We start from the raw sequence: 57,671 nt of genomic DNA on the forward strand, positions 1-57,671 counted from the left end.
CGGCAATTTCGGTGATTTTTAGCCTTTTGTCCATTTTGTGATCTGGCTCCATTTGCGAAATGAAAAAATTTTCATAGCGTACTCATCAGGCAGTAACGGGCATAAAAAGCATCATGCCAGATGATTTATGTCATTGATGAGAAATTTTGCACAAAATCCACTATTGCCCGCTCATTTTCTCCCTTAAGGTGAATTTGTCACACCACTTCCATACTAGTTGTATAGCAACTTCTAAATTAAAACGGATAGTAATCAAAGTCATAAAAATCTGTGTGACACCTGAACCTCCGTCCCCTTACCGTCCGTCTTGTGGAGAGTAAAATGAGTCAGGACATCAATAACACCGTTGCGACAAGCAAAACCCGTCGCGTCATTAAGAACCTGCGCTGGTATGTGCTGGTGCTGTTCTTACTGGGCGTCACCGTTAACTACATCACCCGAAACTCGCTGGGTATTCTCGCCCCTGAGTTGAAAGAGAGCCTTGGGATCACCACCGAGCAATACTCCTGGATCGTCGGGGCATTTCAGATTGCCTACACCATTTTCCAGCCTCTGTGCGGCTGGTTGATCGACGTGATTGGTCTGAAAATTGGCTTTATGGTTTGCGCCGGGATCTGGGCGCTGATGTGTATTTTCCACGCCGGGGCGGGCAGCTGGCTGCACCTGGCTATCTTGCGCTTCTTTATGGGTGCTTCTGAAGCGGCCGCCACGCCGGCGAATGCGAAAACCATTGGCGAATGGTTTCCGAAATCGGAACGTCCTGTCGCGGCCGGTTGGGCGGGCGTAGGGTTCTCCATTGGCGCGATGCTGGCACCGCCCATTATCTATTTCGCGCACGCCTCGTTTGGCTGGCAGGGCGCGTTTATGTTTACCGGCGTGCTGGCACTGCTATGGGTGATCCTCTGGTGGGCTTTTTACCACAACCCGGAACAGCATCCGAACCTGAGCAAGGACGAGCTGGCGTTTATCAAGCAGGATAACGAACCGCCTGCGGTAAAACTGCCCTTCCTCACCGCGCTGAAAAATGTCTCCAAAAATAAGCGCTTCTACGGTATCGCCCTTCCGGCGTTTATGGCCGAACCGGCCTGGGCCGTGCTGAGCTTCTGGGTTCCGCTGTATCTCGCCAAAGAGCACGGCATGGATTTGAAGCAGATTGCGATGTTTGCCTGGCTGCCGTTCCTTGCCGCGGACCTCGGCAGCGTGGCAAGCGGCTACCTCACCCGTCTGTATGCCCGACTGTTCGGCTGCAGCCGTGTGAACTCGGTGGTGGCCAGCTCCGTCACCGGCGCATTCCTGATGATCTCCCTGGCGGTCGTGGCCATTACCCGCGACCCGTATATCACCATCGTGCTGATCTCCATCGGCGGTTTCGGGCATCAGATCATCTCCTGCATGCTCAGCGCCCTGGTCGTGGAGTCATTTGATAAAGGTCAGATGGCGACCGTTAACGGCATGCGCGGCTCGGCGGCCTGGATCGCCAGCTTCCTGTTCTCCCTGTTAATTGGGGTGACCGCCGACAAAATCGGCTTTAACCCGCTCTTTATTGCCATGGGGTTCTTTGACCTGATTGGCGCTGTTTTCCTGGTGGCATTTATTGCTGAACGTCGCGCCAAGCGCGCCTGATAGTGGATGTATTGCATATGAAAACCCTGAAAAACTGGACCGTTGATAAGCAGTCGGCAAATCATCTGGAACTGCTGGTCGATAACCAGCACCGTCTGTGCCTGTATGTGCTGGAAGAAAATCTGTTCCGCGTGCTGATTAAACGCAAAGGTGAGCTGACGCTGGATCGCACCTGGAGCATCGCCCCGCAACAAGATGTGCCGTGGGAAGGTCGCCGCCGCGACGACCTGAGTGGTTTCACCTGCCCCGCCTGGACGCTAACGCAACAGGACGATGTGCTGACGGTTGCTACCGAACAGCTGCGTGTGACCGTGCATCAGCCGCTGTGGCTGGAGTGGCACTACCGCAATGAGGCGGGTGAGTGGCAGCCGCTGGTCAACGACCGTCCAACCAGTGCCTATCTGCTGAATGCCCATGGCGACGGTGCAGCGCACTACCTGAGCCGCCGCAAGGATGAACGCTTCTACGGTCTGGGTGAGAAAGCCGGCGATCTGCAGCGTAACGGTAAACGCTACGAGATGCGCAACCTCGATGCAATGGGGTACAACGCGGCCAGCACCGATCCTCTGTACAAACATATTCCGTTCACCCTCACCCGTCGCGATGACGTGAGCTACGGGCTCTTCTACGACAACCTGAGCAGCTGCTGGCTGGATCTGGGCAACGAGATTGACAACTATCACACCGCCTATCGTCGCTGGCAGGCGGAAGCGGGCGACATCGATTACTACCTGTTCACGGGCAAACGGGCGCTGGACGTGACCAAAGCCTTCGTGCGTCTGACCGGGAAAACGCTCTTCGGGCCGAAATGGAGCCTGGGTTACAGCGGTTCGACCATGCATTACACCGACGCGCCGGATGCGCAGAACCAGCTGATGAACTTTATTCGTCTGTGCGAAGAACATGCTATTCCCTGCGACTCGTTCCAGCTCTCTTCGGGCTATACCTCGATCAACGGCAAGCGCTACGTCTTTAACTGGAACCACGACAAGGTGCCGCAGCCGAAGGTGATGACCCAGGCTTTCCACGACGCGGGGTTAAAGCTGGCGGCCAACATCAAGCCATGCCTGCTGCAGGATCACCCGCGCTATAACGAAGTTGCGGAAAACGGGTTGTTCATCCGCGATTCAGAAACCGACGCGCCAGAACGCTCTAGCTTCTGGGATGACGAAGGTTCTCACCTTGATTTTACCAACCCACAGACGGTGAAATGGTGGCAGGAAGGGGTAACCACGCAGCTGCTTGAGATGGGGATCGACTCCACCTGGAACGACAACAACGAATATGAAGTGTGGGATGGCGAAGCCCGCTGCCACGGCTTTGGCAAGGAAATCGCGATCAAGCACATTCGCCCGGTGATGCCGCTGCTGATGATGCGTGCCTCGCTGGAAGCGCAGCAGCGTTTTGCCCCGGAAAAACGTCCGTATCTCATTTCCCGCTCCGGCTGCGCGGGCATGCAGCGTTACGTCCAGACCTGGAGCGGCGATAACCGTACCAGCTGGGACACCCTGCGCTATAACACCCGCATGGGTCTGGGAATGAGCCTGTCCGGGCTGTTTAATGTGGGTCATGATGTCGGTGGTTTCTCCGGCGACAAACCCGACGCGGAACTGTTCGTACGCTGGGTGCAAAACGGCGTGATGCATCCGCGCTTTACCATTCACTCATGGAATGATGACCACACCGTTAACGAGCCGTGGATGTATCCGGGCGTGACGCCGGCTATTCGTGGTGCCATTGAATTACGCTATCGTCTGCTGCCGTACCTTTATACCCTGCTCTGGCAGGCGCATGCCGACGACGAACCGATGCTACGCCCGACCTTCCTCGACCACGAACACGATGCGCAGACGTTTGAGGAGAACGATGATTTCCTGCTGGGTCGCGACCTGCTGGTGGCAAGCGTGGTAGAGGCCGGGCAGCGCGAGCGCCGCGTCTGGCTGCCGGATAACGAAACGGGCTGGTACGATTTTTACACCCACGAGTGGTTCGCTAGCGGGCAGTGGATCGTACGTGATGCGCCGCTGGAGAAATTGCCGCTGCTGGTACGTGCCGGTGCGGGTCTGCCGCTCAGCGAACGCATTACGCATGTCAGCGCGGAAAAAGACAATACCCGTGAGCTGAAACTGTTCCCGGTGAAAGGCGTCGGTTCAACCGCGGGCCTGCTGTTTGAAGACGATGGTGAAAGCTGGGGCTATCAGAACGGCAATGCGCTGTGGGTGGAATGGGACATGGCATGCGACGGTGCCACCATCAACCTGAAGGTCAGTGCGCGGGGAGATTATCGTCCGGCGTGGAAAGCGCTGAAGATATCGTTACCGGCCGGGGAAAAACGCACGCTGCTGGTGAATGGTATTGAAGGGAATGAATGGGTGGTCTAGTACGGCCTGATGCCCGCTCCCACAGGGAGAGGGCATCAAACACAGGCCCGGTAGGCGTAGCGCCACCGGGCTTTTTTTAACCCTCGATACCTTTACTGCGCAGGTAATCTTCGTAGTTACCGGTGAAGTCCACCACGCGCTCAGGCGTAATTTCGATCACGCGGGTCGCCAGCGAGCTGACGAATTCACGGTCGTGAGAGACGAAGATCAGGGTCCCCTGATACATCTCCAGCGCCATGTTCAGCGATTCGATAGATTCCATATCCAGGTGGTTAGTCGGTTCATCCATCACCAGGATATTAGGTTTTTCCATCATCAGCTTACCGAACAGCATGCGCCCTTTTTCACCACCGGAAAGCACTTTAGCAGGCTTCTTGATGTCGTCCTGGCTGAACAGCAGACGACCCAGAATGCTGCGCACCGCCTGCTCGTCGTCGCCTTCCTGCTTCCACTGGCTCATCCAGTCGAAGACGGTCAGGTCGTTTTCGAACTCGTATTCATGGTCCTGTGCGTAATAACCAATCTGCGCGTTTTCAGACCACTTCACGGTACCGTTATCCGGCTGCAGTTCGCCGACCAGGGTTTTCAGCAGGGTGGATTTACCCACGCCGTTGGCACCCAGAATGGCGATCTTCTCGCCCACTTCCAGCAGCAGGTTAAAGTTTTTAAACAGCGGACCGTTTTCAAAACCTTTAGCCAGGGCTTCCACTTCCAGCGCATTACGGAACAGTTTCTTGTCCTGCTCGAAGCGGATGAATGGGTTCTGACGGCTGGACGCTTTCACTTCATCAAGCTTGATCTTGTCAATCTGGCGCGCACGAGAGGTCGCCTGGCGAGATTTAGAGGCGTTCGCGCTGAAGCGGCTGACGAAAGACTGCAGATCAGCAATCTGGGCTTTCTTCTTGGCGTTATCCGCCAGCAGACGTTCACGCGCCTGCGTGGCTGCCGTCATGTACTCATCGTAGTTGCCCGGATAAACGCGCAGCTCGCCGTAGTCCAGGTCCGCCATGTGTGTACACACCATGTTCAGGAAGTGACGGTCATGCGAGATGATGATCATGGTGCTGTCGCGATCGTTCAGCGTCTGCTCCAGCCAGCGGATGGTGTCGATGTCCAGGTTGTTCGTTGGTTCGTCGAGCAGCAGGATATCCGGATTGGAGAACAGCGCCTGCGCCAGCAGAACACGCAGTTTCCAGCCTGGCGCGACTTCGCTCATCGGGCCGTAATGTTGTTCTACCGGAATACCCACACCCAGCAGCAGCTCGCCCGCACGCGCTTCCGCAGAGTAGCCATCCATTTCGCCGTACAGCACTTCGAGATCGGCCACTTTGTAGCCATCTTCTTCGCTCATCTCCGCCAGAGCGTAGATGCGATCGCGCTCCTGCTTCACTTCCCACAGCTCCGCGTGTCCCATGATAACGGTGTCAAGGACGGTGAACTCTTCAAAGGCGAACTGATCCTGACGCAGCTTACCGATGCGCTCGTTTGGATCGAGCGAAACGTTGCCCAGCGTCGGCTCTAAATCACCGCCGAGGATTTTCATAAAAGTAGATTTACCGCTACCGTTGGCGCCAATCAGGCCGTAACGGTTGCCGCCGCCAAATTTGACGGAAATGTTTTCGAACAGCGGCTTACTGCCAAACTGCATAGTGACGTTGCTGGTAACTAACACGGGGAGATTCCTGCGAAAAGTGTGATAAACACGGCATTATGCCACAATTCCGAATTGAGATCCCGCGTTGCGGCAATCCGCTAAACTTTAACAAAATCGAAAAAAATGTGATTTCGTACACATCTGAATTCCCTGTTAGCGGGAATGCACATATAATGCGCTCCCATCAAGATTCAGACTTATCAACTCATCGCCGGAATGGCTTAGATACCTCGCACAACATGAACATGAAATTAACAACGCTTTTTGCGGCGGCGTTAGCCGTAGTAGGTTTTTGCAAAACCGCTTCTGCGGTGACTTATCCGCTGCCGACAGACGGTAGCCGTCTGGTTGGTCAAAACCAGGTGGTCACGGTGCCTGAAGGCAACGCTCAGCCACTGGAATATTTCGCGGCGCAGTACCAGTTGGGCCTGTCTAACATGCTGGAAGCGAATCCGGGTGTTGACCCGTATCTGCCTAAAGCCGGTACCGTGCTGAACATTCCTCAGCAGCTGATCCTGCCGGATACCGTCCATGAAGGTATCGTCATCAACAGCGCGGAAATGCGTCTGTATTACTACCCGAAAGGCACCAACACGGTTATCGTGCTGCCAATCGGTATCGGCCAGCTGGGTAAAGACACCCCAATGAACTGGACGACCAAAGTTGAGCGTAAGAAAGCAGGCCCAACCTGGACGCCAACCGCCAAAATGCACGCGGAGTACATCGCTGCGGGTGAACCTCTGCCAGCCGTTGTACCGGCAGGCCCGGATAACCCAATGGGTCTGTACGCGCTGTACATTGGCCGTCTGTACGCGATTCACGGGACCAACGCCAACTTCGGTATCGGCCTGCGCGTAAGCCACGGCTGCGTACGTCTGCGTAACGAAGACATCAAATTCCTGTTCGAAAACGTGCCGGTCGGAACCCGCGTCCAGTTCATCAACGAACCGGTTAAAGCGACGTCTGAGCCGGATGGCAGCCGTTACATTGAAGTACACAACCCGCTGTCCACCAGTGAAGACCAGATCAACAACAACGAAATCGTTCCGGTTACGCTGAACAGCGCGGTGCAGTCCGTGACCTCTCAGCCGGATGTAGAGACAGCGATTGTTGACCAGGCCGTTCAGAACCGTTCTGGTATGCCAGTGCGTCTGAACTGACCTTCTGCCCGGTGGCGCTTTGCTGACCGGGTCTGAGAATAAAAAAGCGGGCTCTGATGCCCGCTTTTTTTTATCCGTTATTGACGATAACTATCCCGCCGTGGTCGTAACGGTAGTGACAGTGGGCATACTCAAGCGGTGTGCCATCCTCCAGATAGATAACCTGCTCCACCTCCAGCACCGGATCGGTCTGCTCGCAGATAAGGTGTTGCATATCCAGCGCGTTCGGTTTTAGCGCCCGCACCACCCGGTACGACCCCATAATTTTCAGCCCCAGCGTCTCCTGCACGTAGCGGAACACGGAGCCTTCAAGATGGCTTTTATTCAGACCGGGCACCAGATTAAGCGGCATAACGGTGGAGTCCAGCGACATCGGCTCACCGTTGAGCAGACGCAGCCGAACAAAGTCATAGACAGGCGCATCGGCGTTAATCATCAGCGAGGCCTGCTCCTTCTCGTTTGGAAAACGCAGCTCGAAATGGACCACGACGCTGGAAACGGTACCCAGATGCTCCCAGGTTTTTGTTGCGCCGAAGTAGTCGCTGCCGGAAAGATCCCACTGCGAGAGTTGCAGGAAATTTTTGCGGATAAACGTCCCCTGCCCCTGACGGGTATAGATCAGCCCTTCCACAATTAACTGGCGTATGGCCTGCTGTATGGTCATCCGGCTGGTGCTGAACTCCGCCGCCAGGGCAAACTGGTCCGGGAGCGGTTCGTTGGCGGCGTATTGCTGGCTAATAATGCGTTTCTTAATTTCCCGCGCTATGGTGATGTACTTCGCCGCCATCGTCCTTCCTTTTTGTTAGTTTTCTGTCCCGCTGTTTTTTAATGCCACTCTCTCGGCAATTTTGAGGAAAGGCAGGTAGAAGAATACACCAAATACAATGATTGCCAACTGCACGACCACGGCGCGCCAGTCCCCTGCCGTTGCCAGCCAGGCGCTCAGAATGGGCGGGGTTGTCCACGGGATCATAACCACACAGCGCGACATTAACCCCAGGGTCGTACAGAACCACGCAAACCAGATACCTATGGCAGGTAGCAGCACAAAGGGGATCATCAGCGGCAGGTTGAACACAATCGGCAGGCCAAAAATGACCGGCTCGTTGATGTTAAACAGGCCCGGCGCCAGCGACAAACGGGCCACCTGTTTCGCCGATTTTTGCCGTGAGAAGACGAAAATGGCAATCAACAGGGAAATCGTGCTGCCGGTGCCCCCCACCATACCAAAGGTCGGTACAAAGATATTATTGATGATATGTGGGACAGGCTGACCGTTGGCAAAGGCCAGCATATTCTCGTTGGTGTTGATCAGCAGAAACGGCTCCAGCACCACGCTGTTAACCACCGACTGATGGATCCCAAGCGTGAACAGGAAGTTACCAAAGCTATAGATAAAAATCGTGCCCGGCAGGCTGGTGTTGATCAGGCGCAGCGGCTGCTGAATAAAAGTGGTGATCAGGTGGATGAGATCCGTGTGCAACACGTTCGCCAGAAGCGCGGCCAGTATGGCAAACAGGGAAAGCGTCAGGATCGTCGGGATCAGCGCGGTAAACGATTTGCTGACCGCAGGCGGTACATTTTCACCTAAAGAAATGTGCAGCGCTTTCAGACGAGAAATGGCGATAAACAGTTCCGTTGAGAGCAGACCAATCAGCACCCCGGCAAAAATGCCGGTTGAGCCAATATTGGAGAACGTCAGCACCTGCGTGACGTTCACCGTGGCGTCGCTGCCGACGGGCGTGAGCTGTAAGCGCATCGGCATCATAATGATAAAACTGCTGATGGCGATAACCACTGCCGAGACCGGGTTGTCGAAGTCTTTGTTGCGTGCCAGCGACCAGGCAATCATCGGTGCCAGCAACAGCGCGGCGATATTCAGCGTACCGTTAATAATCGCCTCGCCCCACACCTTAAAATGCACCAGCGTGTCGCCTTCAAAAATCCATGGAAATACCACGTTATTCACCAGCACCGCCAGACCGGCAAGGATGAAAATGGGCATGACCGTGGCGAAGGCATCGCGCAGGGAACGCAGGTGCACCTGGTTTGCCAGGCGCGCCGAGAACTCAACAAATCTGTCGACAAAAGACTGCATATGCGGTGTTATTTTTGTTTCAGACATAGCGGATATTTCCCTTCAATCAGTCACAAAAACGGCCCGGCAGCGTACGGCTTACATCTCGCGTCCGTTGGTATGGATAACCTGTTTCAACCATGCGTAGCTCTTCTTCGGTACGCGCTTTAAGTCTTTGAGGTCGTGGTTTTCACGGTTCACATAGACCACGCCGTAACGCTTACGCATGTCTCCCTGTGAACTCAGAATGTCGATTAAGCCCCAGCCGAGGTAACCGATCACCTCTGCGCCATCCTCAAACATGGCTTGTTTCATCGCCTCGATATGCGCCCGGTGGTAGTCAATACGGTAGATATCTTCAATCGGATTCACACCGTCCCAGGACTCGATCACCCCAATACCGTTTTCAATCGGGAATACCGGCATACGCCAGTCGTTGTAATAGCGGGTGATGATGGTGCGAAAGCCCAGCGGATCAATCTGCCAGTTCCATTCGGTCGCTTTCAGGTACGGGTTATTTTTATCACCGTGCAGAAGGTAATCGTTGACCGGCGTTCCTTCGAGGATCGCATCGCTGTCGAGGGTTTTACTGGCGTAGTAGCTGAAGGCCATATAGTCGTTTTTGGTACGCGCCAGCAGCGCAAGATCCTCAGCGCGGTAGATATCCGCAAAACCTTGCTGTTCAACGACCGCCATCACCGCCGGGCTGTAACCCTGGCCGGCAAAGACGCGCAGCAGGTTCTGGTTGAGGAATTCGTCATACTGCTGGGCGCAGAAGATATCACGCGGTTTACAGGTCGCCGGATAGACCAGCTGGTGCGCCAGCATACCGCCCATCAGCTGGCCCGGACGGGTCTGGTGCAGGTATTCGGTCAGGGTCATATGCGCGACCATGGTGTGGTGCTGCAGTTCATACAGCTCGCGCAGGGTTTTCTCGCCTTTCATATAGCCCGAGATCCGGAAGGCTTCCGGCATGTGGAAGATGTTCTGCTCGTTAAACGTCAGCCAGTACTTCACCCGGTCGCCGTAACAGTCGATCATCTTTTTGCCGTAGCGGATAAACGCGTCCATCACACGGCGATCGTTAAAACCGTTGTACTCCTGCGCCAGCGCCAGCGGCATATCGAAGTGGTAGAGGCAGATCATCGGCTCAATGCCGCGGGCAATTAAATCGTTAATAAAGCGGTCATAAAAGGCGATGCCTTCGTCGTTGAAGTCACCGTCGCCCTGTGGACATACGCGGCTCCAGGCGATCTGAAAGCGGTAGCAGTTCATGCCCAGATCCTGCATCAGGTCGAAATCTTCCCGATAGCGGTGGTAGGAATCGGTCGCGACTTTCCAGTCAGACACGTTCTCCCCGGCTTCGCGAATGTCATATACCGACATTCCCTTTCCTCCCTCATTCCAGGCCCCTTCCGTCTGCATACTGGATACGGAATTGCCCCATAAAAAATTGGCTGGCAGAAATTGATTCATGATCGCTCCCTATATGACTAGTCATTTAAAATTTCATGACTAGTCATATAGGCGAAGACGAAAAATCAATCAAAGAGGAGGATCGTTTTTTGTGAGCAAGGCGGGAAAAAAACCCGGTCAGCGAAGCGAGACCGGGGAGAAGGACGGTTATTGTTGTGCGAGCTGATGACGACGATATTCACCCTGCCGCTCCAGCATCCAGCCCGGGTATTCGCGCGGCAGCGCGCTGACGGCATCAAGCTGTTTAAGCTCATCTTCGCTTAAACGGATCCCGGTGGCGGCAATGTTGTCGTCCAGCTGGTCGACACGTTTGGCACCAATAATGACGCTGGTTACGGCCTTCTGATGCAGCAACCACGCCAGCGCAATTTGTGCCACAGAGACACCTTTGCGCTCGGCCAGGGTGCGCATCACATCCACGCAATCGAAAGCACGCTCTTTATTCACCGGCGGGAAGTCAAATTCCAGGCGGCGACCGCCGGATTCACTCTGCCCGTCACGGCCATATTTTCCGCTAAGCAGACCGCCTGCCAGTGGGCTCCAGACCATCAACCCGACGCCTTCACTCTGCATCATCGGTATCAGTTCACGCTCAAGATCGCGCCCGGCGATGGTGTAATACGCCTGCAGCGAAGCAAAACGCGCCAGTCCAAGGCGTTCGGAAATGCCCAGCGCTTTGGCAATCTGCCACGCCGCCCAGTTAGAGACGCCGATATAACGCACGTGCCCATGCTGCACCAGGTTATCCAGCGCGTAGAGCATCTCTTCGACCGGGGTTGCCGGGTCAAAACCGTGGAGCTGATACAGATCGATATGATCAAGCTGCAGACGGCGCAGGCTCTCTTTGACGCTACTGATGATGTGATAGCGCGAACTGCCGCGGGAGTTCACCCCGGCCGTGCCCGTTTCGCCAAACACTTTGGTGGCAACCACCACATTTTCGCGCGGAATTTTCAGGTTCTTCAGCGCCTGGCCGGTGATCTCCTCCGAGCGCCCTTCCGAATACACATCCGCGGTATCGATGAAATTAATTCCGGCATCCAGTGCACGGCCCACCAGCTGCTCGGCTTCACTTTGCTGCAGCTGACCAATCTTGCCCCACATGCCGCCTTCTCCGCCGAAGGTCATGGTGCCAAGGCACAGTTCAGACACAAACAGACCGGTATTGCCCAGTTTTTGATAACGCATAAGATAATCCTCGCATGTCGTTCGATGGGTACCCGATAGTTATACCCGCCCCATAGCCATCGCGAATGTGGTGTTCCTGTCCGTTTCTTGCCCAATCCTCTGAATCTTATCCGCGCGGAGCCTCACCAAAGACCTTGTAATCCGGTAATTGCACCTGCTGATACGGCTCCCAGCCGCCGCCCAGCGCTTTGTAGAGCGCAACCAGATCGAGAGCGCTTTGTACCTGCGCCTGCGCGCGTTGCTGCTGCGCCTGCGCCAGCTGCCGCTGGGCATCCAGCACGTCAATAAAGCTGGCGATCCCCTGCCGGTAGCTGTCGCTTGCCAAATCAAACGCGTTTTGCAACGCATCGATGGTTTTAGCAAGGCCGGCTTCACGCTGCTGATCGGTGCGGTAGCTCACCAGCGCATTCTCTACGTCCCCGAGCGCGGTGAGCACCGTCTGGCGGTAGTCGAGCACTGCCGCGCCCTGCTGCGCACGCGCCACCTTCACGCTCGAGACCAGTCTTCCGCCCTGGAAAATCGGTATCGAGACCTGCGGGCCGAAGCTGTAGAAGTGGCTGCTCCAGTCCGTCAGCCAGTTGGTTTCGCTGTTTCGCAGGCCGAACTGCCCGGAGAGGGTAAAGCTCGGGAACAGCTGCGCCACGGAAACGCCAATTTGCGCCGTGGCGGCGTGGAGATTGGCTTCCGCCTCGCGCACGTCAGGACGACGACGGGCCAGCGTAGAGGGGATACCCGTTTGTACGATATCCGGCAGGGCGGGCATCGGCTGCGCCGACTGCAGCTCCGCATCCAGCGCCCCCGGCGGCTTGCCGAGTAAAATCGCGAGACCATTCATTGCCTGCCGTGCCTGGGCCTGATACTGAGGAAGCTGCGCTTCGAGGTTCCCCAACTGGGCACGCGCATTTTCAACGTCCATCTGCGGTGACAGCCCGCCCCGCTGGCGGCTTTCGGTGAGTTCCAGGGTTTGTTGCGCGCTCTTAATCTGGGTGTTCAGCGTGGCAATGATGCTCTGCGCACCCCGCAGCTGCAGCCATGCGCGCGCCACTTCCGCCTCCAGCGACACCAGCGCGTCGTTACGCTGCTCTATCGCCGCTTTCTGCTGCGCTTCGGCAGCCTCTACCTGTCGGCGCACCTTGCCCCACAGGTCGATTTCCCACTGCGCATCGAAGCTCCCCTGGTAAAGATTGATCGGCTGCGTCAGCGGCCCTAGCGCGCCCCTGAGTTCAGGATCCACGTTATCAAGCTGGTCGTACACGCCGTGGGATTTCAGCTCTCCCTCCAGCCCAAGCTGCTGGCGCGTGGCCTGCAGATTACCGTTTACGGAAGGGTAAAACGCCCCACCCGCCTGGTTAATCTGTTCGCGCGCCCCGGCAATACGCAATACCGTCTGCTGCAGGGATAAATTTCCCGCGATCGCGCGCTCTATCAGGCTGTCCAGCTGCGGTGAACCGAAGGTTTTCCACCAGCGTGGGTTGGTTGCCGTCGAGGCCGTTTTTGACTTCACGCCGCTGTCACCCGGGTCGTTCCAGTGTGTCGGGGTCTGCGACGCCGGCGGCTGGTAATCCGGCCCCATGGCACAGCCTGCCAGCAGCATGATCATCAGGGGGGTTAAACGTCTGTGTATCATCAATGTGCTCCTGCACTCCCCTCGCTCTTAACCGGCGAGAGCAACAAACAAAACGGAATCAGTAACATGGCTACCACACTCAGAATGGTGAACACGTCGATATACGCCAGGAAGCGCGACTGCTCGATCATGGTCTGGTACATGCGCCCGGTGGCGATACCGGTAGGGTCCCCGACCTGAGTGGTGAAGTTCTGGATCGCCTGTGCGCTTTCGCGTATCGCCAGCTGGAACTGTTCATTAAACGGTGACGCGTGATAGGCCAGATGCGCGCTGTGCGCCTGGGAACGTTCGGTAATGGCCGCCGTAGAAAGCGAGATGCCAATTGAGCCCGCCACGTTGCGGAACATGGTGAACAGCGCCGCCGCATCGGCGTTCAGCCGCCTCGGTATCGAAATAAAAGCAATGGTGGTGAGAGGAACAAACAGGAACCCAAGCCCTATCGACTGGGCGCTGCGGAACAACACCAGCGTTTCGAAATCGATATCCGGGGTCAGCGTACGTGACCAGAAGAACGACACCGCCAGGCAGGTAAAACCGAAAGCGATAATCCAGCGCGTCTGCACCACCGGCATCAGCTTCAGCACCAGCGGGATAGTCAATACGATCAACACGGCGCCCGGCGAAAGCACCAGCCCCGACCAGGTGGCGGTGTAGCCCAGATCCTGCTGTGCAAGCTGCGGAATCACCACCGAACTGCCGTACAGAATCATCGCCATGCCCGCCATCAGCAGGCTGGAGATGGCGAAGTTGCGATCTTTCATGCAGTGCAGATCTACCACCGGTTTTTTGGCATACACCAGCCAGTAAATCGCTCCAATAATGCCGATGAGCGTCAGCACGGCGAAGGTGCGAATAAAGTTCGAATAAAACCAGTCCTCATCTTCTCCCCGGTCGAGCATCACCTGCAGGCAGCCCAGCCCCAGCGCGATCAGGCCGATCCCCGTCCAGTCGATAGACAGCTTCTCTTTCGATTTGCTTTCCCATGGCGGGTCTTCCAGCAGCTGGTAGATCGCCAGCACCGTTACAATCCCCACCGGAATGTTGATGAAGAAAACCCAGCGCCAGGAGTAGTTATCGGTGATCCAGCCGCCCAGCGTCGGGCCAAGTACCGGCGCAACGATGATGGCGATTGACGACAGGCCAAACGCTTTACCCCGGTCCTCGGGTTTAAAGTAGTCGAGCAGCACCGACTGCTGCGTGGGCTGCAGCCCCCCGCCGAAAAAGCCCTGCATTACGCGAAAGAGAATGATTTGCCACAGCTCGGTGGCGATCCCGCACAGGAACGAACAGACGGTGAACATCACGATGCAGATCAGGAAGAACTGCTTGCGGCCAAAAACCCGGCTCAGGAAAGCCGATATCGGCAGCACTATGCCGTTTGCCACCAGGTAGCTGGTCAATACCCAGGTGGATTCGTCGTAGCTGGACGAGAGCGACCCGGCCACATGCGGGAGTGCCACGTTAACGATAGTGGTGTCGAGGATTTCCATAAACACCGCCAGCGTGACCACAATCGCCACCGCCCACGGATTACTGGCGGGTCGCCAGTTGTCGTGGCTGTGATCCGTCATTCCACTGTCACCTTCGGTGCAACCGACAGCCCAAGCGGCAGCGGTTTGTTGGGATCCAGCCCTTTATCAATCACGATCTTCACCGGCACGCGCTGAACGATTTTGACAAAGTTACCGGTAGCGTTTTCCGACGGGAAGGCGGAGAAGCGCGAGCCGCTGCCCTGTTGAATACTGTCGACATGGCCTTCGAGCGCCATATCCGGCCAGGCATCTACGGACACCTCGACCTTATCGCCCGGCTTCATGCGTTCGAGCTGCGACTCTTTAAAGTTCGCCACCACCCACACATTCGGCGAGACCAGTGAAAACAGCGCGGTACCCGCCTGCACCAGGGTGCCGGGCTGGACGTTGCGTTTAGTGACAAAACCGTCAAACGGGGCGCGGACTTCGGTGTAAGAGAGGTTCAGCGTCGCGGTCTCCAGCTGCGCTTTGGCCTGATCGACCTGGCGCTGACGCGCTTCCACATTGGTTTCCTGCTGGCGGATCTGCAGCTGTACCTGCTCCGCCACTTCAAGCTGCGCCTGCGCACTTGCCAGGCCCGCCTGGGCACTGCGCAGCTGGGCATTGGCGGTATCAATACTTTGCTGGGTGGTCGCTCGTGGGTCAACGCCTCGCTGGCGGCGATACTCCGCCTGCGCATTGGCCAGATCGGCCTGCGCTTTAATCACCTGCGCTTTGGCTTCATCACGCTGAGCGGGATACTGGACTTTTGACAGCGCCAGCTGCGCCTGAGCCTGATGCAGCTGGGCGATCGCCAGCCCAAGCTGGGCCTGCGCCTGATCGCGCTGGGCGGTGGTATCACGCGGATCGATAACCACCAGCAGGTCGCCCTTTTTCACCCGCTGGTTATCGCGCACGCGCAACTCGGTGACATAGCCTGCCGTTTTCGGGGCAATCGTCACCACATCACCGTCGGTAAAGGCGTCGTCAGTGGTCTCTTCGTTACGGGTTAAAAACCACCAGACCAGCGCCACGATAACCATCACCACCACGACAATGCCAAGGATGATTAACGGTTTTTTGCCCGGGCGCTTACGCTGTTTAGTGTTGTTTTCCTGCTCGTCAGCAGGCAGGTTTTGATCTTCAGCCATAGGTCAGCAACAGTCCTGTCAGTGAGCGGCATCACACTATGCCGTTCACTAAAGCTAGGACGTTGCTATACGTTTGCCAGGAAAAACTGACAAATTGCGCACTATATGAGAAGGAAAATTCCGAAACCGATCGCCGCGGCCCAAATCAGCATCGGGATCGACCAGACATGGAAACGCCACCAGATACGACGATCGTTAGCCATACGCAGGGCAATCAGGTTAGCAAGCGAACCGGGCAGCAGCCCAAACCCGCCGATATTCACCGCCCATGCCAGCAGCGTGTCAGGGGGAACGTAGTTGAGGAGTAAAATGGTGGAAGGCACGTTGCTGATGAACTGTGACAGACCAATCGCCGTGAGCCACAATCCCGGCTGCGACAGGCCACTGACGCTGTGCAAAAGGTGTTGCAGTACCGGAAGCTGGATAAGCAGATGCACATCAATAAACATCACCATAAAGACCAGCAGTAACGTCCAGTCCACGCTGACCAGCACGCGCCGCGCCAGGAATAAAAAACCGGCGGCGACGAGCAGTACGCCCGCCAGTTCATACTTCAGTTCCAGCGCGAACAGGAAAACGATGTACAGCGCCAGACAACTCCACACCAGACGCGGCTGCCACTGCGGGCCCGTGGTACCGCTGTGGTACTGCAGTTTTTTGACCGGGAACGCGAACCAGCAGACCGCCAGCAGCGACACCATCATCACCAGCGCCAGCGGAGCCATCTGCCAGGTAAAAGCGGCAAACGACAGCCCGGAGCGTCCCCACAGGAGAATATTTTGTGGGTTGCCGATAGGGGTCAGAAGCGAACCGGCGTTAACGGCCAGTGCCTCGAAAATGATCAGCCGGCTAACCGGGATCTCGCAGAGCTTACGCAACGTGAGCGTGAGTGGCACAATGATAAACAGCGCCACGTCGTTGGTCAGAAACGTCGACAGCACCGCAGCAGAGAACACCATAAACAGCGCCAGACGGCGTTCAGTGGCAAAGCGGCGCACCATTTTACGTCCCAGGACGTCAAAATAGCCGCTCAACTCTACCCCTTTGGTGAGCATCATCAGGCCACTGAGGGTAATGATGGTGCGCCAGTCAATCACCGCAGGCCAGGTGTGTGGCGCAAACGGCACAAAGATGCTCAGTACTGCGCCAATGATGAATAAGAGATGGAAGAAACGATCGCGTGCCAGGGCCTGCAGTCCGGGGATGTTCATTCAGCGGAGGGACCATATTTAAGGGTAAACTCGCGGAACTTAACCAGCGTCTCTTCGCTGACGTGGTGTTCCATTCCTTCCGCGTCCCGGCGGGCAATTTCCGGGCTTACGCCCAGCACCAGTAAGAAGTTTTCGACGAGCTGGTGGCGCTCGCGACTCTCCTGGGCGAGTTTCTCCCCTTCCGGCGTCAGAAAGACGCCGCGCCAGGGGATCATTTCAATCAGGCCCACGGAGGCCAGACGTTTTAACATTTTTGCCACTGTCGGTTGGGAAACGCCCAGCCGTGCAGCCATATCCACCTGGCGCGCCTCCCCGACCTCGCGAATCAAATCGGAAATCAGTTCAACATAGTCATCAATCAACTCACGACGGTGCGCTTCACGTACCTGGCGAAAACCTTCGACATGTTCTTCAACATTCACCAGTTGCGTCGTTTTTCTGATTGTTGGCTTACCTGCGCGACGGTTCATTGTACTTCCTCAGTGGGGTGACGCTTCCAGCGCCCGGTATCGAGAGCGCACATTGTAAACCATCCCTCTACAAGCACAAAAAATTAACGAAATAGCCATAGCTATACAATATAGCCTGTGCTATATCTGTATGTAATGCAGTCACCCTTCACGGATCGAAGGGATCAAAAATCAGGAGGTCTCATGAACGAATTCAAGAGGTGTATGAACGTGTTTACCCACTCTCCCTTTAAAGTACGCCTGATGCTGTTGAACATGCTGTGCGATATGTTTAACAACAAACCCCCGCATCAGGACGACAAACCTTCCCACTAAGCGGCGTTGCGGTACGCCGCTTCATTTTTCCGTCACAAACCCTCTGTACACTGGCTTTTAGCCGCCCTATTCCCGATCTTTTTTACGGATTTGCAATCCCCTTCGCAAAACATCTGCTTAGCAACTGTTGCTATTATTTAGCGCTCGCACTATCTTCTTGCAGCCCTGCACAATTTGCGGCTCGCTGAAGCGGACCCTCATTCCCTCTCCACGCACTGTCAGGCAGGTTATGACCCTTGACGCCAGGGTGAGCACATGGCGTTTTTATCCATGATAGTGACCTATGAATTTAACCCTGATAGACACCGTTGTTACCCGTAGCCGGGCCTTAAGCCCGTGGACGGGATTTTACTTTTTGCAGTCATTACTGATTAACTTTGCGCTGGGCTATCCCTTTAGCCTGCTCTATGCCGTGGCCTTTACCTGCATATTGCATGTGCTGTGGCGAACGGCTCCGCGCGCGCAAAAAACGTTAGTCGGAATCTGTTCTCTGGTCGCTGCACTCTATTTCCCGTTTGGTCAGGCTTACGGCTCGCCGAACTTTAACACCCTGCTGGCGCTGCACTCGACCAATATGGAAGAGTCGACAGAGATCCTGACGATCTTCCCCTGGTACAGCTACGTGGTCGGCCTCTTTATCTTTGCCCTTGGCGTGATAGCCGTTCGCCGTAAAGCGGAAGAGAAAAAAACGTGGGGAAAAATTGAGCACCTGTGCCTGGCGTTCAGCGTGGTGGCGTTCTTTGTCGCACCAGTACAAAACCTGGCCTGGGGCGGGGTGTTCAAGCTGAAGGATACCGGCTATCCGGTGTTCCGTTTTGTGAAAGACGTCGTCGTTAACAATAAAGAGGTGCTCGACGAACAGGCACGTATGGCTGAGCTTTCAAATATGAAAGACACCTGGAACGTGCTGGCCGTGAAGCCCAAATATCACACCTATGTGGTGGTGATCGGTGAAAGTGCACGTCGCGACGCCATGGGAGCCTTTGGCGGACATTGGGACAACACACCGTTCGCCAGTTCGGTCAAAGGCACCCTGTTTACCGATTATGTTGCGGCCAGCGGCTCAACGCAGAAATCTCTCGGCCTGACGCTGAACCGGGTGGTCGACGACAAACCCCAGTTTCAGGATAACTTTGTTACCCTGGCGAACCGCGCAGGTTTCCAGACCTGGTGGTTCTCCAATCAGGGACAAATTGGCGAATACGATACGGCCATTGCCAGTATCGCCAGACGCGCCGACGAAGTGCAGTTCCTGAAGAACGGTGATTTTGAAGCGGACAAGAACACGAAAGATGAAGCGTTGCTGAAAATGACGGCGCAGGTCTTTGCCTCTCCGCGTACCCAGCCGCAGCTGATTGTTCTGCACCTGATGGGATCTCACCCGCAGGCCTGCGATCGGACCGGCGGTAAATACGCAGAGTTTGTGCAGTCCAAAGAGACCTCATGCTATCTCTACACCATGACGCAAACCGACGACCTGCTCAGCAAACTGTACGATCAGTTACGCAATACGGGTGACAGTTTCTCGATGGTCTACTTCTCGGATCACGGGCTGGCGTTTAAAGAGCGCGGTAAAGAGGTGCAGTATCTGGCGCACGACGATAAGTTCCAGCAGAACTTCCAGGTACCGTTTATGGTTGTGTCGAGTGATGATAAAACGCATCGCATTATTAAAGCGCGGCGTTCGGCCAATGATTTCCTGACCTTCTTCTCGCAGTGGACGGGGATTTCGGCACAGCAGATAAAAAATGCGTACCCGTTTGTCTCTAACAAGAAGGCTCCCCCAGTTTACATTACCAACTTCAAGTTACAGAAAGTTGACTATAACCATCTGGGAACCGATATCTTCGATATTAAGAGTAAATAATACGGGCAATCTGCTACCCTCTCCTGCAAGGCGAGGGATTAACGTAAAAAAAAATCCGCCACATTGGGCGGATTTTTTACTGGCTCACCGAAGTGATTAGAAGCGGTAACCTACGCCCGCGATCCAGGTGCCAACGTCAACGTTGCGGATACGGCTCTGCTCATAAGAGAAGTCCAGAGCGACGTCCTGGATTGGGTTGAACTGCAGACCCGCGCCATAGGAGAAGCCGTAGTCGCTGTTGCTTGCAGTGCGGTTCAGACCCTGGTTTTCGGTCTGCTGGAATTTACCGTAGCCAACACCTACAACACCGTAGATGCTTGCCCAGTCGTTCAGACGGTAAGCTGGACCAGCAGTGATGCCGTAGTACTGGCCTTTGTTGTATGCGCCGTTTTCAGAACGATCTTTCTCGGTGTAGGTGAAAGAACCGATCACGCCCAGTGGGTTGTTATCCTGCTCGTAACGATACTTCAGGTTGAAACCGTTAGCTTTGTTCATCACGCCCTGCATATCGCTCTGAGCGTAACCACCAGTTACAGTAGAAGTAGCAGCTACAGCGGTACCTGCGGAAACAGCCAGTACAGCGGCCAGTGCTGAAAGACATGCAATTTTTTTCATAACCACCTCAAATGTGCTTCAAGTAAGTCCGTAAGTTTTAAATATATCAAAAAAATTTGCGAAACTCTTTGTGATTCGTGATGTCTAACTGAACCTTTCCTGTAACAGAACGTTTCCAGCGTCAGCTATCTCATTCAAATCACATACAATTTTCGCTATAAAACGCTCATACTGCGCGCCTGCGCCGTTACATTCATCCAGATTATTCCTAATCTGACAGGCGATAAATCCACCAGCGCTTAACCATTTTACGGAATTTACACGTTTTTTTTTCAACGGTCTCTCAACCGTTGCAGCTTATTTCCTTTACACTGCAACCTTTACTTCATTTGACATAAGTTGACAGGAGAAAGGATGCCTGGGTTATCCCGCTCGTCGTCGGTCTGGTTGCCGGTTGTCGTCATACTCATCGCCATGTTGTCCATTCAAAGCGGTGCCTCGCTGGCCAAATCCCTCTTTCCGCTGGTCGGTGCGCCTGGGGTCACGGCCCTGCGTATTGCCCTCGGAACCGCGATCCTGGTGGTGATTTTCAAACCCTGGCGTTTACGCTTTAAAAAAGAACAACGCTTACCGCTGCTTTTTTACGGGCTGTCCCTGGGAGCGATGAACTACATGTTCTATCTCTCCATCCAGACAATTCCGCTGGGGATTGCCGTGGCACTGGAGTTTACTGGCCCGCTGGCGGTAGCGCTTTTCTCGTCCCGTCGTCCCGTTGACTTTATCTGGGTAATTTTAGCCGTTCTTGGCCTGTGGTTCCTGCTGCCGCTGGGTCAGAGCGTCTCAGAGATCGATCTCACGGGCGCGGCGCTGGCCCTGGGGGCGGGTGCCTGCTGGGCTATCTATATAGTGACCGGACAGCGCGCCGGGGAAGAGCATGGCCCGGCGACGGTGGCAATCGGTTCATTAATTGCCGCTATCATCTTTGTGCCGGTGGGTATGGCTCAGGCCACCGAGTCCATCTGGCAATGGTCAGTCATGCCCATCGGGCTGGCGGTCGCCATTCTTTCCACAGCACTCCCCTACTCTTTAGAGATGATAGCCCTTACGCGCCTGCCGACGCGCATTTTCGGCACGCTGATGAGCATGGAGCCCGCGCTCGCCGCCCTGTCAGGGATGGTCTTCCTCGGGGAAACCCTGACCTTCACCCAGACGCTGGCCCTGTGTTCGATTATCGCCGCCTCAATGGGCTCAACGCTAACGATGCGCCCGGAACCTAAAGTTGAGAAAATTGACCTCAATTAGCGCCCTATATTCTGCGTGGCTTTATAGCCATGCAGAATAAAGGCCAGTTTCCCGTTTAAAATATTTTTTTACATACTTTGCACTCTTCGTGAAATATTTCCCCCGCTGTCGATAACGTTTTCCTGAATTAGGATTGATCTGCATCAATTTTAAACAATCCCTTTAATTTCATACCATTGTAAACACAATGTCCTTCTCACTATTAAACTGATAGGCAGAGCCTCCCCGCAGGGAAAAAATCCGGTGCTATACTTAATCCCGCAATTACCTGGGAAACAAACATCAAGAGGATATGAGATTATGAGTACCGCTAAACTGGTGAAAACGAAAGCGTCTAATCTGCTTTATACCCGTAACGATGTATCGGATAGCGACAAAAAAGCGACCATTGAGTTGCTGAATCGCCAGGTGATCCAGTTCATCGATCTTTCGCTGATCACCAAACAGGCCCACTGGAATATGCGCGGTGCAAACTTTATTGCCGTTCATGAAATGCTGGATGGCTTCCGCACAGCACTGGTTACCCACCTCGATACCATGGCCGAACGTGCCGTACAGTTAGGCGGTGTGGCACTGGGTACCACGCAGGTGATTAACAGCAAGACGCCACTGAAAAGTTATCCGCTGGATATCCATACCGTTCAGGATCACCTGAAAGAGCTGGCAGACCGCTACGCGATAGTGGCTAATGATGTGCGTAAAGCTATCGGCGAAGCGAAAGACGAAGATACAGCCGATATCTTCACAGCCGCTTCCCGCGACCTGGACCAGTTCCTATGGTTCATTGAGTCCAACATCGAATAATTCATAAGAATTTCCTATACAACCCTCGCCCTCCGGTGAGGGTTTTGCACATCTATGGTGCACGTTTTTGGCCTGAGACGCTGCAAAAGTGAAAAAATTGTAATAATCACCTCACACAACCGTTAACGGAAGATTGTTTTTTCGTCAGAATTTACGCTAAATAACGCTTCGTCTGTTGAGCCAAATGACGCGCACCAAAACGGTGCTCCACTTTGGTGCAATAAAAGTTCATTGCCCCGTTTTCTGTGCAATGCATAACATCATCCCCTTTGTAAAACAACAGCTTGTAAAGTTGGCACGATTTTTTCATTGTGCCACTCGTTCTCGCAGGGGATCGCCCCGTGGATATAAAAGGAAATGCTATGAAGTCTGTATTAAAAGTTTCACTGGCTGCACTTACCCTGGCTTTTGCGGTCTCTTCCCAGGCTGCCGACAAACTGGTTGTGGCGACCGACACGGCGTTCGTTCCGTTTGAATTCAAACAGGGTGATAAGTACGTTGGCTTTGATGTTGATCTGTGGGCTGCTATCGCAAAAGAACTCAAACTGGATTACACCCTGAAGCCAATGGACTTCAGCGGCATCATCCCGGCACTGCAAACGAAAAACGTTGATCTGGCCCTGGCCGGTATCACCATTACTGAAGAACGTAAAAAAGCGATCGACTTCTCTGACGGCTACTACAAAAGCGGCCTGCTGGTGATGGTGAAAGCCGATAATAACGATGTAAAAAGCGTGAAAGACCTCGACGGTAAAGTCGTTGCGGTGAAAGGCGGTACCGGTTCTGTTGATTACGCGAAAGCAAACATCAAAACCAAAGACCTGCGTCAGTTCCCGAACATCGATAACGCCTACATGGAGCTGGGTACCAACCGTGCTGACGCGGTGCTGCACGATACCCCTAACATCCTGTACTTCATCAAAACGGCGGGCAACGGCAAGTTCAAAGCCGTCGGTGATTCTCTGGAAGCCCAGCAGTACGGTATTGCGTTCCCGAAAGGCAGCGACGACCTGCGTACGAAAGTTAACGGCGCGCTGAAAACCCTGAAAGAGAACGGCACCTACAACGAAATCTATAAAAAATGGTTCGGTACCGAGCCTAAATAATAATTCTTAAAAATGACGTTCACTCGGGGGCGACCTTTCGCCCCTGCTATTTTAGAAACACGGTAACAGTAACAGGAAACTATCATGCAGTTTGACTGGAGCGCCATCTGGCCTGCCATTCCTATCTTGCTTGAAGGCGCTAAAATGACCCTGTGGATTTCGGTCCTCGGTCTGGTTGGTGGGTTGATTATCGGTCTTGTCGCCGGTTTCGCCCGCACCTACGGCGGCTGGATTGCAAACCACATCGCACTGGTTTTCATCGAAGTGATCCGCGGCACCCCAATTGTCGTTCAGGTCATGTTCATCTACTTCGCCCTGCCAATGGCTTTCACCGACCTGCGCATTGACCCGTTCAGCGCCGCTGTCGTGACCATTATGATCAACTCAGGTGCCTATATCGCGGAAATTACCCGTGGTGCGGTCCTGTCGATTCATAAAGGTTTCAGTGAAGCGGGTCTGGCGTTAGGCCTTTCTCGTCGCGAAACGATCCGCCACGTCATTCTGCCGTTGGCCCTGCGCCGCATGCTGCCACCGCTGGGGAACCAGTGGATCATCAGTATTAAGGATACGTCGCTGTTCATCGTTATCGGCGTTGCTGAGCTGACCCGTCAGGGCCAGGAGATCATTGCGGGCAACTTCCGTGCGCTGGAAATCTGGAGTGCGGTAGCCGTTGTCTACCTGATCATCACTCTGGTTCTGAGTTTCGTTCTGCGTCGTCTTGAAAGAAGGATGAAAATCCTGTGATTGAATTTAAAAACGTTTCCAAGCACTTTGGCCCAACCCAGGTGCTGCACAATATCGATCTGAATATCAAACAGGGTGAAGTGGTGGTCATTATCGGGCCATCCGGTTCCGGTAAATCGACCCTGCTGCGCTGCATCAACAAGCTGGAAGAGATCACCAGCGGCGATCTGATTGTCGATGGCCTGAAGGTGAATGACCCGAAAGTCGACGACCGTCTGATTCGTCAGGAAGCTGGCATGGTGTTCCAGCAGTTCTACCTGTTCCCGCACCTGACGGCGCTGGAAAACGTAATGTTTGGTCCACTGCGCGTACGTGGTGCCAGCAAAGCGGCGGCGGAAACGCTGGCTAAAGATCTGCTGGCTAAAGTCGGCCTCGCGGAACGTGCTCATCACTACCCTTCTGAGTTGTCCGGTGGACAGCAGCAGCGTGTGGCTATCGCCCGCGCACTGGCGGTAAAACCGAAGATGATGCTGTTCGATGAGCCAACCTCGGCGCTTGACCCGGAACTGCGTCACGAAGTGCTGAAAGTCATGCAGGATCTGGCTGAAGAAGGGATGACAATGGTCATCGTGACCCACGAAATCGGCTTTGCTGAGAAAGTGGCTTCCCGCCTGATCTTTATTGATAAGGGCCGTATCGCTGAAGACGGTAACCCACAAGCGCTGATCGCCAATCCACCGAGCCAGCGCCTGCAGGAGTTCCTGCAGCACGTCTCCTGATAGCGCTTCAGTTACGCCATTCTGAGCCGGGCATGCCCGGCTTTTTTACGCCAGATTGTTCCCAAAAATCCTCCCGCGCGCCTCGCCCTCTATACTTATCTTTTTGTTCATTATTTTCACCGGAGGATGCCGTGCCGTGGATCTTGCTGTTGCTTAGCCTGTTTTGTGCGCCATCGTTCGCCGTTTCCATCCCCGGCGTCACCACCGGCACGACCGCCACACAGCAAACGACACCGCCCCCAGAGCCGGATGTTGAACAGAAAAAAGCCGCCTACAGTGCCCTTGCCGATGTGCTTGAAAACGATACCTCCCGGCAGGAGTTAATCGGACAGTTGCGAAAAGTCGCCGCCACGCCGCCGCAGGAGCCGGTGCCGACAATTACCCCTCCGCAAGTGGAAGAACAAAAAACGGTGCTGGAAAATGTCACCGACGTGAGCCGTCACTATGGAAGCGAGCTCTCCTCGCGCTTTGCCCAGCTTTATCGCAACCTGATTGGTTCGCCCCATAAACCGTTTAATCCCCATACGTTTACGACAGCCGCCACGCAGTTTTTGATGCTGGCGGGCGCTGTATTTCTGTTTTACTGGCTGGTACGCCTGTGCGCATGGCCGCTCTACCGTAAGATGGGGCAATGGGGGCGCAAGAAGAACCAGCAGAAAAGCAGCTGGTTACACCTGCCGCTGATGATAGCGTCGGCATTTATCATCGATTTACTGCTGCTGGCGCTGACGCTGTTTATGGGCCAGGTCCTGGCCGACAGGCTTAACGCCGGCAATAAAACCATCGCTTTCCAGCAGGCGCTCTTCCTTAACGCCTTTGCGCTGATTGAGTTCTTTAAGGCGCTGCTGCGTTTGATATTTTGCCCGCACGTACCGGATCTTCGTCCCTTCTCGATTCGGGACGAGAGCGCCAGATACTGGGCGCTGCGCCTCAGCGTGCTCAGTGGATTGATTGGTTACGGTCTGCTGGTTGCCGTGCCGATCATCTCCAACCAGGTCAACGTGCAGTTTGGCGCCCTGGCGAATGTGCTGATTATGATCTGCATTACCGTCTGGGCGTTGTACCTTATCTTCCATAACAAAAAGACCATTACCCAAAGCTTGCTGCATCTGGCCGATCGTTCCCTGTCGTTTTTCAGTCTCTTTATCCGCGCCTTCGCGCTGGTGTGGCACTGGCTGGCGAGCGCCTATTTTATCGTGTTGTGCTTCTTCTCGCTGTTCGACCCGGGCAACAGCCTGAAATTTATGATGGGGGCGACGTTCAAGAGCCTGGCCATCATTGGCATTGCGGCATTTGTCTCTGGCCTGCTGTCGCGCTGGCTATCGAAAACCTTCACTCTCTCGCCACAGGTGCAGCGCAGTTATCCGGAACTGCAAAAAAGGGTCAACGGCTGGATCTCGGTATCACTGAAAGTGGCGCGCATTCTCACCGTCTGCGTGGCGATTATGCTGTTGCTTAACGCATGGGGATTGTTTGACTTCTGGAACTGGCTGCACAACGGCGCGGGCGAAAAGACCGTCGATATTTTAATTCGCATCGCGCTGATCCTCTTCTTCTCTGCGGTTGGCTGGACGTTGCTGGCGAGCCTTATCGAGAACCGTCTGGTCTCCGACATTCACGGCCGCCCCCTGCCCAGCGCCCGTGCCCGCACCCTGCTGACGCTGTTTCGCAATGCGCTGGCGGTTATTATCAGCACCATTACCATCATGATTGTGCTCTCGGAAATCGGCGTGAACATCGCGCCGCTGCTGGCAGGTGCCGGCGCGCTGGGGTTGGCTATCTCCTTTGGTTCGCAAACCCTGGTGAAGGATATAATCACCGGCGTCTTTATCCAGTTTGAGAACGGGATGAACACCGGGGATCTGGTCACGATTGGGCCGTTAACCGGCACGGTAGAGCGCATGTCCATTCGCTCCGTCGGCGTGCGCCAGGACACCGGGGCGTACCACATAATTCCATGGTCATCGATAACCACCTTCGCTAACTTTGTCCGAGGCATTGGCTCGGTAGTGGCCAACTACGACGTTGACCGTCATGAAGATGCAGATAAAGCGAAACAGGCGCTACGGGACGCCGTGGAAGAGATGATGGCGATGGAGGATATTCGCGGGCTGGTGATTGGAGAGCCGTCGTTTGCCGGTATTGTCGGCCTGACGAACACGGCATTTACCCTGCGCGTGTCGTTCACCACGCAGCCACTGAAGCAGTGGACGGTGCGCTTTGCGCTCGACAGTATGGTGAAAAAACACTTTGACCTGGCCGCGGTGCGGATGCCGGTGCAGACCTATCAGGTATTACCCTCACCGGCGTCCCCCACACCGCCACAGGAGCCCACCTTATAGCGTGGGGACCGGGTAACGGCGTCGCCTTACCCGGCCTGCCTGTGGGTTATTTACTGCGCTTGTTAGCGTCCATAAATGACCAGGCGATAAAGCGGCTCTGCTTCTGGCCTTGCGCCATCTCTTTTTTCACCACGTTAACGGCACCCACATCGGTCAGTGCACGGTAGAGGGGTGGAAGGTTATCCCCACGGGATACCAGCGTCGTGAACCATTTAACCTGACGGCCAAATACTTTACTTTCCTCAATCATTCGCAGGATGAATGCCACTTCTCCCCCCTCGCACCACAGTTCCTGTTGCTGCCCCCCAAAGTTCAGCGCGGCATCTTCCGCCTGACCGAGATTGCGGCGTTTGCGCTCACTGCCCGCACGGGCGGTGGCCGCGGAGTCATGGAACGGTGGGTTACACAGGGTGGCATCGTAGCTTTCGTTCTTGTGGATAATCCCGTTGAAGATCGATGCGGCATCTTTCTGCCGACGCAAGCGGACAGACCGGCTTAACCCAGGGTTGGCGTTGATAATCGCCTGTGCGCTGGAAAACGCCTCATTACCGATTTCACTGCCGGTAAAGCGCCAGTGATATTCATGAACGCCAATCAACGGATAAATCAGATTCGCCCCGGTACCGATATCAAGCACGGATGCTTGCTCAGGGATGACACCGTTGCGATCGCCAGCGAGAAGATCGGCAAGATGGTGGAGATAATCGGCCCGCCCCGGCACGGGTGGGCAGAGAAAGCCTTCCGGAATATCCCAGTGCGCCACACCGTAATAGTGTGCCAGCAGGGCTTTATTGAGCATTTTAACCGCCTGCGGATCGGCAAAGTTGACCGAAGGTTCACCGGCAGGTGTCTGCACAATGTAGTCCTGCAGCGAAGGACAGCTCTGACACAACGCATTCATGTCATAGCGGTTACGATGGCGATTTCGTGGGTGCAATCCCGGCTTTTGGGAAGTCATGGCTTTCTCCTTTAAACAGCGGCGTAAGATACCCTTTGCAGGCTCAACGGTAAATATTTCTCTGCGACGCTCAAAAACCCGTCATAAATCAAACACCTTTATGTCTATGATCTGTCAGTAAAACGTCAGTTTTTATCGTTCAAAAAATAAGCAGATCATCATCAAATTTTTGCGCTAAATCACACTCGCCAGGCTTCTAAACTTAAAGGGAATCACCTGTTGTTTCCTCATGAGGATGTGATTATGAAAAAATACCTGACCCTTGTTGTTCTCGCGGGTGCACTGGCTACCGCGTCATTCTCTGCCATGGCGGTACAGTCATTGACCGACAATACAGATACCAGCCAGCTCAAGCCTGCGGGCACCGTCTCGGTAAGCCGCGCAAGTAACCTTGACGATCTCCAGAATAAACTCGCCGAAAAAGCCCGCCAGGAAGGGGCTAAAGGTTTCGTGGTTAACGCCGCGGGCGGGGATAACCATATGTATGGCACGGCGACCATTTATAAATAACGTCTCTTTCTATAAACAAACTGCATCTGCCTGACAGATGCAGTTCCTCTCTGCCTTGACTGCACGTTTTTTCACCCCATAGTAAAAACAGGGTTTAACAGATTCCAGGAGTAAACCATGGCTTCCGGTTGGGCGAATGATGACGCCGTTAACGAACAAATCAACAGTACAATTGAAGATGCGGTTGCACGCGCTCGCGGTGAAATTCCGCGCGGTGAAAGTCTCTATGAATGTGAAGAGTGCGGAGAAGTGATCCCGGAAGCGCGGCGCAAAGCCATACCGGGCGTACGGTTATGTATCGCCTGCCAGCAGGAGAAAGATTCGAAAAATAGCGCTCACTCAGGATATAATCGCAGGGGATCGAAAGACAGCCAGCTACGTTGACTTTCCTTTACCGAAGTTAACGGCGCAAGCGGTTACCTTTACGCTCACGGTTTTTTGCGAACCGCGTAGCAAAATGTGCCCTTCTCGTCGCTTCTGTAAAGCGCAGCTACAAGAAGTGTAAAGTCGTCCTCTGAATTTATTAATATTCAATAAGTTATTTGTCATTCAATTTTTTTGAGCAACCACGTCAATTCTCTTCGATTTTCTCTCGCATAAAAAAACGTGATACTTATCACATCGACGGAACATCGTCCCCTTAACAGAATCACCTGCGAGAGATTAATTATGAAAACCATCAAATATGCTGTTGCTGCTGTTGCCCTGTCCGCTCTGTCTTTCGGCGCTTTTGCTGCAGAACCTGTGTCTCCATCTCAGGCGCAGAGCATGAACAAACTCGGTGTGGTAAGTGCTGAAGGCGCGACCACTCTGGACGGTCTGGAAGCGAAACTGGCTGAGAAAGCTGCTGCTGCCGGTGCAAGCGGATACACCATCACCTCCGCGAACACCAATAACAAACTGAGCGGTACTGCGGTTATCTATAAGTAATTGACTGAATGCTCCACCCTCGCCATACCCTCTGGTGAGCTGCTCCAACCCTCATTGACCCTGTTGTTGTTACCCTTGCTTGCCCGTCCGCCACTGGACGGGCTTTTTTTTTGGGCTTAAAACGTCTTCCCGACGCGTTCCATCCCTGCCTCTACGGATTCAGCTTCACCGGTCGCCAGCAGGCAACAGGCCATCTGCAACTTGATCGCGTGCGGTACCGGAACCTTTCCGGCCAGGCACTGCTCAATCCAGTGGGCGGTGGTATGCGGATCTTTTGCGTCAGGCAGGATCGCGTCGGAACGCTCTTCCCCTCGCTCGAGAATGGCGCGCGTGCCAGCGGAATCAATCAGCATCATCTGTGGGCAGCGCTGCGGGTTAGCATAAACCTCGCCTTCCGTGCCGTGCATCAACAAGGCCCTGCCGCCTATGTCTTCAAAGAATTTCCCCACGCGCGTCACGTACTCCGGGTGAGAGACGCTGGAAAGACGCAGCGCCGCGTCTTCGCCAAACGGCGTAGCCAGTTTCGCCAGCGTATGCGCGCTGTTACGCACGCCCATGCGCCAGCGCATATCAAGCTGCTTCTCCAGCGGGGGGCAAAGGGCTCCGACAGGGATATAAACCGGCTGATGGCCATCAAGCTTCGCCTGTGCCTGGCCGGCATGCCGTGTGGGTTCGATACCCAGCATGCCGAAAATCGTTTCGGTCAGCACGCGGGTTGGATCTTCGCTTACGCCATGCACCACCACCGGGAAGCCCAGCTTGTGCAATAAAATAGCGAGCAGCGGCGTCAGGTTGGCCTGCTTGCGTGCCCCGTTATAGCTCGGGATCACAATCGGCATCGGTTTTGCCACTGGCGCGTTTAAGCGCAGGGTCTGCGCCTGCATTGCTTCGTAGAAGCCACGCATCTCCGCTTCGCCTTCTCCTTTGATACGCAGCGCTATCAGGATACCGCCCATTTCAAGGTCAGGTACGTCACCGTTGAGCATATGCGTATAGAGCGCACGAGCGGTTTCATGGTCCAGATCGCGGGCATGATTTTTCCCTCGTCCTACCTCTTTGATAATTTTGCGATAATCCACGACATCTCTCCTGACAGCTTCATCTTGTTAACAATATAGCCCTGAAGAACGTCTGGCCGTTAGTGTTTTTGAACCGGATCATCCTGCTGTTTTTATGATGAAAAAAGAAACTCAAGCACTATTTCAATTATTTGTGATTGCCGTTGAAGATCCTTACCCCACCCGTTTCTGATTAAATAACCAACGGAAAATCATTTAAGGTCAACGGTGAAAACGTCCAGGCAACGTTCTCACCAGAAACATACCAGGATTTGTTATGAACAAGGTTGCTATAGGTTTATTTATCGCCGCAACGGCAGGATGTTCTGCATCCGCATTTGCGGCAACAAACGGTGAAGGTCAGATTAACTTTACCGGTGAAATTATTGATTCTGCTTGTCAGGTAGTGAACGGGTTAAGTAATCCATTAAATGTTCAGTTAGGCAAAGTGTCTAAAACGGTATTTACCGGGGCTGGATCTACCAGCACATTAACCAAGTTTGATATTCAATTAAAGAATTGCCCGGAGACCGTGACATCTGCCGCCATTAACTTCGGCGGCACGCCGGATCCGGATAACAATACTACGCTGGCATTAACGCCGGATGTAGATGCTGCAACAGGTGTCGCTATTCAACTGGTGGACGCGTCTGAGCAACCGGTGAGTCTGTATACGCCCTCTCAGCAATATCCGTTAGCCTCCGGTACGGCGGTCAATAACCTGGAGTTTGGAGCCCGTTATATTCAGACCCAGGCCGCAATCACCGCAGGCCTGGCAAACGCCGTGTCGACCTTCACCGTTATTTATAACTGATATTATCCATCCTGAGATATTAGCTCTGTTCTGAGAGTTAATATCTCTTCTTTTATTGAGATACCTTTATGCGCCACGGTTATTTACTGAGTGCTCTTTTACTGGTAGCCGCCACTTCCCATGCCGGTGTCGTTATTAATGGCACACGCCTGGTCTATCAGGGCGATAAAAAGGAGTCGTCTCTGGGTCTTTCAAACCCAGATGCCACGGATTATCTGGTACAGTCCTGGGTTGATTCTGGCGGTAAAAACCCGGCTAAAGCCCCCTTCCTGATCACCCCACCGCTGTTTCGTCTCGATGCGAAAGAGGATAACGTCCTGCGTGTCGTGCGCACCGGCGGAAATTTGCCCGAGGATCGTGAATCTCTTTACTGGCTTAATATCAAAGCTATTCCCTCGTCAAAGCACGTCGAAGGGGTAAATACCCTGCAGATTGCCATTAATACACGCATTAAATTGTTGTATCGCCCGTCAGCAATAACAGGCAAACCCGAGGCTGTGGCGGACAAGCTTCAGTGGCATCGTGAAGGTCACGACCTGGTTGTGAATAATCCGACGCCTTTCTATATGAATTTCCAGACGGTGATGCTTAACGGCCATAAAGTGGATAAAGCCACCTGGGCAGTCCCCAAAACGGAAACGCACTTTGCCTTACCCGATAATGCCAGCGGGTCGACCGTCACCTACTCCATTATTACTGATTACGGCAGCATCAGTCAGACCTGGTCGGCATCCGTTCATTAACACCCACTCAGGCTATTAATATCATCATGTACAGCCATAAAAAGCCGTTCATCCATCGCCTTTCTTCAATGCTGGTCATTTTATGTGGCCTGGCACTGGCGATCTTTGCGCAGCAGGTTATGGCTGATGATTATTTCAACCCGGCATTACTGGATATTGATAATCCTCAACAGGGGAAAACCGACCTGTCTGTTTATGAAAAAGGACCGGGACAAGCCCCCGGGAAATATCAGGTCAACATTTTCATCAACAATAATAAAATTGATACCCGTGATGTCACGTTCAAATTAATAAAAGACGCTCAGGGCAATCATTCTCTTCAACCCTGCTTTAGCCTGGATGAGCTAAAAAACCTTGGGATCAAAACCCGGCAGTATCCCGCGCTGATGGCTAAAGGCCAGTGCGCCGATATAAGCGCCATTCCCGCGGCATCCGCAACGTTTCAGGTTCGTCATCAGCAACTGTTGCTCAGTATTCCACAAACGGCGCTGGGCCAGGTCCCGCGCGGGTATATCGACCCGAAAACGTTCGACGAAGGGATCACCGCAGGTCTGCTGAACTACAGCGCCACCGCCAGCCAGAGCCATGCCCGTGAGCAGGGAGAGCAGGATAACAGCAGCCAGTACGTTAACCTGCGCCCGGGCCTCAATGTGGGCGCCTGGCGCATACGCAATTATTCCACGTGGAATCGCAGCACAACGGGCAACGAGGAAGAGCACAGGTTCTCCTCCGTCTACACCTATGCTCAACGCGATATCGTGGCGATGAAAAGCGATATGACCGTCGGGCAAAGCACCTCCCCGTCGGACGTTTTCGACAGCGTGCCTTATACCGGGGTTGAGCTGAAATCCGATACCGACATGCTCCCGGACAGTGAAAAAGGCTATGCGCCGATTATTCGCGGCACTGCCCACAGCAATGCGCTGGTGATGGTTCGTCAGAACGGTTACGTCATTTATCAGAACACGGTCGCACCCGGTGCGTTTGAAATTAACGATCTCTACCCCACCGGCAGCAGCGGCGATCTGCAGGTCACCGTGAAAGAGACCGACGGCAGCGAAAGTCACTTTGTCGTGCCCTACGCCTCGGTCCCGGTACTGCAGCGTGAAAAGAATCTCCGCTACAGCGTGACCGCCGGGCGTTACCGGTCTTACGACAAGGACGTCGAACAAACTCCGTTTGCCCAGGGCAGCGCCATCTACGGCATGCCATTGGGTTTCACCGCCTACGGTGGTGCGCAGCAGAGTCGCCATTATCAGTCCCGGGCGCTGGGCGTCGGGAAAAACCTGGGCGATTTGGGTGCCTTCTCCCTTGATGTCACCCGCGCCAAAACGCTGCTGAAAAAGCAGCAGGCCAGCAAAGGCCGATCCTGGCGCGTTCGCTACAGCAAAGATTTTGTCGCCTCGGGCACTCACTTCTCCCTGGCGGGCTATCGCTACAACAGCAAAGGGTTTTACACCCTGGAAGACACGATGGAGTCTTACACCCGTTCAGATGACGGGTCTGCGCCGCAGCAGCGACGTGCCCGAACGGAAGCCACCGTCGACCAGACGCTGCCCGCGGGCTGGGGCTCTGTCACCCTGAGCCTGGTCAAAGAGACCTACTGGAGCCAGAGCCAGGATATGACCTCCATGAGCGTCAGCTACAACAACAGCTGGCACGGCGTCAGCTATAGCCTGAGCTACAGCATGAACAAAAACACCCAGGACAGCGATGCGAACGGTGACGATGTGATGAACGACAACCAGTTCTCATTAAACGTCTCCGTTCCACTGGATCGCTGGATGCATAACACCTGGGCCACCTACAACCTCAACAACACCAAAGACGGTACGACGCAGAACATCGGCCTTAACGGTACCGCGCTGAAGGGAGACAACCTCAACTGGAATATTCAGGAGGGGCTGAGCAGCACCGGTAGCGGAAACTCCACCAGCATGAACGCCGATTATAAAGCGACCTATGGCGAAGTGAGCGGCGGGGTAAGCCAGGATAAATATCAGCAAACCGTAAACGTCGGGCTGCAGGGTGGCGCGATCGTGCACGCCAACGGGATAACCCTGAGCCAGCCGCTCGGAGAGACCATTGCGCTGGTGAAAGCACCGGGAACACACGGTACGCATATCGCCAATCAGACGGGCGTTGAGACCGACTTCCGCGGCTATACCGTCGTGCCGTTTGTTACCCCTTATCGCCACAATACCATTGCGCTGGATACCGAAACCCTGCCCGACGAGGCCGACGTGACGCACGCAGCGTACGTTGTGACCCCGACACGCGGGGCCGTGGTGCGCGCCAGCTTTAATACCCGCGTGGGCAGCCGCGTCCTGATGACGCTGACGCACAACGGTAAACCGCTGCCCTTCGGTGCGACGGTAACAACGGAGGATAAGGACAGCGAATTTATTGTCGGCAATGACGGCCAGACCTATCTCTCCGGCCTGCCAAAGCAAGGGCATCTCGCCGTCACCTGGGGACAGGATGCGAACGAGCACTGCGAGGCCGACTACGCCCTTACGGATGAGACAGAGAAAACCAACATCCTTAACGCTGCTGCGCAGTGCCACTGATTCACCGTTCAGGCAAACCATTATGCAAATGATTAAACAGTGCTTTTTCTTCCTGGTTCTGGGAGCCGCCGCGTTATTTATGCCACATGCTAACGCGCTCTGTACCTCCTCCGATCTGCCAAAACAGATTAATGTGGCCTCCGTATCCGTCTCGAGCACGTTGCCGGTAGGTGCCACCATTCCGGGCACCGAGCAGATCGTTCACGTGGCGGGCAACTGCTATAACCCTTCTGACTTCGGGCTTCCGATTGTTGCGTGCTATTACGGCGCAGGTCTGGAGATCCCCGGTCTTTCTGGGGTGTATGAATCAGGGCTGGAAGGAATTGGCGTAGCGCTGATGAATGACAAAGGCCAGCGAATTACCGGTGCCGGGGGAATGTACTGTAATTCAAGCGGCACGCCGCTGGGCTATGTCTCCAACGACATTACTGAGGCCTTTAACTTTAATGTCACGCTGGAACTGGTGAAAACGAGCAATACGGTCAAATCAGGTTCGCTTTCTCAGGCGGAGTCTAAATTTGGTGTCGGGGTTTATCAGCATGAAGGCATCAGCGATCCTAATACGATTTCCTATGCGGGCAATGTGAATCTCGAAACGGTTACCTGCTCTGTCCTGCCTAAAAATCTCACCGTGAACCTGGGCGATTTTCCCGTCAGTGATTTTATCAGTATCGGGTTGCTATCCAGCCCTGCACAAAACTTTGACGTCACGATTAATTGCGACAGCACCGTCCAGCCTGAGCTAAAGGTGACCAGCGCAAACGGCTACGAAACGGCATTCGAAGGGGTGATCAAATTGACTCAGCAGAACGGAATGGCAACCGGCGTGGGCGTGAGAATGCTCTTTGATGACCATCTCGCCACCTTTGACACCTATGTCAGCACCCGAAGCCAGGCCATCGCCAACGAAACCCTGCGAATACCGTTCGAGGTTCGTTACGAACAGGTCAGCAACGTGGTGACACCGGGGCCGGCCAATACCGTGGCGACGATCACTCTGGCTTATAAGTGACCAACATGAAAAAGACACTTGCGATCCTGATTCTCGGCTTGATTGCCCGGGCACAGGCGGACGATATTCAGATCCAGATGACAGGCAATATTTACGCCAACACCTGCATTATTGACAGCGCCAGCCGCAACCTGACGGTGGATTTAGGCCAGGCGGTATCAGGGGATTTTAAAAATGTGGGCGATACCGGCGCGTGGAAAGACTTTACGCTCTCGGTCTCACATTGTCCTCACACACTTGCGCTGGCGACCGCCTTTTTCTATGGTCAGGCCGACAGTACGCACCCGACAAAATTCGCCAATATCGGCAGTGCGAAAGGGTTGGCTCTGGAACTGGCAGACCGCCAGGACAATATACTCATTGCCCCGCAGGCAGCCTTTAACGTTCCGGTTAACTCAGCGGACCACACGGCAACGTTTCCTCTGGCTGCCCGCTATTATGCCAGCGCATTGCCCGTCACCGCCGGAACGTTTAACAGCGTGGTCCAGGTGACCTTTACTTACCAGTAGGCCCGCGCCCCTTCGTACGGACGCTTTTACGCCGCCCGGCGGCAGGTTTTGCCGGACGTTTTTTAACGTCGGGCACGTCTGGCTGTTCAATCGGAAAAACAGGCAGAGCGTTGAGTAACCGCTGGCCGTAATTTTTGGTGAGCAGACGTTTGTCATAAATCACCACCTCTCCCCAGCAGCTGTGGCTACGGATGAGACGCCCCACCTGCTGAATCAGATTAAACGATGCCGCAGGTAAGCTTTGGACCTCGAACGGATAGCGATTGAGGCTTTTGAGCCATTCACCTTCGGTGATGACGACCGGGCTGTCGATGGGCGGGAAGGCGATTTTATGGATATGCACCTGCGTCAGGTAATCCCCCTTCAGATCCAGCCCCTCCGCGAATGACTGCAGCCCGATCAGCACGCTACGTTCCCCGTTATCAATGCGTTTGCGGTGCAGCTCTACCAGCCGGTAGCGGGGCTGATCGCCCTGCACCAGCAACAGTAATCGCAGGTCGGTAACGTGCTCCAGAAAACGCTGCATCGCCCTTCCACTGGCAAACAGGACCAGCATGCCGGGATATTTTTCACTCTCCAGCTGCTCGCGGAAATACGCTGCCATTTCGGCAATGTGCTGTTCTTCGTTGTCGATAAGCGGCTCATACTTCATGCGCGGAATGACCAGCTTGCCCTGTTCACAGTGGTTAAACGGCGAATCCAGCGCCACAAAACGGTCGCCGGCTTTCTCTTTCAGCCCGCTCATCTCCTGTAAACGGGAGAAACTGTTCAGGGAACGCAACGTCGCGGAAGTCACTACCACGTGCGGCACGCTGCGCCAGATAAGCTTTTCCAGCTGATCGGCAACACGAATCCCCACGCAGTGGAAAAACAGGTGCGCCTGCCCGTCTTTCACGTCACGGGTTGCCCATTTGGTGACCGGCGCACCGGACGCCTGCGCCATCGAGGCCAGACGCCAGAGCTTGCTCTGGGCTTCGAACATGCCCAACGCACGGTTCATCTGCAGCAGAATGCGGTGCAAACGCACCACGTCGTGGCTACCGGTTTTCTCACTGAGATCGTTTAAGAACATCTCCGCCAGCCCGCGCAGCTTTTCAAGGTGCTTCGCCAGCTGCTGGCAGATCTCCATCACCTCGTCGGGCAGCTCTCCCATCGCAAAGCGATGCTCTGCTTCCTGGGTCGCCGGGAGATAAAGATTGAGGATGTTATTCAGGGAAGCAATAAGGCTGTAGACCGCTTCGCAATGTTCGCTCAGCCGCTCGGGCACCGCCAGCGGCGGCGTGGTTTTCGGGCGGAACTGCTCCATACAGGTCGCCACCAGCTTGCAGAACAGATCCAGCTGCAGGCGGAACCACGGCGCGGTGATTTCGGCGCTCATCTCCAGCGCATCCCGCGCCACATCGGGCAAATGGTGGCCTTCATCGAGCACCAGCAGCAGGTTTTTGGGCTCCGGCAGGACGGCCTCACTCTCCAGCGCGGCCATGACCAGCGCGTGGTTAGCGACAACCACCTCCGCTTCCTGAATCTCCCGCCGTGCGACAAAGAACGGGCACTCGCGGTAGTAGTGGCAGTTGCGGTTAAGGCAACTGGCTTTATCGGTGCTGAGCCTGCGCCACAAATCATCGCTGATGGCATGGCTGGTGTGATCGCGAAGGCCGTCCCACTTGTAGCTGTCGAGCTCGGTTTTTAGCTTCGCGCACTGCTCCTGTTCCGCTTTGTTGTTCGGCGTCAGTTCATCATCCAGGAAGGCCAGCAGATCCTGCTGAGAGGGCTCACTGCTGGCGAGAGCCGCGAGATTGCGCGGACACACATAACGCCCGCGGCCAAAGGCGGCTGTAAATCGCAGTTCAGGGATGATTTTGCGCAGCAGCGGCAGGTCTTTACTGAAGATTTGATCCTGCAGGGCCACGTTAGCGGTGCTGACCACCAGCGTTTTTTGCTCTTCCCGCGCAATGGCAATGCCCGGGATTAAATACGAAAGGGTTTTCCCGACACCCGTCGGGGCTTCAATCGCCAGATGTCGTCCGTCGTCCCCGGAGAGCGTTTTTGCCACATCAGCAATCATCTGCCGCTGAGGCGCTCGGGGGATAAAATCGGGGATCTGCTGTTGTAGCGCCTTATACCAGGCGCCAATTTGCGCTTTGAGCGCCGCGGTTAAAGCCATCGGAGGACCTGAAATACTGTATAAACAGCCACTATTGTGGCACTTTCTTTCCGCTGCCGCAAAAGAAAAGCCCGGCTTTACGACCGGGCTTCCAGATTACTGCGGGTTAGCAGGTTTACGCGGGCGGCGTCGGCGCTGCCCTTCCCCTGCCGGTTTCCCCTCGCCGCTACGCCATGGGCTTTCACCGCCTGGCTTAGCCTCTGTATTACGACGCGGAGGTTTGCCCGCGGCTTTCGGTGCGCCGCCTTCAGAACGACGCGGCTGCTGACTGCGCCCCCCGCCACCCTGACCACGACCACCGCCGCCGCCCTGACGGCCATTCTGAATAGGCTCCGCCTTGATGGACGGGTCCACGTCATAGCCCGGGGTTTCGATGCGCGGGATCTCTTTTCTCAGCAGACGTTCGATATCACGCAGCAGTTTGTGTTCATCCACACACACCAGCGAGAGCGCTTCACCGGTTGCCGCCGCTCGACCGGTACGACCGATACGGTGAACATAGTCTTCCGGTACGTTTGGCAGCTCGTAGTTTACGACGTGCGGCAGCTCTTCAATATCCAGACCGCGGGCAGCAATGTCGGTCGCAACCAGGACGCGAATGTCACCGGATTTAAATTCAGCCAGCGCGCGGGTACGTGCCCCCTGGCTTTTGTTACCGTGGATCGCCGCGCTGCGGATACCGTCTTTATTCAGCTGTTCCGCCAGATGGTTAGCGCCGTGCTTGGTACGGGTAAAGACCAGCACCTGCTGCCAGTTGCCCTGACCAATCATATGGGAGAGCAGTTCCCGCTTACGCTTTTTATCAACGAAGTGCACGTGCTGGGTAATTTGCTCAGAGGCGGTGTTGCGGCGCGCCACTTCCACTTCCAGCGGGTTATGCAGCAGTTTTTCCGCCAGCGCCTTGATCTCATCAGAGAAGGTGGCAGAGAACAGCAGGTTCTGACGACGCGATGGCAGCTTAGCCAGCACGCGACGAATGTCGTGGATAAAGCCCATATCCAGCATGCGGTCAGCTTCGTCCAGCACCAGGATTTCGATGCTATCAAGCTTCAGGGCATTCTGGTGCTCAAGATCCAACAGACGACCCGGCGTTGCCACCAGCACGTCCACGCCACCGCGCAGCTTCATCATCTGCGGGTTAATGCTTACTCCACCGAAAACCACCAGCGAGCGAATGTTGAGATAGCGGCTGTACTCACGCACGTTCTCACCAATCTGGGCCGCCAGCTCACGCGTTGGGGTGAGGATCAGGGCACGCACCGGACGACGTCCTTTGGCGTGCGGCTGATTTTTTACCAGCAACTCTAACAGCGGCAGGGTAAAACCCGCGGTCTTACCGGTACCGGTCTGGGCGCTGGCCATCAGGTCGCGGCCCTGCAGAACGGCCGGAATAGCCTGCTGCTGGATTGGGGTTGGCTCGACGTAGCCCTGCTCTGCGATAGCGCGCAAAATTTCAGGGTTCAGGCCAAGGGAATCAAAAGACATAAAAACTCCGAACCGCCCCGACCATCACAGGTGTAGTTTTCAGGGAGATATAACGAATAGGGAAGGACAAAAACCACAATGTCGTGAAGCAGCGGAGTGTAGCAGGTTTTGTGACGTGGCGCATAAAATATCCCGCGGCGCTGCGTTGACGAAAGATTTCCCGCCGTGTGGTCACTGGACAAAAAGGGCAACCGGGCATAATGTTAATCAATCGATTGATTAATTTTTAAAACCGCCATGAATACGACCCCAACGACATCGAAAGGTGAACAGGCCAAAAACCAGCTTATTGCCGCCGCGCTGGCGCAGTTTGGCGAATATGGTCTGCATGCCACCACGCGGGACATCGCGGCGCAGGCCGGGCAAAACATTGCGGCTATCACCTACTATTTTGGCTCAAAAGAAGATTTGTACCTCGCCTGTGCCCAGTGGATCGCCGACTTTATCGGTAACCATTTTCGGCCACACGTTGAAGAGGCCAGCGGGCTATTGAGCCAGCCGTCACCGGATCGCGCCGCCATCAGGCAGCTGATTATCAGCGCCTGCGACAATATGATTCGCCTGCTGACCCACGACGAGACGCTGAGCCTGAGTAAGTTCATCTCCCGTGAGCAGCTCTCCCCTACGGCGGCTTACCAGCGAGTGCACGATCAGGTGATTGCCCCGATGCATACGCACCTGACCCGGCTGATCGCGGCCTATACCGGACGAGACGCCGACGATACCGAGACTATTTTGCATACCCACGCCCTGCTGGGTGAAATTCTCGCCTTCCGTCTTGGGCGCGAAACGATCCTGTTACGCACCGGCTGGACACAATTTGATGAGGATAAAGCCGCGCAGATTAGCCAGGTCATCACCTGTCATCTCGATCTGATCCTGCAAGGCTTAACGCAAAGGAGCCTGAAGTCATGAAAAAACCTGTCGCCATCATTCTGGTGGTCGTTGTTCTGCTTGCCGCAGGTATCGGCGGCTGGCTGTGGTATCAAAGTCACCAGGACAGAGGCCTGACGCTGTACGGTAACGTCGATATTCGCACCGTGAATATGAGTTTCCGCGTCGGGGGGCGCCTGGCCTCCCTCACCGTTGATGAAGGCGATACCATCAAAACCGGTCAGATGCTGGGGATGCTCGACAAGGCCCCGTACGAGAACGCGCTGATTCAGGCGAAAGCAGGCGTTTCCGTGGCGCAGGCGCAATATGACCTGATGCTGGCCGGCTACCGTGACGAAGAGATTGCTCAGGCAGCCGCCGCGGTCAAACAGGCGCAGGCCGCCTATGACTACGCACAAAACTTCTATGCTCGTCAGCAGGGCCTGTGGAAAAGCCGCACCATTTCTGCCAACGACCTGGAAAACGCCCGCTCCTCCCGCGACCAGGCCCAGGCGACGCTGAAATCCGCCCAGGATAAATTAAGCCAGTACCACACCGGTAACCGCCCGCAGGACATCGCGCAGGCAAAAGCCAGCCTGGAACAGGCGCAGGCGCAGCTGGCGCAGGCGGAACTGGATCTGCACGACACCACGCTCATTGCCCCGTCTGACGGCACGCTGATGACCCGCGCCGTGGAGCCGGGCAGCATGTTAAGTGCGGGGAGCACCGTCCTGACGCTTTCTCTGACGCGTCCGGTATGGGTGCGCGCCTACATTGATGAGCCTAACCTCGGCCAGATGCAGCCGGGCCGCGAGCTGCTGCTCTACACCGACGGTCGGCCGGATAAACCGTATCATGGCAAAGTTGGCTTTGTGTCACCGACGGCTGAATTCACACCCAAAACGGTTGAAACGCCGGATCTGCGTACCGACCTGGTTTATCGCCTGCGCATCATCGTGACCGATGCCGACGACGCGCTGCGTCAGGGCATGCCTGTCACCGTAAAAGTCAGCGACGGGGAACGACATGAATGACGCGGTTATTCAGCTCAACAATCTGGTCAAACGCTTCGCGGGGATGGCAAAACCTGCCGTCGCCCCGCTGAACTGTACCATTCAGAAAGGCTATGTGACCGGGCTGGTTGGCCCGGACGGCGCAGGCAAAACAACGCTGATGCGGATGCTGGCGGGTTTGTTAAAGCCCGATGAAGGAACCGCCAGCGTGCTCGGACTCGACCCGATTAAAGACGATGGCGCGCTCCATGCCATGCTGGGCTATATGCCGCAGAAGTTTGGTCTGTATGAAGACCTGACGGTGATGGAAAACCTCAATCTGTATGCTGACCTGCGCAGCGTCACTGGCGAAGCCCGTCAGAAGACCTTTGCCCGTTTGCTGGAATTTACCTCGCTTGGCCCCTTCACCGACCGGCTGGCGGGCAAGCTCTCCGGCGGGATGAAACAGAAGCTGGGGCTGGCCTGTACGCTGGTGGGCGAGCCGAAGGTTCTCTTGCTCGATGAACCTGGCGTGGGCGTCGACCCGATTTCGCGCCGCGAGCTGTGGCAGATGGTGCATGAGTTAGCCGGCGATGGGATGCTGATCCTCTGGAGCACCTCGTACCTTGATGAAGCGGAACAGTGCCGTGACGTTCTGCTGATGAACGAAGGTGAGCTGCTTTATCAGGGCGAGCCGACCACGCTGACGCAGAGCATGGCTGGACGCAGCTTCCTGTTGCACAGCGCCCAGGCCTCCAACCGTCAGCTGCTGCAGCGGGTGCTGAAGCTACCTCAGGTCAGCGACGGAATGATTCAGGGCCGTTCGGTGCGCGTGATCCTCACGAAAGAGGCGACCGCGGACGATATACGCCGTGCACCGGGAATGCCTGAAATTGAGATGGAGGAGACCGCGCCACGCTTTGAAGATGCGTTTATCGATCTGCTCGGCGGCGCAGGGACATCAGAATCCCCCCTCGCCGCGATCCTGCACACGGTTGAAGGCACGCCGGGTGAAACGGTGATTGAAGCCAAATCCCTCACCAAAAAGTTTGGGGATTTTGCCGCCACCGATAACGTCAATTTCGCGGTGAAACGCGGTGAGATTTTTGGCCTGCTCGGGCCAAACGGCGCCGGGAAATCGACCACTTTTAAGATGATGTGCGGCCTGCTGGTACCGACCTCGGGGAAAGCGCTGGTGCTCGACATGGACCTGAAGGTCAGCTCCGGCAAGGCGCGTCAGCATCTGGGCTATATGGCGCAGAAATTCTCACTGTATGGCAACCTGACGGTCGAGCAGAACCTGCGCTTTTTCTCCGGTGTGTACGGCCTGCGGGGCCGCGCGCAGAACGAGAAAATCCACCGCATGAGCGAGGCCTTTGGCCTGACGGGCATTGCTTCCCATGCCACCGACGAACTGCCGCTCGGCTTCAAGCAGCGGCTGGCGCTGGCCTGCTCATTAATGCATGAGCCCGATATCCTGTTTCTCGATGAGCCGACGTCCGGCGTTGACCCCCTCACCCGCCGCGAGTTCTGGCTGCATATTAACAGCATGGTGGAGAAAGGGGTCACGGTCATGGTAACCACCCACTTTATGGATGAGGCGGAATACTGCGACCGCATCGGGCTGGTGTATCGCGGCAAGCTGATTGCCCACGGTACGCCGGACGACCTGAAAGAACAGGCCGCCGATGATGAGGTGCCGGACCCGACCATGGAACAGGCGTTTATTACCCTCATCCACGACTGGGATAAGGAGAATGCCCATGCGCAATAACGCCATTTCGTGGCGCAGGGTGCGTGCGTTGTGTATCAAAGAGACGCGCCAGATCGTGCGTGACCCCAGCAGCTGGCTGATCGCTGTGGTGATCCCCCTGCTGCTGCTCTTTATCTTTGGCTACGGGATCAACCTCGACTCCAGCAAACTGCGGGTCGGGATTTTGCTGGAGCAGCAGAGCGAAGAGGCGCTTGATTTCACCCACACCATGACCGGCTCCCCTTACATTGACGCCACCATCAGCGACAACCGGCAGGCGCTAATCCAGATGATGCAGGCCGGGAAGATACGCGGGCTGGTGGTGATCCCGGTGGATTTTGCCGCCAATATGGCGCGCACCGATGCCAGTGCGCCGGTGCAGGTGATCACCGACGGCAGCGAGCCAAACACCGCAAACTTTGTACAAGGCTATGTGGAGGGCATCTGGCAGCTGTGGCAAATGCAGCGCGCCGAAGATCGCGGGGAAACCTTCGAACCGCTGATCGACGTGCAGACGCGCTACTGGTTTAACCCTGCGGCCATTAGCCAGCATTTTATTATCCCGGGTGCGGTGACCATCATCATGACGGTTATTGGCGCCATTTTGACCTCGCTGGTGATTGCCCGCGAGTGGGAACGCGGCACCATGGAAGCGCTGCTGTCTACCGAGGTCACACGGGTTGAACTGCTGCTCTGTAAGCTTATCCCCTACTACTTCCTCGGCATGCTGGCGATGCTGCTCTGCATGCTGGTCTCGGTGTTTATCCTCGGCGTGCCGTACCGCGGATCGCTGGTGGTGCTCTTCTTTATCACCAGTCTGTTTTTACTGAGCACCCTCGGGATGGGGCTGCTTATCTCCACCATCACCCGTAACCAGTTCAACGCCGCTCAGGTGGCCCTGAACGCCGCCTTTTTGCCGTCGATTATGCTGTCCGGGTTTATTTTCCAGATAGACAGCATGCCCGCCGTGATCCGTGCCGTGACCTACATTATTCCGGCGCGCTACTTCGTGAGTACGCTGCAAAGCCTGTTCCTGGCGGGGAATATTCCGGTGGTGCTGATCATCAACACGCTGTTTTTGCTGGCATCGGCAACGATGTTTATTGGGCTGACGTGGATAAAGACCAAACGGCGTCTGGATTAAGGAGCAAACATGTTTCACCGTTTATGGACATTGATACGCAAAGAGCTGCAGTCGCTGCTGCGCGAGCCGCAGACGCGCGCCATTCTGGTATTACCGGTGTTGCTTCAGGTGTTGCTCTTCCCGTTTGCCGCCACGCTGGAGGTGACTAACGCCACCATTGCTATCTATAACGAAGATAACGGCAAACATTCCGTCGAATTGACGCAGCGTTTCGCCCGCGCGAAGGCTTTTACCCACATCCTGCTGCTGAAAAGCCCGCAGGAGATCCAGCCCACCATCGATACGCAAAAAGCGTTATTGCTGGTGCGTTTTCCGGCCGATTTTTCCCGCAACCTGGATACCTTCCAGACGGCACCAATGCAGTTAATCCTCGACGGGCGCAACTCCAACAGCGCCCAGATTGCAGCCAACTATCTTCAGCAGGTGGTGAAAGATTACCAACAGGAGTTGATGGACGGGAAACCGAAACCCAACAACAGCGAGCTGGTGGTGCGCAACTGGTATAACCCGAATCTGGATTATAAATGGTTCGTGGTGCCATCGCTGATCGCCATGATCACCACCATCGGAGTGATGATCGTAACGTCGCTCTCCGTCGCCCGTGAGCGCGAACAGGGGACGCTCGATCAGCTGCTGGTTTCCCCGCTCGCAACATGGCAAATTTTCGTCGGCAAAGCGGTTCCGGCGCTGATTGTCGCGACCTTCCAGGCCACCATCGTGCTGGGCGTGGGAATATGGGCCTACCAGATCCCGTTCGCCGGTTCGCTGGCGCTGTTCTACTTCACGATGGTGATTTACGGGCTGTCGCTGGTCGGCTTTGGACTGCTGATTTCCGCGCTCTGCTCTACCCAGCAGCAGGCATTTATTGGCGTGTTCGTCTTTATGATGCCGGCGATTTTGCTTTCGGGCTACGTCTCGCCCGTCGAGAACATGCCGGTATGGTTACAGGATTTGACGTGGATAAACCCAATTCGGCACTTCACGGATATCACCAAGCAGATCTATCTGAAGGATGCGAGTCTTGACATTGTCTGGGGAAGTTTGTGGCCGCTACTGATCATAGCGGCCACGACGGGCTCAGTGGCGTACGTGATGTTTAGACGAAACATCGCGTAGCTTTTTCTCTTTGGTCAGTAACGAGACCACGGCAGGCCCTGCGAGGATTGCCAGACCGGCCAGGGCCAGCAGCAGGTTGTTTTGCAGCACACGCGACAGCAACCAAAGCACAATCATCGCCGCACCAAAGTACCAGGTGGTGGTGAGCTCTTCGAGCACATCACCCACCTCACGCCAGCGTGCTTCGTGGTGGCGCTGTAAAAACAGCATCGACAGTACGGTGACGCCATAGAGGACGCATAGCCCTAAGCCGACCCGCACCAGCGTGCCGCTCATCCAGCCCATCACCAGTACGGCCACGACCAGTAAATGCAACATTATCTGCCAGCAACTCAGGCCAGTTGCGACACGAACGCGTTGTTGCCACTTCATGGCTTCTCTCCTGAAGGATTTTTCTCTGCTTAATCAGACTACCGCACTTTACGGAAAATTCCGTAACACCGCATCTTTTTGTGACGCCTACTACACTTTATTTTCATCGGGATAGTCACCCTGGAAGGAACGTATGACCAAAAAAATGCAGCATTTCTCGCTTAAAGTGCTGACGATAAACATTCATAAAGGCTTCACAGCATTTAACCGCCGCTTCATTTTACCGGAGTTGCGCGACGCGGTTCGCACCGTCAGCGCGGACATTGTCTGCCTTCAGGAAGTCATGGGCGCGCACGAAGTGCATCCGCTTCACTTTGAAAACTGGCCGGACACCCCGCACTACGAATTCCTGGCCGACACCATGTGGAGTGATTACGCCTACGGGCGCAACGCGGTGTACCCGGAAGGGCATCACGGTAATGCGGTGCTGTCACGTTTTCCCATCGAACATTACGAGAACCGCGACGTCTCTGTGGGTGAAAGTGAAAAACGCGGGCTGCTTTACTGCCGTATCGCCCCGCCGGACCTGGCGTTCCCGGTGCACGTGGGCTGTGTTCATCTGGGCCTGCGCGAAGCCCATCGCCAGGCACAGCTAAAAATGCTGGCCGAATGGACCAATGCCCTGCCCGAAGGTGAACCTGTGGTCGTGGCCGGTGATTTCAACGACTGGCGGCAGCGGGCTAACCATCCGTTGAAGGTTGATGCGGGGCTTGAGGAGATTTTCACCCGTGCAAACGGCAGGCCTGCACGCACCTTTCCGGTACGGTTCCCGTTTTTGCGACTCGACAGAATCTACGTGAAAAACGCCCATGCCAGCAGCCCAACCGCACTGGCGTTACTTAACTGGCGACATCTTTCCGACCATGCGCCGCTCAGCGCGGAGATCCACTTATGAAATGTTCATGGCAGGAAGGCAACCGGATCACGCTGCTGGTCAACGGGGATGAATATTACCCCGCGGTGTTTGACGCGATTGACCACGCAAAGCAGAAAGTGATCCTTGAAACGTTTATCTGGTTCGAAGACGACGTCGGTAAGCAGTTGCACAGCGTGCTGCTGCGTGCTGCCCTGCGTGGCGTCAAAATCGAAGTGCTGCTGGATGGCTATGGCTCACCGGACCTCAGTGATGCGTTCGTCAATGAGCTCACCTCAGCAGGCGTCGTGTTCCGTTATTACGATCCTGGCCCTCGCCTTTTCGGCATGCGTACCAATCTTTTCCGCCGGATGCACCGCAAAATTGTGGTGGTGGATGAGACGGTAGCGTTTGTTGGCGGCATTAACTACTCCGCTGAACATATGTCCGATTACGGCCCGGAAGCCAAGCAGGATTACGCGATTCGCATTGAAGGACCGGTGGTGCAGGATATCCTGCTCTTTGAGCTGGAAAACCTGCCCGGTAAAGAGGCTGCCCGCCGCTGGTGGCAGCGCCGCCATCATCGTCCGGAAGAGAACCGTCACCCCGGTGAAGCGCAGGCGCTGTTTGTCTGGCGGGATAATGGTGAGCACCGGGACGACATTGAGCGGCATTACCTGAAGATGCTGGCGAATGCGAAGCGCGAAGTGATTATCGCCAACGCTTACTTTTTCCCGGGCTATCGCCTGCTGCATGCCATGCGCAATGCGGCCCGACGCGGCGTGCGCGTGAAGCTCATCGTTCAGGGCGAGCCGGACATGCAGATTGTCAAAATCGGTGCCCGGTTGCTGTACAACTATCTGGTGAAAGGTGGCGTACAAATTTACGAATATCGCCGCCGGCCGCTGCACGGCAAAGTAGCCCTGATGGACGATCACTGGGCCACCGTGGGCTCCAGCAATCTCGACCCGCTGAGTTTGTCACTGAATCTTGAAGCTAACCTGATCATCCACGATCGCCAGTTCAACCAGACTCTTAGGGATAACCTGCAGGCGTTGATCGTGAACGACTGCGTGCGCGTGGACGAATCCATGGTGCCCAAACGCACCTGGTGGAATCTGGGCATTAGCGTAGTGGTGTTCCACTTCCTGCGTCATTTCCCGGCGATGGTGGGCTGGCTGCCGGCGCACACGCCAAAACTTGCGCTGGTGGATCCGCCTGTCCAGCCCGAAATGGAAACCCAGGACCGCGTTGAAGCGGAAGATGGAGGGAAAACCTGATGTCGAAATCACATCCACGCTGGCGGCTGGCTAAAAAGATCCTCACCTGGCTGTTTTTCATCGCCGTCGCGGTTCTGCTGGTGGTTTACGCCCAGAAAGTTGACTGGGAAGAGGTGTGGAAAGTTATCCGCAACTACAACCGGCTGGTGCTGCTGGGCGCGGTGGGGCTGGTGATTGTAAGCTACCTCATGTACGGCTGCTATGACCTGCTGGGCCGCGCCTACTGCGGCCATAAGCTCGCGAAGCGCCAGGTCATGCTGGTGTCGTTTATCTGCTACGCCTTTAACCTGACATTGAGTACCTGGGTGGGTGGGATCGGCATGCGCTATCGCCTTTACTCGCGCCTCGGCCTGCCGGGCGGGACCATTACGCGCATTTTTTCCCTCAGCATCACCACCAACTGGCTGGGTTACATTCTGCTCGGCGGGGTGATTTTCACCATCGGCGTGGTGCAATTGCCTGCGCACTGGTACATCGATGAAACCACGCTGCGGATTTTAGGCTTTGCATTACTGCTCATCATTGCGCTCTATCTTTGGGCCTGCGCCTTTGCCAAACGCCGACACATGACTATCAAGGGGCAAAAACTGGTACTGCCTTCGTGGAAATTCGCGGTCCTGCAGATGGCCGTGTCCAGCGCCAACTGGATGGCGATGGGGGCGATTATCTGGATGCTCATTGGTGAAGATGTGAATTACTTCTTTGTGCTGGGCGTGCTGCTGGTCAGCAGCATTGCCGGCGTGATCGTGCATATTCCGGCGGGGATTGGGGTGCTGGAGGCGGTATTTATCGCCCTGCTCGCCGGAGAGCATGTTTCACAGGGTACGATTATTGCAGCCCTGCTGGCCTACCGTATGCTCTATTACTTCCTGCCGCTGGCGCTGGCAACGGTGTGTTATCTGGTGCTGGAGAGTCGGGCGAAGAAACTGCGGGCGAAGAATGAGAAAGCGTTAGCGAAGTGAGGTCTGGCGAGGGAACTTACCCGGCCTGCGCAACGCAGGTCGGGTAAGGGAAATACCCTTAACGACGGTTGCCTAAAATACGCAGCAACATCAGGAACAGGTTGATGAAGTCCAGATACAGCGTCAGGGCGCCCAGAATCGCGTATTTGCGCAGGTTTGAGCTGTCGCGTACGTCAATCTGTTCGCCAATATTTTTCAGCTTCTGAGTGTCGTAGGCCGTCAAACCGACGAAGATCACCACCCCGATATAGGTCACCGCCCACATCAGCGCTTCACTCTTCAGCCACAGGTTCACCAGCGACGCCAGCACAATTCCAATCAGCCCCATAAACAGCATGCTGCCGAAACCGCTCAGGTCACGCTTCGTGGTGTAGCCGTAGAGGCTCATCGCACCAAACATCCCGCCAGCGACCACAAACGTGCTGGCGATGGAGGAATAGGTATACACGATGAAGATGCTGGAGAGCGTTAGCCCCGTCAGTGCCGAATAGAGCATAAACAGCGTGGTCGCCATTCCGGCGCTCAGCTTCTGCACCAGGCCGGAGAGAACAAAGACCAGCGCCAGTTGCGCGATGATCAGCCCAAAGAAGGTGATTTTGCTTGAGAAGATAAACATCATCAGCTCAGGCGTGTTGGCTGCATACCATGCGATAAAGGCGGTCAGCAGTAAACCGACCGTCATCCAGCCATAAACCTGAGCCATATACGTCTGCAGCCCGGTACGGGTCTGCTGTACTATTGAATCGGAACGCGGAAATCGGTCCATGATTCACTCCTGATTAAGTAGACACACACGTTAAGACTAACACATTCACGCAAACCGACTACCAACGACTGGCGGCTTCTTTGTCGCTGTCACGCGACTCAACCCACCTGTCGCCTTCCGGCGTCGCTTCACGTTTCCAGAATGGCGCTTTGGTTTTGAGGTAATCCATAATGAACTCCCCTGCTGCAAACGCACTACTACGGTGGGCACTGGTCACGCCGACAAAAACGATTTCCTCGCCAGGCCACATTTCACCAATACGGTGGATAACCGTCACTCGCCCGAGCGGCCAGCGGCCACGCGCCTGTTCAACGATCTCCGCGAGGGATTTCTCCGTCATGCCCGGATAGTGCTCCAGCGTCAGCGCCTTTACGCTGTCGCCGAGATTATGGTTACGCACTTTACCGGTAAAGGTGACAACCGCACCGTCTTCGTCACGCTCTGCCAGCCAGTCATATTCTGTACCAACGCTGAAACGATCATGACCTACCAGAATTCGGGTTTCAGCCATCTTAGCCTCCTGTCACCGGCGGGAAGAAGGCCACTTCATCCCCGGCCGTCAGCGGATGGGTCAGCTCCACCAGCGTCTGGTTAACCGCGGCCAGCAGCTTGCCTTCATCCAGCGCCAGCGCCCAGCGGTCGCTTTGCGCGGCAAGATGCGCACGCAGGTCGGCAACGGTGTCAAAGGGGGCATCAAGCGTCAGGCTGTCGGTGCCCACCAGCTCGCGGACCTGAGCAAAAAAGAGCACCTTAATCATGGCTGTCCACCTTAAAATCACCGGATTTACCCCCGCTTTTCGCCAGCAAACGAACCGGGCCAATCACCATATCTTTCTGCACCGCTTTGCACATGTCATAGATAGTCAACGCGGCGACAGAGGCCGCCGTCAGGGCTTCCATCTCAACCCCGGTTTTCCCGGTTAAGCGGCAGAGCGACTCGATGCGCACGCGGTTGTGCTCCGGCTGCGCCTGCAGGTTAACTTCCACCTTGCTCAGCATCAGCGGGTGGCAGAGCGGAATTAAGTCCCAGGTGCGTTTCGCAGCCTGTATCCCGGCGATGCGGGCGGTGGCAAAGACGTCGCCTTTGTGATGGCTGCCGTCAATAATCATCGCCAGGGTCTCTGGCAACATGGTCACGAAGGCTTCAGCACGCGCTTCACGCACCGTTTCGGCTTTGGCGGAGACATCCACCATATGTGCTTCGCCAGCGGCGTTAATGTGGGTCAGTTGCGACATAACTTATTTCTTTAAATGGGGATGGAAATTACACGGACGGGTACGGGCATCCAGCTGCGGCGCAATGATATTTTCCCACGCGGTGCGACACGCTTTTGTCGAGCCGGGCATGGCAAAAATCAACGTGCCGTTCGCCACACCGGCCACCGCACGCGACTGCAGCGTGGAGGTGCCAATCTCTTCAAACGAGAGCATGCGGAACACTTCACCAAAGCCTTCCACTTCCCGGTCAAACAGCGGGACGAGCGCCTCGGGAGCCTGGTCGCCTGTGGTAAAGCCGGTGCCACCGGTGATCAGCACCACCTGCACCTCATCGCTGGCAATCCACTGAGAGACCCTGGCACGAATGGCATAACGGTTCTCTTTCACGATCGCCTTATCAACAATACTGTGCCCGGCATCATGTGCCGCATCGCGCAGCCAGTGGCCGGAGGTGTCATCCTCTTCACCGCGGCGGTCGGAAACGGTAAGAATAGCAATGCGTGTCGGGATAAATTCCGCGCTAACCTGACTCATCTTCTGGTTCCTTCTTAAGCCTGATTACCCGCCAATGTAGGACAGGTTCTGAGTAATGCCGGTGTTGCCCTGATGCAGGAAGTGGGTCTGTTTTTTGTGCGTCAGAGCTTCAGAAATCCGCGCTTCAAGCGCGGCCTGTTGGGCGTCTTCCGCCAGCAGATCGCGAAGGTCGACACCGCCATCCCCGAACAGGCACAGATGCAGCTTACCAACGGAGGAGACGCGAAGACGGTTACAGCTGGCACAGAAGTCTTTCTCATACGGCATGATAAGCCCAATTTCCCCTTCGTAATCCGGGTGACAAAAGACCTGCGCCGGGCCGTCGCTGCGCTGACGGATCTGGTGGATCCAGCCGCGTTTCAGCAGCTCATCACGCAACACCATGCCGGAGATGTGATGCCGACGGAACAGCTCACTGCCCTCGCCGGTTTCCATCAGCTCGATAAAACGCAACTGGATGGGGCGGGATTTGATCCACGCCAGGAAGGTATCAAGCTGGTGATGGTTGACGTCACGCATCAGCACCGTATTGACTTTGACCTTCTGGAACCCGGCACTGAACGCCGCGTCAATTCCGTCCATCACCTGGCGGAATTTATCCTGGCCGGTAATGGCATGAAACTGGCGGACATCGAGGCTGTCCACGCTGACGTTGATGGCGGTTAAGCCCGCGTCGCGCCAGGCCGCAACGTCGCGAGCCATGCGGTACCCGTTGGTGGTGACCGCAATCTGACGGATACGATCGTTCTCACGCACCGCAGCAATGATATCGGGGAAATCACGACGCAGAGAGGGTTCCCCTCCGGTCAGGCGGACCTTTTCCGTGCCGAGTTCAGAGAATGCGCGCGTGACGCGGCGCACTTCGTCCACGGAGAGAAAGCCGTTATTGGTGACGCTGCCCGGTTTGTAGCCATCGGGCAGGCAGTAGGTGCAACGGAAGTTGCACACATCGGTAATCGACAGACGTAAGTAAAAAAACTTACGCGCGAATGCATCAGTAAGTTGTGAAGCCATGTACACCTTTCCAGAGACGGGAGGCACAGTCATTTCTTTCTGTACCCTGGTGGCATATTCGCCACGGCCAGGACGCCATATCTTTCGACACAGGCGCCAGGGCTCGAGTGTATGTTTTCAAATTTGAAAACGTGGTTATGGCGATAGTAGCGCGGAAATCTTCCCTTCGCCATTATCACTTAACGCTATATAACCATATACATAACGACATAATCGTGTATTTTCGCTACAGAATACCTAAAAACAGCATATTCACATTGATATACGTCATTTTGCGCCGGGTGAGGCATCGTCTTTTAGGGGGAGTTAGGGTAGTGTTACGCAGATCGAACGTGATAAGGAATGTGTATGCGCAATCGCACTTTTGCGGATCTTGACCGTGTTGTCGCTCTTGGCGGAGGCCATGGTCTGGGGCGAGTGATGTCTTCTCTGTCCTCACTTGGCTCAAGGCTGACAGGGATAGTGACAACCACGGATAATGGCGGCTCCACCGGGCGTATTCGACGCGCGGAAGGGGGTATCGCCTGGGGCGATATGCGTAATTGTCTGAACCAGTTAATTACCGAGCCGAGCGTCGCTTCGGCGATGTTTGAGTACCGTTTTGGCGGTAACGGCGAACTTTCCGGGCATAACCTTGGAAATTTGATGCTTAAAGCGCTGGATCACCTGTCAGTACGCCCGCTGGAAGCCATCAATTTGATCCGAAACCTGCTCAAGGTTGACGCGTTCCTGATCCCAATGTCCGAACAACCGGTCGATTTAATGGCGATCGATGCGGAAGGGCACGAGGTTTATGGCGAAGTGAACATCGACCAGCTTACCGTGCCGCCAAAAGAGCTGATGACCTACCCAAGCGTGCCCGCCACGCGTGAAGCCATTGAGGCCATCGGCGAAGCGGATTTGATTTTGATTGGGCCGGGCAGTTTTTACACCAGCCTGATGCCCATTTTACTGGTCAAAGAGCTGGCACAGGCTCTGCGCAGAACGCCCGCCCCCATGGTTTACATCGGCAATTTAGGCCGTGAGCTGAGCCCGGCGGCGGCCAGCCTGTCGCTGGCGGACAAACTGAATCTGATGGAGCAGTACGTCGGGAAGAAAATCATCGATGGCGTGGTGGTCGGCCCGAAAGTTGATGTATCAGGAATTGGCGATCGCGTGGTGGTGCAGGAGCCGCTGGAAGCGAGCGATATCAAATATCGCCACGACCGTCACCTGCTGCGTGAAGCGCTGGAGAAGGCGATTCAGGACCTGGGATAGAGATTATGCCTTCACCAAACCTCTCTCCCACGGGAGAGAGCAACCACTAAAAAAATGACAGCCTGCGGCTGTCATTTTGCTTTTACCTAGGAGGCGGCGATAAACAGATCGCGCAGCTGATGCAGCTGGTCGCGGATTTGCGCGGCCTCTTCGAATTCGAGGTTCTGCGCATGCTGCATCATCTGCCCTTCCAGTTCGTGGATTTTCTGCTGCAGCGCTTTTGGCGTCAGCTCGACGGTATCCGGCTCAACCACTGAACGCGCTTTTCCGCGCCCTTTCGCTTTGGTCTTCGCAATGTTCTGACCCAGCGCCAGAATATCCACCACTTTCTTGTTCAGGCCCTGCGGCGTAATGCCGTGCTCTTCGTTGTAACGCTGCTGTTTCTCACGACGACGCTCCGTTTCGCCAATTGCTTTCGCCATTGACGGGGTAATTTTGTCACCGTAAAGGATCGCTTTACCGTTAACGTTACGCGCGGCACGGCCAATGGTCTGGATCAGGGAGCGTTCAGAACGCAGGAAGCCTTCTTTGTCGGCATCCAGAATCGCCACCAGCGAGACTTCTGGCATATCCAGGCCTTCTCGCAGCAGGTTGATACCCACCAGCACGTCAAACTCGCCCAGACGCAGGTCGCGAATGATCTCCATACGCTCGACGGTATCGATATCCGAGTGCAGATAACGCACCCGCTCACCGTGCTCCTCAAGATACTCGGTGAGATCTTCCGCCATGCGCTTGGTCAACGTCGTTACCAGCACGCGCTCGTTGATGGCCGCGCGGATACGGATTTCTGACAGCAGATCGTCAACCTGAGTGGCGACCGGACGCACCTCGATAATCGGATCCAGCAGCCCGGTCGGACGCACCACCTGGTCAACCACCTCATCGCCCGATTTTTCGAGCTCGTAGTTGCCCGGCGTAGCCGAGACGTAGATGGTTTGCGGTGCCAGCGCCTCAAATTCTTCAAACTTCATGGGACGGTTATCCAGCGCAGATGGCAGACGGAAACCATACTCCACCAGCGTCTCTTTACGCGCCCGGTCACCGCGATACATCCCGCCAATTTGCGGGATAGTCACGTGAGATTCGTCGATCACCAACAGACCGTCTGCCGGCAGATAGTCAAACAGCGTCGGCGGTGGCTCGCCCGGACCACGCCCGGAGAGGAAACGTGAGTAGTTTTCGATACCGGAGCAGTAGCCCAGCTCGTTCATCATCTCCAGGTCAAACTGGGTGCGCTGGCTCAGGCGTTGCTCTTCCAGCAGCTTATTATTCGCCAGAAGCACCTTACGGCGGTCTGCCAGCTCAACTTTGATCTCTTCCATCGCCTGCACGATACGCTCGCGTGGCGTCACGTAGTGCGTTTTCGGGTAGATGGTATAGCGCTGAACAACCGACTCGACGTGGCCGGTCAGCGGGTCAAAAAGCGACAGGCGTTCAACTTCTTCGTCAAACAGCTCAACGCGCAGGGCGATATCGTCCGACTCTGCCGGGAAGATATCAATCACCTCGCCGCGCACACGGAAGGTACCGCGCTGGAACGCCTGATCGTTACGGGTGTACTGCAGCTCTGTCAGACGGCGTAAAATAGCGCGCTGATCGATGATCATCCCCTGGGTCAGGTGCAGCATCATCTTGAGATAGAGATCCGGATCGCCCAGACCGTAGATAGCCGACACTGACGCCACCACCACCACATCGCGACGCTCAAGGAGCGCCTTCGTCGCCGACAGACGCATCTGCTCAATGTGTTCGTTCACCGAGGCATCTTTCTCAATGAAGGTGTCAGAGCTCGGGACATACGCTTCAGGCTGGTAGTAATCGTAGTAGGAGACAAAATATTCCACGGCGTTATCCGGGAAGAACTCTTTCATCTCGCCGTAAAGCTGAGCGGCCAGGGTTTTGTTTGGGGCCAGCACCATCGTGGGGCGCTGCAGATCGGCGATAACGTTGGCAATGGTAAACGTTTTGCCCGAACCGGTTACCCCCAGCAGCGTCTGGTGCGCCAGCCCATCTTCCAGCCCCTCTTCGAGACGTCGGATCGCCTCAGGCTGATCGCCGGAAGGACGGAATGCAGAATTCAATTTGAACGGTTTACTCATGGGCGACAACCTGATGACGTTATAAGCGGCAGGTGAGTAATTTTACTCGTTGCTGCCAGGAATGCCAGTAAAAAACACTGGATGAAAAACCAGTATCATGTCAGGATATTTAGAGTACCGGCAGGGTGATTAGCGCGATAGCGGTCAAAATTTGGACCGTGACAACATAAAACACCAGTCAGGACGGGTTATCCCCAGAACTTTTTCTTTTTTAACATTTGTCAAGCCAGGTAATGATAGTTTTATGGCAACAGGTGACACTTTCATTACGGCAATTGCTTTTATCTAACCAGTTAAATATTAAGCGATATTTTCTAAAGCCGCGTTTCGCACCAATTTGGTCGTAACCCGCGTCTTCTCTCGCTTATCGCGTGTTTTCTAACTCTAATGCACATGGTTATCCACAGGAATAGTGGATAACTGCTTCCAGCCCGTGCAGACCGCCGCTCAGCAAATTCCCGACTTTTCCCACGAAACGGCAGCAAAAATTTTTTATAGCTATTTTTTGCTGATAAACAGTTGTGTCATTCATAACCAACCGATGCGATCTTGCTCACATTTCCACCATTTTAATCCTGCACCACAACTCATCACGTCCGGCACTGCGGATGTGCAAAGGGGTCAACCACACACCGCTTATCCAGGACAAATTCCTAAAAAAGTCTCTTTTTTAATCAATTTAGGGTTTCTGGCAGGAGTTTTGCACATCCCACAATGAGCCTCACCCACACAGATTTTTAAGGAGAGAAAGATGTTGAGTCTGCGTGCAGTTAACCAGTTTTACGGAAGCCAACATACGCTATGGAACGTGGATTTAGATTTTCCCAAAGGCATGTGTACAGGCGTTGTTGGCCTGCCGGGGATGGGCAAAACGACCCTGATGAATTGCATCGCCGGGAAAGTGCCTGTCGACAGTGGCACCATCATCTGGCACGAAGCCGGTGCACCGCCGCGAGATTTGCTTAGCCAGACGCCAGAACCCTTCGCTGGTCCGGGAATAGGCTATGTCCCGCAGGACAGGCGGATTTTCTCCCAGTTAACCATTGATGAAAATCTGCATATCGCCATGCGGGCGACAGGGAAACCTGACCCTGAAGCGAAAAGTGACGTTTACGACCTCTTTCCGGAACTCTATGCGCTGCGACAAACCCGGGCCAACACGCTTTCGCCAGACGACCAGTATCAGCTGGCGCTGGCCAATGCGCTGGTCATCCGTCCGCGGATGCTGATTCTGGATGAACCGATGCATGGCGCGGGCCACAGCTTCGCCCAGAAGCTGAGCCAGCTGCTGGTGCGGTTAAACCGGGAACTGGGAATGACGGTGTTGTTAGCTGAGCAGCAACTGTCGTTTATCCGCCGGGTCGCGGAGCGCTTTTGCATGCTGTATCGCGGGCGTAAC

At 55.2% G+C, this 57,671-nt stretch carries 54 protein-coding genes and 1 riboswitch (2 of these 55 cut by a window edge); of the genes, 30 read left to right on the plus strand and 24 right to left on the minus strand.

Features of this window, described 5'->3' with window-relative positions; genetic code table 11:
* On the minus strand, positions 1-34 hold the 5' portion of the coding sequence (locus QE396_RS09815; RefSeq protein ID WP_047366374.1) for a LacI family DNA-binding transcriptional regulator. The gene continues 1,040 nt to the left of window position 1, outside the view; 34 of the gene's 1,074 nt are visible here — the first part of the coding sequence; it begins with the start codon at positions 32-34; the stop codon falls past the left edge of the window.
* A 287-nt stretch (positions 35-321) separates the two neighbouring features.
* On the opposite strand from QE396_RS09815, the gene QE396_RS09820 reads away from it, so the two are divergent.
* Together QE396_RS09820 and QE396_RS09825 are read left to right on the plus strand one after the other, a co-directional pair.
* Positions 322-1,623: an MFS transporter gene (locus QE396_RS09820; RefSeq protein ID WP_020884899.1), complete on the plus strand. Its 1,302-nt coding sequence runs from the start codon at positions 322-324 to the stop codon at positions 1,621-1,623.
* Positions 1,624-1,640: 17 nt separating this feature from the next.
* Positions 1,641-4,004, plus strand: a complete 2,364-nt coding sequence (locus tag QE396_RS09825; RefSeq protein ID WP_047366373.1) for a TIM-barrel domain-containing protein — start codon at positions 1,641-1,643, stop codon at positions 4,002-4,004.
* A gap of 76 nt (positions 4,005-4,080) precedes the next feature.
* Here QE396_RS09825 and QE396_RS09830 read toward each other — a convergent pair whose 3' ends face one another.
* Positions 4,081-5,676 carry an ABC-F family ATPase gene (locus QE396_RS09830; RefSeq protein WP_020884901.1) on the minus strand — a complete coding sequence of 532 codons (1,596 nt, stop codon included), beginning with the start codon at positions 5,674-5,676 and terminating at the stop codon, positions 4,081-4,083.
* Between the two features lie 221 nt (positions 5,677-5,897).
* Between QE396_RS09830 and ldtB the strand changes: the two genes are divergently transcribed.
* On the plus strand, positions 5,898-6,818 hold the full coding sequence (gene ldtB / locus QE396_RS09835; RefSeq protein ID WP_025204618.1) for a L,D-transpeptidase: 921 nt from the start codon (positions 5,898-5,900) through the stop codon (positions 6,816-6,818).
* Positions 6,819-6,888: 70 nt separating this feature from the next.
* On the opposite strand, the gene QE396_RS09840 is transcribed toward ldtB, so the two are convergent.
* From QE396_RS09840 to mntR, 9 genes are all read right to left on the minus strand, one after another.
* A complete protein-coding gene (locus QE396_RS09840) occupies positions 6,889-7,605 on the minus strand; it encodes a GntR family transcriptional regulator (protein ID WP_014169269.1) in 717 nt (238 codons plus the stop codon).
* Between the two features lie 15 nt (positions 7,606-7,620).
* Positions 7,621-8,943, minus strand: coding sequence for a PTS sugar transporter subunit IIC (locus tag QE396_RS09845; RefSeq protein WP_020884903.1), 1,323 nt, complete (start codon positions 8,941-8,943; stop codon positions 7,621-7,623).
* Between the two features lie 51 nt (positions 8,944-8,994).
* Entirely contained in the window at positions 8,995-10,371 is a 1,377-nt protein-coding gene (locus QE396_RS09850; RefSeq protein WP_020884904.1) for a glycoside hydrolase family 1 protein, read from the minus strand.
* 147 nt (positions 10,372-10,518) lie between these two features.
* Complete coding sequence (locus QE396_RS09855) at positions 10,519-11,559, minus strand: aldo/keto reductase (RefSeq protein WP_014169266.1); 1,041 nt, start codon at positions 11,557-11,559, stop codon at positions 10,519-10,521.
* 106 nt (positions 11,560-11,665) lie between these two features.
* Positions 11,666-13,186 (minus strand): efflux transporter outer membrane subunit, encoded by a 1,521-nt coding sequence (locus QE396_RS09860; protein WP_020884905.1) that lies wholly within the window; start codon positions 13,184-13,186, stop codon positions 11,666-11,668.
* Positions 13,186-14,757, minus strand: coding sequence for a DHA2 family efflux MFS transporter permease subunit (locus QE396_RS09865; protein ID WP_014169264.1), 1,572 nt, complete (start codon positions 14,755-14,757; stop codon positions 13,186-13,188). Before QE396_RS09865 ends, QE396_RS09860 begins: the two co-directional genes overlap by 1 nt.
* The gene (locus QE396_RS09870; protein ID WP_020884906.1) at positions 14,754-15,848 is read right to left on the minus strand and encodes an HlyD family secretion protein; all 1,095 of its coding nucleotides are present in this window, start codon (positions 15,846-15,848) and stop codon (positions 14,754-14,756) included. The genes QE396_RS09865 and QE396_RS09870 overlap by 4 nt, the downstream gene beginning before the upstream one ends.
* A 101-nt stretch (positions 15,849-15,949) precedes the next feature.
* Complete coding sequence (locus QE396_RS09875; protein ID WP_047366372.1) at positions 15,950-17,059, minus strand: anion transporter; 1,110 nt, start codon at positions 17,057-17,059, stop codon at positions 15,950-15,952.
* The gene (mntR, locus tag QE396_RS09880; RefSeq protein WP_014169260.1) at positions 17,056-17,529 is read right to left on the minus strand and encodes a manganese-binding transcriptional regulator MntR; all 474 of its coding nucleotides are present in this window, start codon (positions 17,527-17,529) and stop codon (positions 17,056-17,058) included. Before mntR ends, QE396_RS09875 begins: the two co-directional genes overlap by 4 nt.
* A gap of 183 nt (positions 17,530-17,712) precedes the next feature.
* Here mntR and mntS point away from each other — a divergent pair, with 183 nt between their 5' ends.
* Positions 17,713-17,844 (plus strand): manganase accumulation protein MntS, encoded by a 132-nt coding sequence (gene mntS, locus QE396_RS09885; protein ID WP_020884908.1) that lies wholly within the window; start codon positions 17,713-17,715, stop codon positions 17,842-17,844.
* Between the two features lie 283 nt (positions 17,845-18,127).
* Entirely contained in the window at positions 18,128-19,711 is a 1,584-nt protein-coding gene (locus tag QE396_RS09890) for a phosphoethanolamine transferase (protein WP_025204621.1), read from the plus strand.
* Between the two features lie 96 nt (positions 19,712-19,807).
* On the opposite strand, the gene ompX is transcribed toward QE396_RS09890, so the two are convergent.
* Positions 19,808-20,326 (minus strand): outer membrane protein OmpX, encoded by a 519-nt coding sequence (ompX, locus tag QE396_RS09895; RefSeq protein WP_020884910.1) that lies wholly within the window; start codon positions 20,324-20,326, stop codon positions 19,808-19,810.
* Between the two features lie 354 nt (positions 20,327-20,680).
* Here ompX and rhtA point away from each other — a divergent pair, with 354 nt between their 5' ends.
* From rhtA to ybiO, 6 genes are all read left to right on the plus strand, one after another.
* A complete protein-coding gene (gene rhtA / locus QE396_RS09900) occupies positions 20,681-21,568 on the plus strand; it encodes a threonine/homoserine exporter RhtA (RefSeq protein WP_020884911.1) in 888 nt (295 codons plus the stop codon).
* Between the two features lie 300 nt (positions 21,569-21,868).
* The gene (dps, locus tag QE396_RS09905) at positions 21,869-22,372 is read left to right on the plus strand and encodes a DNA starvation/stationary phase protection protein Dps (protein WP_010428924.1); all 504 of its coding nucleotides are present in this window, start codon (positions 21,869-21,871) and stop codon (positions 22,370-22,372) included.
* A 362-nt stretch (positions 22,373-22,734) separates the two neighbouring features.
* Positions 22,735-23,478 carry a glutamine ABC transporter substrate-binding protein GlnH gene (glnH, locus tag QE396_RS09910; protein ID WP_014883108.1) on the plus strand — a complete coding sequence of 248 codons (744 nt, stop codon included), beginning with the start codon at positions 22,735-22,737 and terminating at the stop codon, positions 23,476-23,478.
* A gap of 84 nt (positions 23,479-23,562) precedes the next feature.
* Positions 23,563-24,222, plus strand: coding sequence for a glutamine ABC transporter permease GlnP (gene glnP / locus QE396_RS09915; RefSeq protein ID WP_014169254.1), 660 nt, complete (start codon positions 23,563-23,565; stop codon positions 24,220-24,222).
* Positions 24,219-24,941, plus strand: coding sequence for a glutamine ABC transporter ATP-binding protein GlnQ (glnQ, locus tag QE396_RS09920; protein ID WP_014169252.1), 723 nt, complete (start codon positions 24,219-24,221; stop codon positions 24,939-24,941). Before glnP ends, glnQ begins: the two co-directional genes overlap by 4 nt.
* 131 nt (positions 24,942-25,072) lie before the next feature.
* Positions 25,073-27,283 (plus strand): mechanosensitive channel protein, encoded by a 2,211-nt coding sequence (gene ybiO, locus QE396_RS09925; protein WP_047366371.1) that lies wholly within the window; start codon positions 25,073-25,075, stop codon positions 27,281-27,283.
* A gap of 46 nt (positions 27,284-27,329) precedes the next feature.
* On the opposite strand, the gene rlmF is transcribed toward ybiO, so the two are convergent.
* Positions 27,330-28,241 (minus strand): 23S rRNA (adenine(1618)-N(6))-methyltransferase RlmF, encoded by a 912-nt coding sequence (rlmF, locus tag QE396_RS09930; RefSeq protein WP_044866819.1) that lies wholly within the window; start codon positions 28,239-28,241, stop codon positions 27,330-27,332.
* A gap of 243 nt (positions 28,242-28,484) precedes the next feature.
* Between rlmF and mcbA the strand changes: the two genes are divergently transcribed.
* From mcbA to ybiJ, 3 genes are all read left to right on the plus strand, one after another.
* Complete coding sequence (gene mcbA, locus QE396_RS09935) at positions 28,485-28,751, plus strand: DUF1471 family periplasmic protein McbA (RefSeq protein ID WP_032677729.1); 267 nt, start codon at positions 28,485-28,487, stop codon at positions 28,749-28,751.
* A gap of 117 nt (positions 28,752-28,868) precedes the next feature.
* Positions 28,869-29,135: a DksA/TraR family C4-type zinc finger protein gene (locus QE396_RS09940; RefSeq protein ID WP_014169247.1), complete on the plus strand. Its 267-nt coding sequence runs from the start codon at positions 28,869-28,871 to the stop codon at positions 29,133-29,135.
* A 285-nt stretch (positions 29,136-29,420) separates the two neighbouring features.
* The gene (gene ybiJ, locus QE396_RS09945) at positions 29,421-29,681 is read left to right on the plus strand and encodes a DUF1471 family protein YbiJ (protein WP_020884917.1); all 261 of its coding nucleotides are present in this window, start codon (positions 29,421-29,423) and stop codon (positions 29,679-29,681) included.
* 116 nt (positions 29,682-29,797) lie between these two features.
* Here the strand turns inward: ybiJ and ybiB are convergent, their stop codons facing one another.
* The gene (gene ybiB / locus QE396_RS09950) at positions 29,798-30,760 is read right to left on the minus strand and encodes a DNA-binding protein YbiB (protein ID WP_020884918.1); all 963 of its coding nucleotides are present in this window, start codon (positions 30,758-30,760) and stop codon (positions 29,798-29,800) included.
* 256 nt (positions 30,761-31,016) lie between these two features.
* Here ybiB and QE396_RS09955 point away from each other — a divergent pair, with 256 nt between their 5' ends.
* From QE396_RS09955 to QE396_RS09975, 5 genes are all read left to right on the plus strand, one after another.
* A complete protein-coding gene (locus tag QE396_RS09955) occupies positions 31,017-31,553 on the plus strand; it encodes a fimbrial protein (protein WP_014169244.1) in 537 nt (178 codons plus the stop codon).
* Between the two features lie 68 nt (positions 31,554-31,621).
* A complete protein-coding gene (locus tag QE396_RS09960; RefSeq protein ID WP_032677726.1) occupies positions 31,622-32,296 on the plus strand; it encodes a molecular chaperone in 675 nt (224 codons plus the stop codon).
* A 26-nt stretch (positions 32,297-32,322) separates the two neighbouring features.
* Positions 32,323-34,866 carry a fimbria/pilus outer membrane usher protein gene (locus QE396_RS09965; protein ID WP_309950898.1) on the plus strand — a complete coding sequence of 848 codons (2,544 nt, stop codon included), beginning with the start codon at positions 32,323-32,325 and terminating at the stop codon, positions 34,864-34,866.
* A 22-nt stretch (positions 34,867-34,888) separates the two neighbouring features.
* Positions 34,889-35,878: a fimbrial protein gene (locus tag QE396_RS09970; RefSeq protein WP_153852459.1), complete on the plus strand. Its 990-nt coding sequence runs from the start codon at positions 34,889-34,891 to the stop codon at positions 35,876-35,878.
* A 5-nt stretch (positions 35,879-35,883) separates the two neighbouring features.
* Positions 35,884-36,387, plus strand: a complete 504-nt coding sequence (locus QE396_RS09975) for a fimbrial protein (RefSeq protein WP_309950901.1) — start codon at positions 35,884-35,886, stop codon at positions 36,385-36,387.
* Here QE396_RS09975 and dinG read toward each other — a convergent pair.
* Together dinG and rhlE are read right to left on the minus strand one after the other, a co-directional pair.
* The gene (dinG, locus tag QE396_RS09980) at positions 36,374-38,551 is read right to left on the minus strand and encodes an ATP-dependent DNA helicase DinG (protein WP_020884923.1); all 2,178 of its coding nucleotides are present in this window, start codon (positions 38,549-38,551) and stop codon (positions 36,374-36,376) included. The genes QE396_RS09975 and dinG overlap by 14 nt on opposite strands.
* 96 nt (positions 38,552-38,647) lie before the next feature.
* A complete protein-coding gene (rhlE, locus tag QE396_RS09985; protein WP_309950904.1) occupies positions 38,648-40,036 on the minus strand; it encodes an ATP-dependent RNA helicase RhlE in 1,389 nt (462 codons plus the stop codon).
* A 237-nt stretch (positions 40,037-40,273) separates the two neighbouring features.
* Between rhlE and cecR the strand changes: the two genes are divergently transcribed.
* Genes cecR through QE396_RS10010 form a run of 5 tightly spaced genes read left to right on the plus strand, consistent with a single transcriptional unit; the run spans position 40,274 to position 45,914 of the window.
* The gene (cecR, locus tag QE396_RS09990; RefSeq protein WP_014169235.1) at positions 40,274-40,951 is read left to right on the plus strand and encodes a transcriptional regulator CecR; all 678 of its coding nucleotides are present in this window, start codon (positions 40,274-40,276) and stop codon (positions 40,949-40,951) included.
* Complete coding sequence (gene hlyD / locus QE396_RS09995; RefSeq protein WP_309950908.1) at positions 40,948-41,943, plus strand: secretion protein HlyD; 996 nt, start codon at positions 40,948-40,950, stop codon at positions 41,941-41,943. Before cecR ends, hlyD begins: the two co-directional genes overlap by 4 nt.
* Positions 41,936-43,675, plus strand: a complete 1,740-nt coding sequence (locus QE396_RS10000) for an ATP-binding cassette domain-containing protein (RefSeq protein WP_309950911.1) — start codon at positions 41,936-41,938, stop codon at positions 43,673-43,675. Before hlyD ends, QE396_RS10000 begins: the two co-directional genes overlap by 8 nt.
* Positions 43,665-44,798 carry an ABC transporter permease gene (locus QE396_RS10005; RefSeq protein WP_020884927.1) on the plus strand — a complete coding sequence of 378 codons (1,134 nt, stop codon included), beginning with the start codon at positions 43,665-43,667 and terminating at the stop codon, positions 44,796-44,798. The genes QE396_RS10000 and QE396_RS10005 overlap by 11 nt, the downstream gene beginning before the upstream one ends.
* A 9-nt stretch (positions 44,799-44,807) precedes the next feature.
* Positions 44,808-45,914 (plus strand): ABC transporter permease, encoded by a 1,107-nt coding sequence (locus QE396_RS10010; protein WP_014169231.1) that lies wholly within the window; start codon positions 44,808-44,810, stop codon positions 45,912-45,914.
* On the opposite strand, the gene QE396_RS10015 is transcribed toward QE396_RS10010, so the two are convergent.
* A complete protein-coding gene (locus QE396_RS10015; RefSeq protein WP_014169230.1) occupies positions 45,876-46,286 on the minus strand; it encodes a YbhQ family protein in 411 nt (136 codons plus the stop codon). The two genes, QE396_RS10010 and QE396_RS10015, sit on opposite strands and share 39 nt — an antisense overlap.
* A gap of 133 nt (positions 46,287-46,419) precedes the next feature.
* On the opposite strand from QE396_RS10015, the gene QE396_RS10020 reads away from it, so the two are divergent.
* From QE396_RS10020 to QE396_RS10030, 3 genes are read left to right on the plus strand one after another with little or no spacing between them, the layout of a single operon-like run.
* Positions 46,420-47,181: an endonuclease/exonuclease/phosphatase family protein gene (locus QE396_RS10020; protein ID WP_014169229.1), complete on the plus strand. Its 762-nt coding sequence runs from the start codon at positions 46,420-46,422 to the stop codon at positions 47,179-47,181.
* A complete protein-coding gene (gene clsB, locus QE396_RS10025; protein WP_014169228.1) occupies positions 47,178-48,419 on the plus strand; it encodes a cardiolipin synthase ClsB in 1,242 nt (413 codons plus the stop codon). Before QE396_RS10020 ends, clsB begins: the two co-directional genes overlap by 4 nt.
* Positions 48,419-49,381, plus strand: a complete 963-nt coding sequence (locus tag QE396_RS10030) for a YbhN family protein (RefSeq protein WP_014169227.1) — start codon at positions 48,419-48,421, stop codon at positions 49,379-49,381. Before clsB ends, QE396_RS10030 begins: the two co-directional genes overlap by 1 nt.
* A 58-nt stretch (positions 49,382-49,439) precedes the next feature.
* On the opposite strand, the gene QE396_RS10035 is transcribed toward QE396_RS10030, so the two are convergent.
* The 6 genes from QE396_RS10035 to moaA all read right to left on the minus strand — a co-directional run bounded on the left by QE396_RS10035 (position 49,440) and on the right by moaA (position 52,913).
* Positions 49,440-50,147, minus strand: coding sequence for a Bax inhibitor-1/YccA family protein (locus QE396_RS10035; protein ID WP_014169226.1), 708 nt, complete (start codon positions 50,145-50,147; stop codon positions 49,440-49,442).
* Between the two features lie 58 nt (positions 50,148-50,205).
* Positions 50,206-50,658 carry a molybdopterin synthase catalytic subunit MoaE gene (gene moaE, locus QE396_RS10040; RefSeq protein WP_014169225.1) on the minus strand — a complete coding sequence of 151 codons (453 nt, stop codon included), beginning with the start codon at positions 50,656-50,658 and terminating at the stop codon, positions 50,206-50,208.
* Position 50,659: 1 nt separating this feature from the next.
* Positions 50,660-50,905, minus strand: coding sequence for a molybdopterin synthase sulfur carrier subunit (gene moaD / locus QE396_RS10045; RefSeq protein WP_020884929.1), 246 nt, complete (start codon positions 50,903-50,905; stop codon positions 50,660-50,662).
* Positions 50,898-51,383 carry a cyclic pyranopterin monophosphate synthase MoaC gene (moaC, locus tag QE396_RS10050; RefSeq protein WP_008501142.1) on the minus strand — a complete coding sequence of 162 codons (486 nt, stop codon included), beginning with the start codon at positions 51,381-51,383 and terminating at the stop codon, positions 50,898-50,900. Before moaC ends, moaD begins: the two co-directional genes overlap by 8 nt.
* Positions 51,384-51,386: 3 nt before the next feature.
* On the minus strand, positions 51,387-51,899 hold the full coding sequence (gene moaB / locus QE396_RS10055) for a molybdenum cofactor biosynthesis protein B (RefSeq protein WP_020884931.1): 513 nt from the start codon (positions 51,897-51,899) through the stop codon (positions 51,387-51,389).
* 24 nt (positions 51,900-51,923) lie between these two features.
* Positions 51,924-52,913: a GTP 3',8-cyclase MoaA gene (gene moaA, locus QE396_RS10060; protein ID WP_020884932.1), complete on the minus strand. Its 990-nt coding sequence runs from the start codon at positions 52,911-52,913 to the stop codon at positions 51,924-51,926.
* A riboswitch (molybdenum cofactor riboswitch) is annotated at positions 52,901-53,035 on the minus strand. It overlaps the preceding gene by 13 nt.
* A gap of 226 nt (positions 53,036-53,261) precedes the next feature.
* Here moaA and yvcK point away from each other — a divergent pair.
* Positions 53,262-54,170: a uridine diphosphate-N-acetylglucosamine-binding protein YvcK gene (yvcK, locus tag QE396_RS10065; protein WP_020884933.1), complete on the plus strand. Its 909-nt coding sequence runs from the start codon at positions 53,262-53,264 to the stop codon at positions 54,168-54,170.
* Positions 54,171-54,256: 86 nt separating this feature from the next.
* Here the strand turns inward: yvcK and uvrB are convergent, their stop codons facing one another.
* Positions 54,257-56,272 (minus strand): excinuclease ABC subunit UvrB, encoded by a 2,016-nt coding sequence (gene uvrB / locus QE396_RS10070; protein WP_020884934.1) that lies wholly within the window; start codon positions 56,270-56,272, stop codon positions 54,257-54,259.
* Between the two features lie 412 nt (positions 56,273-56,684).
* Between uvrB and QE396_RS10075 the strand changes: the two genes are divergently transcribed.
* Both QE396_RS10075 and QE396_RS10080 read left to right on the plus strand, forming a co-directional pair.
* Complete coding sequence (locus tag QE396_RS10075; RefSeq protein WP_309950916.1) at positions 56,685-56,990, plus strand: hypothetical protein; 306 nt, start codon at positions 56,685-56,687, stop codon at positions 56,988-56,990.
* A gap of 33 nt (positions 56,991-57,023) precedes the next feature.
* Positions 57,024-57,671 carry the 5' portion of an ABC transporter ATP-binding protein gene (locus QE396_RS10080; protein ID WP_014169219.1) on the plus strand. It continues 75 nt past the right edge of the window, so the window shows 648 of its 723 coding nt (coding positions 1-648); it begins with the start codon at positions 57,024-57,026; the stop codon falls past the right edge of the window.

This window comes from Enterobacter sp. SORGH_AS_0287 (assembly GCF_031453695.1).
Taxonomy (GTDB): domain Bacteria; phylum Pseudomonadota; class Gammaproteobacteria; order Enterobacterales; family Enterobacteriaceae; genus Enterobacter; species Enterobacter ludwigii.

Bases quoted from the DNA above. Each gene is read 5' to 3' on its own strand.
- cecR (WP_014169235.1), top strand. From the start codon at position 40,274: ATGAATACGACCCCAACGACATCGAAAGGTGAACAGGCCAAAAACCAG.
- dinG (WP_020884923.1), bottom strand. From the start codon at position 38,551: ATGGCTTTAACCGCGGCGCTCAAAGCGCAAATTGGCGCCTGGTATAAG.
- yvcK (WP_020884933.1), top strand. From the start codon at position 53,262: ATGCGCAATCGCACTTTTGCGGATCTTGACCGTGTTGTCGCTCTTGGC.
- QE396_RS09875 (WP_047366372.1), bottom strand. From the start codon at position 17,059: ATGAACATCCCCGGACTGCAGGCCCTGGCACGCGATCGTTTCTTCCAT.
- moaE (WP_014169225.1), bottom strand. From the start codon at position 50,658: ATGGCTGAAACCCGAATTCTGGTAGGTCATGATCGTTTCAGCGTTGGT.
- ybiJ (WP_020884917.1), top strand. From the start codon at position 29,421: ATGAAAACCATCAAATATGCTGTTGCTGCTGTTGCCCTGTCCGCTCTG.
- mntR (WP_014169260.1), bottom strand. From the start codon at position 17,529: ATGAACCGTCGCGCAGGTAAGCCAACAATCAGAAAAACGACGCAACTG.
- ldtB (WP_025204618.1), top strand. From the start codon at position 5,898: ATGAACATGAAATTAACAACGCTTTTTGCGGCGGCGTTAGCCGTAGTA.
- QE396_RS09855 (WP_014169266.1), bottom strand. From the start codon at position 11,559: ATGCGTTATCAAAAACTGGGCAATACCGGTCTGTTTGTGTCTGAACTG.
- glnH (WP_014883108.1), top strand. From the start codon at position 22,735: ATGAAGTCTGTATTAAAAGTTTCACTGGCTGCACTTACCCTGGCTTTT.
- mntS (WP_020884908.1), top strand. From the start codon at position 17,713: ATGAACGAATTCAAGAGGTGTATGAACGTGTTTACCCACTCTCCCTTT.
- QE396_RS09970 (WP_153852459.1), top strand. From the start codon at position 34,889: ATGCAAATGATTAAACAGTGCTTTTTCTTCCTGGTTCTGGGAGCCGCC.
- QE396_RS10030 (WP_014169227.1), top strand. From the start codon at position 48,419: ATGTCGAAATCACATCCACGCTGGCGGCTGGCTAAAAAGATCCTCACC.
- QE396_RS09845 (WP_020884903.1), bottom strand. From the start codon at position 8,943: ATGTCTGAAACAAAAATAACACCGCATATGCAGTCTTTTGTCGACAGA.
- QE396_RS09820 (WP_020884899.1), top strand. From the start codon at position 322: ATGAGTCAGGACATCAATAACACCGTTGCGACAAGCAAAACCCGTCGC.
- QE396_RS09860 (WP_020884905.1), bottom strand. From the start codon at position 13,186: ATGATACACAGACGTTTAACCCCCCTGATGATCATGCTGCTGGCAGGC.
- QE396_RS10010 (WP_014169231.1), top strand. From the start codon at position 44,808: ATGTTTCACCGTTTATGGACATTGATACGCAAAGAGCTGCAGTCGCTG.
- QE396_RS10005 (WP_020884927.1), top strand. From the start codon at position 43,665: ATGCGCAATAACGCCATTTCGTGGCGCAGGGTGCGTGCGTTGTGTATC.
- QE396_RS10020 (WP_014169229.1), top strand. From the start codon at position 46,420: ATGACCAAAAAAATGCAGCATTTCTCGCTTAAAGTGCTGACGATAAAC.
- rlmF (WP_044866819.1), bottom strand. From the start codon at position 28,241: ATGACTTCCCAAAAGCCGGGATTGCACCCACGAAATCGCCATCGTAAC.
- moaA (WP_020884932.1), bottom strand. From the start codon at position 52,913: ATGGCTTCACAACTTACTGATGCATTCGCGCGTAAGTTTTTTTACTTA.
- QE396_RS09955 (WP_014169244.1), top strand. From the start codon at position 31,017: ATGAACAAGGTTGCTATAGGTTTATTTATCGCCGCAACGGCAGGATGT.
- moaC (WP_008501142.1), bottom strand. From the start codon at position 51,383: ATGTCGCAACTGACCCACATTAACGCCGCTGGCGAAGCACATATGGTG.
- dps (WP_010428924.1), top strand. From the start codon at position 21,869: ATGAGTACCGCTAAACTGGTGAAAACGAAAGCGTCTAATCTGCTTTAT.
- rhtA (WP_020884911.1), top strand. From the start codon at position 20,681: ATGCCTGGGTTATCCCGCTCGTCGTCGGTCTGGTTGCCGGTTGTCGTC.
- QE396_RS09870 (WP_020884906.1), bottom strand. From the start codon at position 15,848: ATGGCTGAAGATCAAAACCTGCCTGCTGACGAGCAGGAAAACAACACT.
- QE396_RS09940 (WP_014169247.1), top strand. From the start codon at position 28,869: ATGGCTTCCGGTTGGGCGAATGATGACGCCGTTAACGAACAAATCAAC.
- uvrB (WP_020884934.1), bottom strand. From the start codon at position 56,272: ATGAGTAAACCGTTCAAATTGAATTCTGCATTCCGTCCTTCCGGCGAT.
- ompX (WP_020884910.1), bottom strand. From the start codon at position 20,326: ATGAAAAAAATTGCATGTCTTTCAGCACTGGCCGCTGTACTGGCTGTT.
- hlyD (WP_309950908.1), top strand. From the start codon at position 40,948: ATGAAAAAACCTGTCGCCATCATTCTGGTGGTCGTTGTTCTGCTTGCC.
- QE396_RS09965 (WP_309950898.1), top strand. From the start codon at position 32,323: ATGTACAGCCATAAAAAGCCGTTCATCCATCGCCTTTCTTCAATGCTG.
- QE396_RS10015 (WP_014169230.1), bottom strand. From the start codon at position 46,286: ATGAAGTGGCAACAACGCGTTCGTGTCGCAACTGGCCTGAGTTGCTGG.
- QE396_RS09825 (WP_047366373.1), top strand. From the start codon at position 1,641: ATGAAAACCCTGAAAAACTGGACCGTTGATAAGCAGTCGGCAAATCAT.
- QE396_RS09850 (WP_020884904.1), bottom strand. From the start codon at position 10,371: ATGAATCAATTTCTGCCAGCCAATTTTTTATGGGGCAATTCCGTATCC.
- moaD (WP_020884929.1), bottom strand. From the start codon at position 50,905: ATGATTAAGGTGCTCTTTTTTGCTCAGGTCCGCGAGCTGGTGGGCACC.
- QE396_RS10000 (WP_309950911.1), top strand. From the start codon at position 41,936: ATGAATGACGCGGTTATTCAGCTCAACAATCTGGTCAAACGCTTCGCG.
- QE396_RS09865 (WP_014169264.1), bottom strand. From the start codon at position 14,757: ATGACGGATCACAGCCACGACAACTGGCGACCCGCCAGTAATCCGTGG.
- QE396_RS10035 (WP_014169226.1), bottom strand. From the start codon at position 50,147: ATGGACCGATTTCCGCGTTCCGATTCAATAGTACAGCAGACCCGTACC.
- QE396_RS09960 (WP_032677726.1), top strand. From the start codon at position 31,622: ATGCGCCACGGTTATTTACTGAGTGCTCTTTTACTGGTAGCCGCCACT.
- QE396_RS09890 (WP_025204621.1), top strand. From the start codon at position 18,128: ATGAATTTAACCCTGATAGACACCGTTGTTACCCGTAGCCGGGCCTTA.
- moaB (WP_020884931.1), bottom strand. From the start codon at position 51,899: ATGAGTCAGGTTAGCGCGGAATTTATCCCGACACGCATTGCTATTCTT.
- glnP (WP_014169254.1), top strand. From the start codon at position 23,563: ATGCAGTTTGACTGGAGCGCCATCTGGCCTGCCATTCCTATCTTGCTT.
- QE396_RS09840 (WP_014169269.1), bottom strand. From the start codon at position 7,605: ATGGCGGCGAAGTACATCACCATAGCGCGGGAAATTAAGAAACGCATT.
- clsB (WP_014169228.1), top strand. From the start codon at position 47,178: ATGAAATGTTCATGGCAGGAAGGCAACCGGATCACGCTGCTGGTCAAC.
- rhlE (WP_309950904.1), bottom strand. From the start codon at position 40,036: ATGTCTTTTGATTCCCTTGGCCTGAACCCTGAAATTTTGCGCGCTATC.
- QE396_RS09975 (WP_309950901.1), top strand. From the start codon at position 35,884: ATGAAAAAGACACTTGCGATCCTGATTCTCGGCTTGATTGCCCGGGCA.
- mcbA (WP_032677729.1), top strand. From the start codon at position 28,485: ATGAAAAAATACCTGACCCTTGTTGTTCTCGCGGGTGCACTGGCTACC.